Source organism: Mesorhizobium sp. DxT (assembly GCF_058448885.1).
Map to the genome: position 1 here is coordinate 54,511 of NZ_JBZFLJ010000003.1, position 54,875 is coordinate 109,385.

The 54,875-nt window shown below is 64.1% G+C and carries 58 protein-coding genes (2 of these 58 only partly in view); 25 read left to right on the top strand and 33 right to left on the bottom strand.

The features are described 5' to 3' along the window. Both ACVJNE_RS07350 and ACVJNE_RS07355 read right to left on the bottom strand, forming a co-directional pair. Positions 1-431, bottom strand: partial view of a DUF1365 domain-containing protein gene (locus ACVJNE_RS07350; protein WP_499564289.1) — the 5' portion only. The gene continues 397 nt to the left of window position 1, outside the view; the window shows 431 of its 828 coding nt (coding positions 1-431); it begins with the start codon at positions 429-431; its stop codon lies off the left edge, out of view. Positions 432-433: 2 nt separating this feature from the next. Beyond that, a complete protein-coding gene (locus tag ACVJNE_RS07355) occupies positions 434-814 on the bottom strand; it encodes a DUF2147 domain-containing protein (protein WP_244648596.1) in 381 nt (126 codons plus the stop codon). A 118-nt stretch (positions 815-932) separates the two neighbouring features. Here ACVJNE_RS07355 and ACVJNE_RS07360 point away from each other — a divergent pair, with 118 nt between their 5' ends. Next, on the top strand, positions 933-1,334 hold the full coding sequence (locus tag ACVJNE_RS07360; protein ID WP_499564291.1) for a DUF2177 family protein: 402 nt from the start codon (positions 933-935) through the stop codon (positions 1,332-1,334). On the opposite strand, the gene ACVJNE_RS07365 is transcribed toward ACVJNE_RS07360, so the two are convergent. The 5 genes from ACVJNE_RS07365 to ACVJNE_RS07385 are packed head-to-tail and all read right to left on the bottom strand — an operon-like array spanning position 1,299 to position 5,020. Next, positions 1,299-1,931, bottom strand: coding sequence for a hypothetical protein (locus ACVJNE_RS07365; RefSeq protein WP_499564293.1), 633 nt, complete (start codon positions 1,929-1,931; stop codon positions 1,299-1,301). The two genes, ACVJNE_RS07360 and ACVJNE_RS07365, sit on opposite strands and share 36 nt — an antisense overlap. After that, positions 1,886-2,920, bottom strand: a complete 1,035-nt coding sequence (locus tag ACVJNE_RS07370) for an SAM-dependent methyltransferase (RefSeq protein ID WP_499564295.1) — start codon at positions 2,918-2,920, stop codon at positions 1,886-1,888. The genes ACVJNE_RS07365 and ACVJNE_RS07370 overlap by 46 nt, the downstream gene beginning before the upstream one ends. Then, positions 2,917-3,732 carry a DUF1295 domain-containing protein gene (locus tag ACVJNE_RS07375; protein WP_499564297.1) on the bottom strand — a complete coding sequence of 272 codons (816 nt, stop codon included), beginning with the start codon at positions 3,730-3,732 and terminating at the stop codon, positions 2,917-2,919. Before ACVJNE_RS07375 ends, ACVJNE_RS07370 begins: the two co-directional genes overlap by 4 nt. Before the next feature lie 2 nt (positions 3,733-3,734). Continuing rightward, complete coding sequence (locus tag ACVJNE_RS07380) at positions 3,735-4,385, bottom strand: ChrR family anti-sigma-E factor (RefSeq protein WP_499564299.1); 651 nt, start codon at positions 4,383-4,385, stop codon at positions 3,735-3,737. After that, positions 4,382-5,020 carry a sigma-70 family RNA polymerase sigma factor gene (locus ACVJNE_RS07385; RefSeq protein WP_499564301.1) on the bottom strand — a complete coding sequence of 213 codons (639 nt, stop codon included), beginning with the start codon at positions 5,018-5,020 and terminating at the stop codon, positions 4,382-4,384. The genes ACVJNE_RS07380 and ACVJNE_RS07385 overlap by 4 nt, the downstream gene beginning before the upstream one ends. A gap of 160 nt (positions 5,021-5,180) precedes the next feature. On the opposite strand from ACVJNE_RS07385, the gene ACVJNE_RS07390 reads away from it, so the two are divergent. Continuing rightward, a complete protein-coding gene (locus ACVJNE_RS07390; protein WP_499564303.1) occupies positions 5,181-6,527 on the top strand; it encodes an NAD(P)/FAD-dependent oxidoreductase in 1,347 nt (448 codons plus the stop codon). Here ACVJNE_RS07390 and ACVJNE_RS07395 read toward each other — a convergent pair. Further along, the gene (locus ACVJNE_RS07395; RefSeq protein ID WP_499564305.1) at positions 6,515-6,910 is read right to left on the bottom strand and encodes a (R)-mandelonitrile lyase; all 396 of its coding nucleotides are present in this window, start codon (positions 6,908-6,910) and stop codon (positions 6,515-6,517) included. The two genes, ACVJNE_RS07390 and ACVJNE_RS07395, sit on opposite strands and share 13 nt — an antisense overlap. A 207-nt stretch (positions 6,911-7,117) precedes the next feature. Then, positions 7,118-7,432: a putative quinol monooxygenase gene (locus ACVJNE_RS07400; RefSeq protein ID WP_444726897.1), complete on the bottom strand. Its 315-nt coding sequence runs from the start codon at positions 7,430-7,432 to the stop codon at positions 7,118-7,120. 211 nt (positions 7,433-7,643) lie between these two features. Here ACVJNE_RS07400 and ACVJNE_RS07405 point away from each other — a divergent pair, with 211 nt between their 5' ends. Together ACVJNE_RS07405 and ACVJNE_RS07410 are read left to right on the top strand one after the other, a co-directional pair. After that, positions 7,644-8,000, top strand: a complete 357-nt coding sequence (locus ACVJNE_RS07405; protein WP_499564307.1) for a YciI family protein — start codon at positions 7,644-7,646, stop codon at positions 7,998-8,000. Beyond that, entirely contained in the window at positions 7,993-9,246 is a 1,254-nt protein-coding gene (locus ACVJNE_RS07410) for an RNA polymerase sigma factor (RefSeq protein ID WP_499564308.1), read from the top strand. The genes ACVJNE_RS07405 and ACVJNE_RS07410 overlap by 8 nt, the downstream gene beginning before the upstream one ends. Positions 9,247-9,262: 16 nt before the next feature. Here ACVJNE_RS07410 and ACVJNE_RS07415 read toward each other — a convergent pair whose 3' ends face one another. The 9 genes from ACVJNE_RS07415 to ACVJNE_RS07455 all read right to left on the bottom strand — a co-directional run bounded on the left by ACVJNE_RS07415 (position 9,263) and on the right by ACVJNE_RS07455 (position 18,014). Beyond that, a complete protein-coding gene (locus ACVJNE_RS07415; protein ID WP_499564310.1) occupies positions 9,263-10,177 on the bottom strand; it encodes a sigma-70 family RNA polymerase sigma factor in 915 nt (304 codons plus the stop codon). A 120-nt stretch (positions 10,178-10,297) separates the two neighbouring features. Next, positions 10,298-11,191, bottom strand: coding sequence for a DMT family transporter (locus ACVJNE_RS07420; protein WP_499564312.1), 894 nt, complete (start codon positions 11,189-11,191; stop codon positions 10,298-10,300). 157 nt (positions 11,192-11,348) lie between these two features. Then, a complete protein-coding gene (locus ACVJNE_RS07425; protein WP_499564314.1) occupies positions 11,349-11,936 on the bottom strand; it encodes a DUF6969 family protein in 588 nt (195 codons plus the stop codon). Positions 11,937-12,281: 345 nt separating this feature from the next. After that, positions 12,282-13,496 (bottom strand): YeeE/YedE family protein, encoded by a 1,215-nt coding sequence (locus tag ACVJNE_RS07430; protein WP_499564316.1) that lies wholly within the window; start codon positions 13,494-13,496, stop codon positions 12,282-12,284. A 101-nt stretch (positions 13,497-13,597) separates the two neighbouring features. Further along, positions 13,598-14,509: a sulfurtransferase gene (locus tag ACVJNE_RS07435; RefSeq protein WP_499564318.1), complete on the bottom strand. Its 912-nt coding sequence runs from the start codon at positions 14,507-14,509 to the stop codon at positions 13,598-13,600. A gap of 173 nt (positions 14,510-14,682) precedes the next feature. Further along, entirely contained in the window at positions 14,683-15,117 is a 435-nt protein-coding gene (locus tag ACVJNE_RS07440) for a type II 3-dehydroquinate dehydratase (RefSeq protein ID WP_499564320.1), read from the bottom strand. Between the two features lie 6 nt (positions 15,118-15,123). Beyond that, the gene (locus ACVJNE_RS07445) at positions 15,124-16,425 is read right to left on the bottom strand and encodes a TRAP transporter large permease (RefSeq protein WP_499564322.1); all 1,302 of its coding nucleotides are present in this window, start codon (positions 16,423-16,425) and stop codon (positions 15,124-15,126) included. After that, on the bottom strand, positions 16,422-16,931 hold the full coding sequence (locus tag ACVJNE_RS07450) for a TRAP transporter small permease (RefSeq protein WP_499564324.1): 510 nt from the start codon (positions 16,929-16,931) through the stop codon (positions 16,422-16,424). Before ACVJNE_RS07450 ends, ACVJNE_RS07445 begins: the two co-directional genes overlap by 4 nt. Positions 16,932-17,027: 96 nt before the next feature. Beyond that, positions 17,028-18,014: a sialic acid TRAP transporter substrate-binding protein SiaP gene (locus tag ACVJNE_RS07455; protein ID WP_499564326.1), complete on the bottom strand. Its 987-nt coding sequence runs from the start codon at positions 18,012-18,014 to the stop codon at positions 17,028-17,030. Between the two features lie 209 nt (positions 18,015-18,223). On the opposite strand from ACVJNE_RS07455, the gene ACVJNE_RS07460 reads away from it, so the two are divergent. From ACVJNE_RS07460 to ACVJNE_RS07470, 3 genes are all read left to right on the top strand, one after another. After that, complete coding sequence (locus tag ACVJNE_RS07460; RefSeq protein ID WP_499564328.1) at positions 18,224-18,898, top strand: GntR family transcriptional regulator; 675 nt, start codon at positions 18,224-18,226, stop codon at positions 18,896-18,898. A gap of 48 nt (positions 18,899-18,946) precedes the next feature. Then, on the top strand, positions 18,947-19,636 hold the full coding sequence (locus tag ACVJNE_RS07465; protein WP_499564330.1) for a GntR family transcriptional regulator: 690 nt from the start codon (positions 18,947-18,949) through the stop codon (positions 19,634-19,636). A gap of 112 nt (positions 19,637-19,748) precedes the next feature. Next, positions 19,749-20,600 carry a shikimate dehydrogenase family protein gene (locus ACVJNE_RS07470; RefSeq protein WP_499564332.1) on the top strand — a complete coding sequence of 284 codons (852 nt, stop codon included), beginning with the start codon at positions 19,749-19,751 and terminating at the stop codon, positions 20,598-20,600. Between the two features lie 19 nt (positions 20,601-20,619). Here the strand turns inward: ACVJNE_RS07470 and ACVJNE_RS07475 are convergent, their stop codons facing one another. Further along, positions 20,620-21,765 carry an FAD-dependent monooxygenase gene (locus ACVJNE_RS07475; protein ID WP_499564334.1) on the bottom strand — a complete coding sequence of 382 codons (1,146 nt, stop codon included), beginning with the start codon at positions 21,763-21,765 and terminating at the stop codon, positions 20,620-20,622. Between the two features lie 91 nt (positions 21,766-21,856). Between ACVJNE_RS07475 and ACVJNE_RS07480 the strand changes: the two genes are divergently transcribed. The 8 genes from ACVJNE_RS07480 to ACVJNE_RS07515 all read left to right on the top strand — a co-directional run bounded on the left by ACVJNE_RS07480 (position 21,857) and on the right by ACVJNE_RS07515 (position 29,446). Continuing rightward, on the top strand, positions 21,857-22,414 hold the full coding sequence (locus tag ACVJNE_RS07480; RefSeq protein WP_499564336.1) for a TetR/AcrR family transcriptional regulator: 558 nt from the start codon (positions 21,857-21,859) through the stop codon (positions 22,412-22,414). A gap of 171 nt (positions 22,415-22,585) precedes the next feature. After that, positions 22,586-23,809: an amino acid ABC transporter substrate-binding protein gene (locus tag ACVJNE_RS07485; RefSeq protein ID WP_499564338.1), complete on the top strand. Its 1,224-nt coding sequence runs from the start codon at positions 22,586-22,588 to the stop codon at positions 23,807-23,809. Positions 23,810-23,924: 115 nt separating this feature from the next. Continuing rightward, entirely contained in the window at positions 23,925-24,797 is an 873-nt protein-coding gene (locus ACVJNE_RS07490) for a branched-chain amino acid ABC transporter permease (protein WP_499564340.1), read from the top strand. After that, positions 24,794-25,774 (top strand): branched-chain amino acid ABC transporter permease, encoded by a 981-nt coding sequence (locus tag ACVJNE_RS07495; protein ID WP_499564342.1) that lies wholly within the window; start codon positions 24,794-24,796, stop codon positions 25,772-25,774. The genes ACVJNE_RS07490 and ACVJNE_RS07495 overlap by 4 nt, the downstream gene beginning before the upstream one ends. Continuing rightward, complete coding sequence (locus ACVJNE_RS07500) at positions 25,771-26,499, top strand: ABC transporter ATP-binding protein (protein ID WP_499564344.1); 729 nt, start codon at positions 25,771-25,773, stop codon at positions 26,497-26,499. Before ACVJNE_RS07495 ends, ACVJNE_RS07500 begins: the two co-directional genes overlap by 4 nt. Next, positions 26,492-27,211 (top strand): ABC transporter ATP-binding protein, encoded by a 720-nt coding sequence (locus ACVJNE_RS07505; protein WP_499564346.1) that lies wholly within the window; start codon positions 26,492-26,494, stop codon positions 27,209-27,211. The genes ACVJNE_RS07500 and ACVJNE_RS07505 overlap by 8 nt, the downstream gene beginning before the upstream one ends. 14 nt (positions 27,212-27,225) lie before the next feature. Continuing rightward, entirely contained in the window at positions 27,226-28,677 is a 1,452-nt protein-coding gene (locus ACVJNE_RS07510) for an aldehyde dehydrogenase (protein ID WP_499564348.1), read from the top strand. Between the two features lie 10 nt (positions 28,678-28,687). Further along, entirely contained in the window at positions 28,688-29,446 is a 759-nt protein-coding gene (locus ACVJNE_RS07515; RefSeq protein ID WP_499564350.1) for an SDR family NAD(P)-dependent oxidoreductase, read from the top strand. Positions 29,447-29,453: 7 nt separating this feature from the next. Here the strand turns inward: ACVJNE_RS07515 and ACVJNE_RS07520 are convergent, their stop codons facing one another. From ACVJNE_RS07520 to ACVJNE_RS07540, 5 genes are read right to left on the bottom strand one after another with little or no spacing between them, the layout of a single operon-like run. Further along, a complete protein-coding gene (locus ACVJNE_RS07520) occupies positions 29,454-29,987 on the bottom strand; it encodes a 2,4'-dihydroxyacetophenone dioxygenase family protein (protein ID WP_499564352.1) in 534 nt (177 codons plus the stop codon). A 24-nt stretch (positions 29,988-30,011) separates the two neighbouring features. After that, entirely contained in the window at positions 30,012-31,736 is a 1,725-nt protein-coding gene (locus ACVJNE_RS07525) for a thiamine pyrophosphate-requiring protein (RefSeq protein ID WP_499564354.1), read from the bottom strand. A 13-nt stretch (positions 31,737-31,749) separates the two neighbouring features. Continuing rightward, the gene (locus ACVJNE_RS07530; RefSeq protein ID WP_499564356.1) at positions 31,750-33,072 is read right to left on the bottom strand and encodes a TRAP transporter large permease; all 1,323 of its coding nucleotides are present in this window, start codon (positions 33,070-33,072) and stop codon (positions 31,750-31,752) included. A gap of 4 nt (positions 33,073-33,076) precedes the next feature. Continuing rightward, the gene (locus ACVJNE_RS07535) at positions 33,077-33,631 is read right to left on the bottom strand and encodes a TRAP transporter small permease (protein WP_499564358.1); all 555 of its coding nucleotides are present in this window, start codon (positions 33,629-33,631) and stop codon (positions 33,077-33,079) included. Beyond that, positions 33,628-34,671, bottom strand: coding sequence for a TRAP transporter substrate-binding protein (locus ACVJNE_RS07540; protein ID WP_499564360.1), 1,044 nt, complete (start codon positions 34,669-34,671; stop codon positions 33,628-33,630). Before ACVJNE_RS07540 ends, ACVJNE_RS07535 begins: the two co-directional genes overlap by 4 nt. 174 nt (positions 34,672-34,845) lie before the next feature. Between ACVJNE_RS07540 and ACVJNE_RS07545 the strand changes: the two genes are divergently transcribed. Next, entirely contained in the window at positions 34,846-35,721 is an 876-nt protein-coding gene (locus tag ACVJNE_RS07545; protein WP_444726926.1) for a helix-turn-helix domain-containing protein, read from the top strand. Between the two features lie 27 nt (positions 35,722-35,748). Here ACVJNE_RS07545 and ACVJNE_RS07550 read toward each other — a convergent pair whose 3' ends face one another. Beyond that, positions 35,749-36,000, bottom strand: a complete 252-nt coding sequence (locus tag ACVJNE_RS07550; RefSeq protein WP_173188452.1) for a GlsB/YeaQ/YmgE family stress response membrane protein — start codon at positions 35,998-36,000, stop codon at positions 35,749-35,751. Positions 36,001-36,169: 169 nt separating this feature from the next. On the opposite strand from ACVJNE_RS07550, the gene ggt reads away from it, so the two are divergent. Further along, positions 36,170-37,900, top strand: coding sequence for a gamma-glutamyltransferase (gene ggt, locus ACVJNE_RS07555; RefSeq protein WP_499564362.1), 1,731 nt, complete (start codon positions 36,170-36,172; stop codon positions 37,898-37,900). Positions 37,901-37,984: 84 nt separating this feature from the next. Further along, the gene (locus ACVJNE_RS07560) at positions 37,985-38,470 is read left to right on the top strand and encodes a hypothetical protein (protein WP_499564364.1); all 486 of its coding nucleotides are present in this window, start codon (positions 37,985-37,987) and stop codon (positions 38,468-38,470) included. A 16-nt stretch (positions 38,471-38,486) separates the two neighbouring features. Here the strand turns inward: ACVJNE_RS07560 and ACVJNE_RS07565 are convergent, their stop codons facing one another. Further along, positions 38,487-39,401 carry a LysR family transcriptional regulator gene (locus ACVJNE_RS07565; RefSeq protein WP_499564366.1) on the bottom strand — a complete coding sequence of 305 codons (915 nt, stop codon included), beginning with the start codon at positions 39,399-39,401 and terminating at the stop codon, positions 38,487-38,489. Positions 39,402-39,578: 177 nt separating this feature from the next. Here ACVJNE_RS07565 and ACVJNE_RS07570 point away from each other — a divergent pair, with 177 nt between their 5' ends. After that, positions 39,579-40,757 carry an acyl-CoA dehydrogenase gene (locus ACVJNE_RS07570; RefSeq protein ID WP_499564907.1) on the top strand — a complete coding sequence of 393 codons (1,179 nt, stop codon included), beginning with the start codon at positions 39,579-39,581 and terminating at the stop codon, positions 40,755-40,757. 84 nt (positions 40,758-40,841) lie between these two features. Then, a complete protein-coding gene (amaB, locus tag ACVJNE_RS07575) occupies positions 40,842-42,350 on the top strand; it encodes an L-piperidine-6-carboxylate dehydrogenase (protein ID WP_499564368.1) in 1,509 nt (502 codons plus the stop codon). 69 nt (positions 42,351-42,419) lie between these two features. Here the strand turns inward: amaB and ACVJNE_RS07580 are convergent, their stop codons facing one another. The 5 genes from ACVJNE_RS07580 to ACVJNE_RS07600 form a co-directional block, all read right to left on the bottom strand. Then, on the bottom strand, positions 42,420-43,535 hold the full coding sequence (locus ACVJNE_RS07580) for an ABC transporter ATP-binding protein (RefSeq protein ID WP_499564370.1): 1,116 nt from the start codon (positions 43,533-43,535) through the stop codon (positions 42,420-42,422). Between the two features lie 26 nt (positions 43,536-43,561). Continuing rightward, positions 43,562-45,241 (bottom strand): beta-galactosidase BglA, encoded by a 1,680-nt coding sequence (gene bglA, locus ACVJNE_RS07585; protein ID WP_499564372.1) that lies wholly within the window; start codon positions 45,239-45,241, stop codon positions 43,562-43,564. Between the two features lie 3 nt (positions 45,242-45,244). Continuing rightward, entirely contained in the window at positions 45,245-46,396 is a 1,152-nt protein-coding gene (locus tag ACVJNE_RS07590) for a carbohydrate ABC transporter permease (protein WP_499564374.1), read from the bottom strand. Between the two features lies 1 nt (position 46,397). Next, complete coding sequence (locus ACVJNE_RS07595; RefSeq protein WP_499564376.1) at positions 46,398-47,411, bottom strand: carbohydrate ABC transporter permease; 1,014 nt, start codon at positions 47,409-47,411, stop codon at positions 46,398-46,400. Between the two features lie 147 nt (positions 47,412-47,558). Further along, positions 47,559-48,914 carry an ABC transporter substrate-binding protein gene (locus ACVJNE_RS07600; RefSeq protein WP_499564378.1) on the bottom strand — a complete coding sequence of 452 codons (1,356 nt, stop codon included), beginning with the start codon at positions 48,912-48,914 and terminating at the stop codon, positions 47,559-47,561. Positions 48,915-49,278: 364 nt separating this feature from the next. Here ACVJNE_RS07600 and ACVJNE_RS07605 point away from each other — a divergent pair, with 364 nt between their 5' ends. Then, entirely contained in the window at positions 49,279-50,301 is a 1,023-nt protein-coding gene (locus ACVJNE_RS07605; RefSeq protein ID WP_499564380.1) for a LacI family DNA-binding transcriptional regulator, read from the top strand. On the opposite strand, the gene ACVJNE_RS07610 is transcribed toward ACVJNE_RS07605, so the two are convergent. Continuing rightward, on the bottom strand, positions 50,298-50,729 hold the full coding sequence (locus ACVJNE_RS07610) for a Fur family transcriptional regulator (protein WP_421928038.1): 432 nt from the start codon (positions 50,727-50,729) through the stop codon (positions 50,298-50,300). The genes ACVJNE_RS07605 and ACVJNE_RS07610 overlap by 4 nt on opposite strands. Positions 50,730-50,947: 218 nt before the next feature. On the opposite strand from ACVJNE_RS07610, the gene ACVJNE_RS07615 reads away from it, so the two are divergent. The 4 genes from ACVJNE_RS07615 to ACVJNE_RS07630 are packed head-to-tail and all read left to right on the top strand — an operon-like array spanning position 50,948 to position 54,478. Continuing rightward, the gene (locus tag ACVJNE_RS07615) at positions 50,948-51,835 is read left to right on the top strand and encodes a metal ABC transporter substrate-binding protein (RefSeq protein WP_499564382.1); all 888 of its coding nucleotides are present in this window, start codon (positions 50,948-50,950) and stop codon (positions 51,833-51,835) included. Positions 51,836-51,861: 26 nt separating this feature from the next. Then, on the top strand, positions 51,862-52,770 hold the full coding sequence (locus ACVJNE_RS07620) for a manganese/iron ABC transporter ATP-binding protein (RefSeq protein ID WP_499564909.1): 909 nt from the start codon (positions 51,862-51,864) through the stop codon (positions 52,768-52,770). Next, a complete protein-coding gene (locus ACVJNE_RS07625; RefSeq protein ID WP_499564384.1) occupies positions 52,767-53,627 on the top strand; it encodes a metal ABC transporter permease in 861 nt (286 codons plus the stop codon). Before ACVJNE_RS07620 ends, ACVJNE_RS07625 begins: the two co-directional genes overlap by 4 nt. Beyond that, positions 53,624-54,478, top strand: coding sequence for a metal ABC transporter permease (locus ACVJNE_RS07630; RefSeq protein ID WP_499564386.1), 855 nt, complete (start codon positions 53,624-53,626; stop codon positions 54,476-54,478). Before ACVJNE_RS07625 ends, ACVJNE_RS07630 begins: the two co-directional genes overlap by 4 nt. Here the strand turns inward: ACVJNE_RS07630 and ACVJNE_RS07635 are convergent. Then, a protein-coding gene (locus ACVJNE_RS07635; RefSeq protein ID WP_499564388.1) for a proline racemase family protein crosses the window boundary here: on the bottom strand, positions 54,452-54,875 show its 3' portion. 581 nt of this gene lie beyond the right edge of the window; 424 of the gene's 1,005 nt are visible here — the last part of the coding sequence; the start codon falls outside the window, past its right edge; it ends in the stop codon at positions 54,452-54,454. The genes ACVJNE_RS07630 and ACVJNE_RS07635 overlap by 27 nt on opposite strands.

The following is a 54,875-nucleotide window of genomic DNA, read 5'->3' on the forward strand; positions in this document are numbered from 1 at the left end:
GTGTTGCGCACCGCGTATATCAGCGCGATCAGCCTGCCGGTATCGTCATAGGCGAAATAGACGGAGATCGGATTGAAGACGTAGCCGAGAATGCGTGGGAAGCACAGCAGAAGTACCCTCGCTGCGGGCGCGCCCAGGCCAGCATTTGCCAGTAACCTGTCTACGAATTGTCGAAGGGTTTCACCGTCGTTTTCGACATGATCGCGCTCCTGAAACGATGCAAGGCCCGCCCGGTTGACGCCAAGCAGGCGCGACATGCGGCCCAGCTCTACGAGCCTGTCGATGTCCACAAGCAGGGAGAAGACGGGATAGCTGAAGCGGTGCCCGAACGGTCTCAGGCGCTGGTGCATGACCCTGCCGGGGTAGAGCGTTCCGGCGGCTTCCGGCGGCGCTCCGTTCGCATCGGTTGTCGTGATGCGCTCGCGGGTCATCTCTAGTCCGCAGCCGTCCAGCCGACATCCCGGCACAAAACGCCACCCAGGATGCATCCACGTGTGACGAGCGCGCGCTCGGCCACCTTGAGCGTGATCGAGTAGCTGCGATCCCGCTTGGGATCGTAGGCCGTGCCGGCAAGCGTATCCGCCGACTGGGGCTCCAGGGACATCACCAGCTTGTCGCCGGGCTCTTCCCCCTTGCTGGTGTCGCCGATCCACAGGTTCGTTGCGCAGATGTCCGCACCGCAGGGGGCAATCTGGACGCGGGCGTTGCCGTCGTCACGAAGCCAGACACCGCTGGGATCGGCCGCATCCTGTGCTACGGCAGGATTCGCCATGAAAAGCATAGTCGCAAATACACAGAATGCCGGCTGCTTCATCGCACTCGTCCTCGATTTTTCTTCCAAAGATACGTTCGAACACCCGTTTCGGTTCACTGCCGGTGATCCGAAAGGACATTCGCGCCGTAGGAGAGACAGTCCCGCAAAAGGCACGACCATGAAGATAATCCTCATTGCATATCTCGCCGCCGCAATCGCGTTCCTGATCGTCGATGCGATCTGGCTCTACACGATGGCCGATACGCTCTACCGGCCGCTGCTTGGAGATATGCTCGCGCCACAGTTCAGGCTGGTTCCGGCGATCGTATTCTACCTGATCTATATCGGCGGTATCGTCTTCTTCGCGGTCTTACCGGCACTGGAAGGGGGCGGTGTTGGCAGGGCGGCGCTCAATGGAGCGGTGCTGGGGCTGGTCGCCTACGCGACCTACGATCTCACAAACCAGGCCACGTTGCGCGACTGGCCGCTGACCCTCACTCTGGCAGACATTCCCTGGGGCATGTTCGTGACCGCGGTCGGCGCGTCAGCCGGGTTTATCGTCTCCGACCGGCTCGGCTGACCCTCCAGCAGCGGCAAGGACATTCGAGAAGATCAGCGCGGCGCAGACTGTCAGCAGACCGGCACTTGATGCGTTGAGGCGCACCAGAGCGGCATATTCTTCGACGTCATAGGCGACAAGCGGCGTACCGTATCGGCTGCCGAGAAACAGGAAAGCCATAAAGGCGCCTCCGGCGATGGCGAACCCGATCGTCCTTTCGGCCGGGCGGAACAGGAGTATCGCCAGTACCGCGCAGGGAATGAGGAAGATCTCCACCGCCGACTGCACACCGAAGAGCTGCGCACACAGGATCGTATTGCCGATCCCGGCCAATGGCAGCAGCGCGCGCCCTGCCACGGTGTTCCAGCGCGACAACGCCGGAACGGCCAGAAAGAATGGGGTCGACAGGAACGTGTACCAGACCGGCTCGATATTCGTCGTGGCGAGCCAGTAGACGTACAGCGGATAAAACGGCTGGTTTGATGCTACCAGCAGGGCTATGAAATTGGCGGACGCGACGAGGGGATCGGGGTGCGCCGCATACGAGCGCACGAGGTCGATCGCCCTCATCGTCAGGCCCTGGTTGCCGGGCGCAGCAGGTAGTGGCTGACGCCCCATGGCTCGCCATCTGCGTAGCCGAACAGGCCAGCGGTCGCGAGAAAGAACATCCGCCAGCGGCGCATCCAAAGCGGCGCGTCACGGCCATATCGTTCGGCGAAGATGGAGCGGATTTCAGCTTCGTTGGCGTCGAAATTCCTGAGCCAGTCGAGTGCAGTTCGTTCGTAGTGCCTGCCGTTCCATCGCCAGTCCTGCTCGACGCTGAACCACTCTGAGAATTCACGCATCAAGCCGTGGCTGGGCATGACCCCGCCGGTGAAAAAGTACTGGGCAATCCAGTCCGCGGGATCGGCATGATCGAAGCGGTAGGGGCTGTTCCGGTGCGAGAAGACATGGATGAACATCCGCCCGTCGTTATGCAGCCAGCCCCGCGCGCGTTCCAGCAGCAGCCGCCAGTTAGACATGTGCTCGAACATCTCCACCGAGACGATGCGGTCGAAACGGCCTTCATGCGAAAACGCGTTCATGTCGGCGGTCACGACAACGAGGTTTGTGAGCCCGCGTTTCGCGATCTCGGCTTCGATGTGGCGGCGCTGCGGGGCTGAGTTGGAGACGGACAGGATGCGCGACCCGGGGAACCGTTCGGCCATGAAGAGGGACAGCGATCCCCACCCGCAACCGAGCTCGAGGATCGTCTGGCCATCCTCCAGCATCGCGTGCCTGCAGGTTTCGTCCAGCGCAAGCAGTTCCGCTTCCTCCAGCGTCGTATCCTTGTCCGGATAAAGGCAGCATGAATATTTGCGGCGCGGTCCGAGCACGATCTCGAAGAAGGCAGGAGGCAGCTCGTAATGCTGGTCGTTGGCTTCGGTGGTGTTGACAGCAATCGGCCAGCCATCCATCGCCCGTGCGAAATCTGCATCGACATTGTCGTTGCCGCTCGCAAGCTTCTGCTCGGTTCGCCCCACAAGCCGGTCGATTCCGAACCGCAGTGCCTTGTCGGGCAGCGGCAGACGCTCTGCGGCGGAAATCGCTGCAACGGCGAGATTCATGTCGAGACCTCCCTTTGTTTCGGAAATGGCCAGAATGCGCTCACCCGGCGGGCGTAGGCTTCATAAGCCTCGCCGCGCGAGCGTTTCATATGCTCTTCCAGCGGTGGAATGCCGGACACGTGCACCAGCAGCCAGTACATGAAGGCCGGCCCGACGAGCGCACCCCAACCCCATGCCCAATCACCATAGGGGCCGATTGCGATCAGGGCGTAGCCAGTCCAGCCGAGCCACTGGAAGAAATAGTTTGGATGCCGCGACAGGCCCCAAAGACCGGCGTTGCACACTTTGCCGGCGTTGGCGTCGCTTTTCTTGAACTGTGAGAGCTGCGCATCGGCGATGCCCTCGCCGGCAACAGCGATCGCAAGCACGACTATACCGGCAAGATCGCTCCATTGCAGGCCTGGCATCGGGTTGCGCGCGGCCAGAAAGATCGTGCAGGCCAGAAGAAGGGCGGCGGCAGCCTGCATCTGCAGGAAATAGAGCATCTGTCGGCGCCACTGCCCGCCCCACTCCCGCTTGAGCGCGGCATAGCGCGGGTCCTCTCCGCCGTTCACGGTGCGGCTAACGATGTGCAGGCCGAGCCGCAGCGACCACAGGCCGGCAACCGTTGCAACGATGACGCGCCGTTGCCAATCGCCTTCCCAACCCTCGACGGGAAGAAGTGCTGCCGCTATGCCCGCCGCGCCGATGGCGAACGACCAGGTCGCGTCCACCCAGCCGGATTTTGCTCCGCGGCTCACTGCGAGCCACGCCCCTGTCATCGCCAGTGACAGGAAAACGGCGACGACCAGAAGGAGCAGAACCGGACCCACGGCTAGATTCCGAATATCGGCTGCAGCATCCGGCCGATGAAGCTGTTGAAGCGCATCCGGCCTTCCATCGCGGCAAGGCAGATGCAGTCCGCGCCCTGGTCGACGATCGGCTGATGCTCGACATCCTCGTCCATTTCCGCGAGATCGCCCGGCCGGAACTGCCCGAACCTGTCGGTGTAGGAGCCCGACACGATATAGGTAAACTCCGCGCCGACATGGCCGTGGTCAGGCAGGGCGCGACCGGGACCGACCTTGAGAAGGATGAGGTTGGCCTCCGGGTCGTGAGGCACGCCGACGCGGCTCATCCGCACGCCGGGGCCCGCCCAGCGCCACCGCCCGATGTCGCAGCCGCGCAGTGCATCCGGCAGACGTATGCCGTCGATTTCGACAGGCTTCTGCGCCGATACCATCGCCGGCATCTCGTCTTCCTGGTCGATCATCGCGAGCGTGTCGGCGAGGGCCGTTTCCGAGAGCTGGGTCGGCTCAATGTCTTCGAGGAAAGAGCCACCCACGGCCTCGTATTCTGCGATGCGCGCCCGACAGGTCGAACAACCGGCCAGATGTGCTTCGACGACGAGCGCCGGCCCTGCGGCCAGCGTGCCCGCTGCAAAACGCATCAGCGTTTCGTCCTTGGGGTGATGGTTGGAACTCATGTTTCGTCTTCCAGAAGAGTGCGCAGGCGGTTCATGGCCAGCCGCGTTCTCGATTTCACGGTGCCGAGAGGAATCCCCAGTTCCTCGGCGATTTCGCTCTGCGATTTCTCGCTGAAATAGGCCATGCGAAGGATCGTCTGCTGTTCCTCCGAAAGACCGGCAAGCGCACTGCGAATGCGCGTGTCTCTTTCGGTGACGACAAAAACCTCCTCCTGCGATGGAGGCATTTCGGGAGGATCGAAAGGCAGGCTCGCAGGATCGCGTTGCCGGCGCAGGTGATCGATCCTCCGATTGCGCGCGATCGTGAATATCCATGTCGCCACCCCGGCACGGGCCGGGTCGAAATAGGATGCCTTGCGCCAGACGGTGAGCATCGTCTCCTGTACGAGGTCTTCGGCCAACCCGGCCGACATCGCGCCACGCATGAAGAAGGTTTTCAGCCGCGGACCGAAATGGCGAAACAGTGCGGCAAAGGCCTGCCGGTCCTTACGAGTCGCGACGGACAGCAACATCTCGACGAACTCGGCCGCCGCCGGTGCCGGCGGATTTTCCTCCGAGTTCACGACGGACAGCCGCCTGTGAGTGGCAACACTCCAGCCTGGCTTTTCGCCGATGTGATTGTGGGCCTCATGCATGCACCCTTCTACGCCGGTCATTCAAAAGCGGATCACGTCGCCGCCGAACCATCGCATTAAACCGTTCTGCCGGTGATCCGGCGCCCGTGATCGTTCGTAGAACGTAACCGAAGAGCAGACCCAAATCGACAGTCGCTTGATCGCGACGCCTAGGAGACCGATGCGTCATTTTCCCCAGTCCGAACGTCCACTCAAGATCGCGGTGGTCGGTTCAGGCATAGCTGCTCTCTCCGCGGCGTGGCTTCTTTCGCAACGGCATCACGTGACTGTCTTCGAGGCTGACAACCGCGTTGGCGGCCATTGCCATACCGTCGATGTGGGTGACGTTTCGGTCGACACCGGCTTCATCGTCTATAATGAGCCGACTTACCCGAACCTCACGGCACTTTTCCGGCATCTGGACGTGCCGACGAAGCGTTCGGACATGTCGTTCGCGGTCTCAATGGATCAGGGCGCGCTTGAATATTCGGGCACCAACCTGGCCGGCTTGTTCGCACAGCACAAGAACATCGCGAGCCCGCGCTTCTGGTCGATGCTGCGCGACCTGGTGCGCTTCTACCGCGAGGCGCCTGCCGGGATCAGGGGCCTCGACCCGTCTGCCAGCCTTGACGAATATCTCGACGGGGCCGGTTTCGGGACCGCCTTCCGCGAGGACCACCTTTACCCGATGGCTGCGGCGATCTGGTCCACGCCTGCCATCGAGATAGGAAGCTATCCGGCGGTCTCGTTTGTCCGGTTCTGCGAGAACCACGGGCTGCTGAAGTTCTTTCGCCGGCCCGTGTGGCGCACTGTGGATGGCGGCAGCCGAGCCTATGTCGAAAGGCTGGTCGCACCCTTTCGCGATCGCATCCGCACCAACGCGCCTGTCACGGAAGTCCGGCGCGTCAACGGTGTCGTGCAGGTCTCCACATCGACTGCCGAACCCGAATGGTTCGACCACGTGGTTATCGGGTCTCACGCCGACCAGGCGCTGCGCCTGCTTGGCGATCCCACCGATCAGGAAACCGAGCTGCTTGGCACCTTTGCCTATGGGCTGAACGAAACCGTTCTCCACGGCGACGAAAGGCTGATGCCACGCCGGCGTCGCGTCTGGTCGAGCTGGAACTATCTGTCCCAGTCAGCAGCGGCCGGCGAAACGCGCGGCAAGCCTTGCGTCACCTACTGGATGAACCGTTTGCAGGATATCCCGGACAAGACACCCCTGTTCGTCACGCTGAGCCCGCTGCTCAGGCCAGCCGACGACAAGATCTTCTGGCAGGGCGTCTACCGTCATCCGCTCTTCAACGCGGCAACGCTGGACGCGCAGCGCCAGCTATGGTCGCTGCAGGGGCGGGCGAACACGTGGTTCTGCGGTTCGTATTTCGGTTCCGGCTTCCATGAAGATGCGATTCAGGCGGGTCTCGCCGTGGGCGAAAGCCTGGGTGGCGTCAAGCGCCCGTGGACAGTGGCCGGCGAATCTGACCGCATTGACGTTCACGCCGCCACGCGGCCGCCTCAGCCAAGGTAGTCGTCGTCCGACACCTGCTCCATCCAGTTGACCGGAGAACCGTCCCGGGCTTCCTGAATGGCAATGTGAACCATGGCCTTGGTATCGGTCGCGCCGTGCCAGTGCTTCTCGTCCGGCTCAAACCAGACTGTATCGCCGGCCTGTACAAGCTGTTTTGCCTCGCCTTTCTTTTGCACCCATCCCTCGCCCGAAACGATCAGCAGGCGCTGTCCCAGGGGATGCGTGTGCCAGGCAGTCCTTGCGCCGGGCTCGAAAGAGACGACTGCTGCCGCCGCACGCGCCGGTTCAGGAGCAGCGAACTGGCTGTCTATGCGCACGGAACCGGTGAAATATTCAGCCGGTCCCTTGGCCGACGGCTGGTCGCTGTTGCGGACGATTTTCAACGTGATGCTCCTGCCTGGAGGTCGGTGACCCGGTTGCAATGGGGCGTGCGGCGCAGTCTCTGCGAGCCTGCCTCATGCCCATCATCCAACCTAGGACACACCGGCGAGCTTGCAACAAAAAGCTGGTCCCCGCTTCTCCACCTGCCTGCCAAGGCTGGAAGTTGGAACCCGGCAGGCACTCCTGCCGGGTTCCGGGCATAGGCTTCATCAGGCTGCGTCGCCCTTGATCCATTGCGGTGTAATGGTGCGGAATTCCGACGGGCCGGCCAGCAGTGCTGCTGTTTCCTCCTCGTAATCCTTGAACCAGGGCTGGTTGACGAAATCGTCGGAACCGGCCTCGCCGGTATAGAGCTGGTAGGCCACGATCGCGTCCGGGTCGTTGTCGTCGAAACCATAGACATAGGCGATCTGCCCGTCGGCCTTGTCGATATAGGCGCGGGCATATTTCTCCCAGATGCGCTTGACCTCGTCGCGCTTGCCGGGTTGCGCCTTGTGCCTGATGTAAAGTGCTTTCCTGTTCATGATCTACTCCTCGAAACGGTGCGGCCGTCGGCCGCTTGTGATCGGGCATCCTGCCCATATCCTCGTGACGTTCGAGACGAGCGGTTTGTGACGCCGGGCCTGGACTGATTTGTTTTTTCGGGTGCACGCGAAGAGAGTGTCGAAATCCGCGACGGCGGCGCGACATGGTTACGGCGAGCAGGTTCGCCGGACCAACACGGAAGGAAACGAGATGAACTACATGCTGATGCTTTATGCCGACGAGGTCGCTGGTTCGAACATACCGCCGGAAGAAATGAAGGGCTTCATGGACCAGCTCCACGCCTACAGGGAGGCGCTTCGGAAGGCGAATGCCTTCGTGGCGACTGCGCCGCTGGCCCGCACCAACACGGCCTGCACTGTGCATGTCGACCGCGGCGAGATGAAGGTGCAGGACGGTCCCTATGCCGAAACGCGCGAACAGCTCGGCGGCTATTACATCATCAGGGCCGAAAACATGGACGAGGCCATCAAATGGGCCGCTCGCTGCCCCGCCGCGACCTGGGGAACCATCGAGGTGCGGCAGATCATTGATCTTGGAGATGAGTAGCCTCGACCAGAGCCGGCGTGCCGCCGACCGTGCGGCACGCGAAAGCTACGGTCGTCTCGTGGCCCTGCTTTCATCCATCACGCGGGACGTCGCCAGCGCCGAGGACGCGCTGGCGGAGGCCTTTGCAGCCGCGCTGCGGCAATGGCCGGCGCAAGGCGTTCCGCGCAATCCGGAAGGGTGGCTACTCGCGGTTGCACGCAGGCGGCTGATCGACTCGTCGCGGCGTAGGGGAACAAACGAACGCTTCCAGGAACATCTCAAGCTCATCTCGGACGAACTTGACGCCGAACGGCAGACATCGCGGGAAATACCCGACCGGCGCGTTGCCCTGATGTTTGCCTGCGCCCATCCCGAGATCGAACCGGCCATCCGTACGCCGCTGATCCTGCAGGTTATCCTCGGCTTCACCGCTGAAGCCATCGCAGCGGCGTTCCTGGTTCCGCCGGCAACGATGGGCCAACGGCTCGTGCGGGCGAAGGCGCGCATCAAGCAGTCCGGCATTCCCTTTGCCATTCCTGAGCGTGCCGATTTGCCCGATCGCCTCGATGCGGTGCTGCAGGCCGTTTACGCGGCCTATTCCAGGGATTGGGCCGAGGCCGGCGAGGGGTCTGCAGGGAGGCTTTCCGAAGAGGCCATCTGGCTGGGGCAGGTCATGGCGGAACTCATTCCCGACGAACCGGAGGTCAAAGGCCTGCTTGCCCTGATGCTGTTTCTGGATGCCCGGCGCAATGCGCGCTCCGCACCTGACGGGTCGTATGTTCCGCTCGACGATCAGGACACCGCCTTGTGGAACCTGTCACAGATTCGGCAGGCCGAAGCGCTTATGAAGGACGCCAACCGATTGGAGGGTAGCGGCCGCTTTCAGATCGAAGCTGCAATCCAATCCGCGCATGTGGCGCGCCGATTGCACGGTCTGGACAACTGGTCCGACATCGTCGCGCTTTACGATGTGCTCTTCGCGCTGGCGCCGACACCGGTCGTTGCGCTGAACCGCCTCGTGGCGCGCGCACGCATATATGGCGCCAAGGCGGTATTGGACGAAATCCAGGAGATCGGTGCAGATCCCAGGCTCGTCGATTACCAGCCCTACTGGGCGGCATGTGGCACGCTCCTGGCTGAAGCAGGCCGGAACCTGGAAGCAAGGGAGGCGCTGACCGCAGCGCTTGGGCTGGCGACCGACGAAGCCGCAAGAGCCTTCCTGCAGCGCCGGATCGCCCGCCTGGCCTGGACGCCAGAAAGGACATAGCCGATCCGGTCGCCTCTCAGTGCATCGTCACTTCATCGAGTGCGGCAAGCTTGTCCGGATTGCGCACGACGAAGATCTCGGCGATGCGGCTTGCCGCATCATAGGCAAACGAGACTGCGGCGACGATCGTCCCTCCATCACGCAGCACCAGACCGCGCGATCCATTGAGATCGGCGAAGCTCCATTCATAGTTTTGCCACCAGCCACTGAGCCGTTCCGTCAGGAAGGCCGTGACCGCGCTGCCTTCCAGCATGTCGGTCACCGTCGCGACCTTTCCGCCGCCGTCGGCCGTCAGCCGGACATCGCTTGCCAGCATCGCGGTGAGCGGGCCCGGCTGACCCGACCGGATCGCCTCCTCGAAGGCAGCAAGAAGTTCCTCCTGACGTTCCTGCGTCGGCATGAAGCGCACATGATCTTCGCCGATGCGTGCTTTGGCCCGCGAGACGAGCTTGCGGCAGGCCGGTTCGGTCATGTCCAGGGACGCGGCGACGTCTCCGTAGGACATGTCGAAGATTTCGTGCAGCAGATAGGCGGCGCGTTCGCGCGGCGTCAGTCGCTCCAGCATGAGCAGGAACGCGGTGGAAAGGGATGATGAGAGTTCCATTTGCGCCTCCGCATCGCTGTCGATGATCGCGTGAATCGGCTCCGGCAGCCAGTTGCCGACATAGTCGACCCGGCTGCGGTAGGCAGCGCGCAGCATGTCTATCGATCGTCGCGTGCATGCGGTGGTGAGCCACGCGCCGGGGGATTCGATGCTGTCCACATCGGTGGCTTGCCAGCGCAGAAACGTGTCCTGCACGGCGTCTTCGGCCTCGGCGCGCGTACCCAGGATGCGATAAGCGATACCGAGAAGTCGTGGCCTGGCCTCCTCGAAGAAGCGGATATGCGCATCGCTGTCGCGCGCTGCGCTGGAAGGGTTACTCTTCGACATGACCGAGGGTCCTCCTCGCGAAAGGGTGGCTTATCTCCGGTTGACGATCCATAGGCAGGTATTGTGACGTGGCCGCATTTTTTACGTCGTCAGCCCGGAAGATCGTGGGCATCGACGGATCTAGCGGAGGAACAGCAGCGCCATGCCGACAACAACGAGCGCCGCGCCTGCCCAGGCGCCTGCCGCAGGTCGCTCGCCGGTGCGCAGCCATAGCATGGGCAGGATCATGACCGGCGACGTCGCTGAAAGCGTCGATACTATGCCGACCTTGCCGCCCGAAAGCGCATAGAGCAGCAACGTCATGCCAATCGCCAGCGCCAGGACACCCGTTAGCGCGGTCTGCGCTGCGATGCTCAGGGTAAGCGGCCCTTTCGGCTTAACCGCAGGGATGGGTAGCTGGATGAGGACCGTCAGGCAGAGTGCGGCGATGCCGACGCGCAGCATCGATGCGGCAAACGGATCGACGCCGCTTGCCATGATCGGCCGGGCAATGATGGAGCCGACGGCCTGCCCGGTGGCCGCCAGCAGGCCAAGCGCGACGCCGACCCACAGCGGCCCCTTGACCGCCTCCCACTGGTGGAGCTGCGACCGACGCTTGCCGAACAGGATGGCGAGCAGCACGCCCGCGATCGTCAATGCGATGCCGAAGACGGCGATGCCCGGCAGTTCCTCGCCGAGTACGAGCCACCCGAGGATGGCAGCCAGCGGCGCGTTCAGGGCGAAGAGGATGCCGGAGCGGCGTGGACCGACGCGGTTGAGTGTGGCGAACAGCAGCGTGTCGCCGATGAAGATGCCAATGAACCCGGAAAGCAGCAACGGACCGACAGCACCCGCATCGAGCTCCCGCCATGTACCGGAAGCCAACACGTAGAGCGCAAGCAGCCCCGTAACGAAGACCTGCCGCGCCCTATTGAACGCCAGCGCTCCGAGATGGTTGGCGGGTCCCGCCGAAATGATACCGGTGAGGGCCCAGCATGTCGCCGCCCCCAGTGCGGCAAGTTCATAGAGCGGCATCGAACTGGGCTTTCGGATCGGGGGAAGACGTCGACGGGCATACCTTCAGGTTGAGATGTTAGATTGCTTGAAACCGGGCGTCGCGAAAAGGCCAAATTCCAACGGACCACAAAAGCTCCTGACAAGCTTGCTCCAGCCTCGCGTAGTTGTCCGCCAACTATCGCGGCGGGATGTCCAGTTCGGAGACGACTTCCAGCGCCCTGTCCTGCCTCGCTTCGACGCCCTCGGGCGGCCGATGGGAGGTAAGCGCGCGGTCGCGCTTATGGATCAGCTCGGCGATCTCGGTCGCGTAAGCCGTGAAGATCGCGGTCAGCCAGCGGTTCACGAGATAGGAAGGCTGCGGCATCTGCAAGTCGAAACGCGGCAGCAGTGCGATCGTCGCATCAGCCTCCAGCCAGTCGTCACCCACCACCCACTGGTTCACCGTGAAAAGGCGAAGCATCCGGCCGTAGGCATCGACGCCAACAGCGGCAAGATGGTGGATCGGGCCTTCGGGCCCCTGCGGGCGTACGAAGCAGTGGAAGTGTCCGTGCTCTATCTCACCCGCGTCCGCCGGATGGGAGTGATAGTACCACTGGGCGCCACTCGCCGGGTCGAACACGTCGCCCGGTGGATAATGCTCCCATGCCGTGATGTCGGCGACGCCGCGAAAGGTTTCGGACAGCACGTTGAGCCCGCCCTTGGCGAGCACGGTCTCGCAGAACGCGATCTCGCGCAGCGCGAGCGCCTTGCCGTCCTCAGCCATTGTCCTCTGCCGGCCTCGGAAGAGGAGGAGGTGGCGGCGCAAGCTTCTTCTCGCTGGAGGGCATGGGAGCCGGCGGCGGGGGTGGTGCGAGCTTGGGCGCTGCGGGTGCGCAAGGCGAGGCCGGCATCGGCGCGGGCGGCGGAGGAGGTGCGGCACGCGGCGCGCCGGCAGCACAGGGCGAGCCCGCCGCGCAAGGGGCGGCGGCTGCGCACGGTGAACCGCCACTCGTCCCGGAAGAGGCTCCCGGCTGCGCGCGCGGAACGGGATGCGTGTAATGGTCGACTGCGACGGCGGCGGTCGCCACAGTCAGCGCGGCACCGAACAGCAACGTATTGCGGGACGTACTCATTTCCTGACGAACCCATCGAGGCCGAACAGCGGCCGCGCCCAGACACCTGCCAGCGACCCGACAAAGGCGCAGGCAAACCACAGCCATCCATGGAGGCTGCCGGACGCGATGCCGGAGAACAGCGCGCCGATATTGCAGCCGAATGAAAGCCGCGCCCCGTAGCCCATCAGCAGGCCGCCGACCACCGCCGCCATCAGCGAGCCGAGCGGGATTTTGGCCTTGGGAGCGAACTTGCCGGCGAGGCTCGCCGCCAGCGCCGCGCCGAGGATGATGCCGAAATTCATCACCGAGGTGATGTCGGCCAGCACGCTCGACTGAAGCGCAGCCTGCGGCCCCGGCCAGTTCCAGAATTCCCAGGTCTCGACCGGCATGCCCATGGCCTGCGCGGCCTTGGCGCCCCACAGCCCGAAGCCGAAGGTGACCGACCATGGATGGCCGGCGAGCAGCAGCGTGGCGATATTGAGCAGAGCGAGCAGAAGCCCCGCACCCACCAGCGGCCAGGGGCCGTAGGTCAGCCAACTCCAGCCGGCCCGGCTCGGGACCGGCTCCGTTTCGATGTTGCCATGCGCGCGGCGTTCGATCAGGGCCGTCACCAGCGCGACGAGCCCGAGTCCGACAAGAGTCGCCAGAACCGCCGTGCCGGTCCCGAGTTCGCGGCCGATGTCGACCGTACCCAGCGACGGCAGCGTCAGCCACCATGGCAGATGCGCTGTGCCGACCAGCGCGCCGACGATGAAGAAGACCAGTGTCACCAGCATGCGGGACGAGCCACCGCCGACTGTAAACAGCGTGCCCGACCCGCAGCCGCCACCAAGCTGCATGCCAAGTCCGAACATCGTCGCCCCGACGATCACCGAGACGCCAACCGGGCCCATCGCGCCGACCAGTGCCCGGTCGCCGAGATTGCCGGCGGCAATCAACGGGATCATCGCCACCGCGGCGACCCCGATCATCAGCATCTGCGCGCGGATGCCGCGTCCCCGCCGTTCGACGACCATTCGCCGCCAGCCTCCGGTGAACCCGAAGGAGCCGTGATAGAGCGCGGCGCCCAGCAGTCCGCCGACCATAAAGAGTGCCGCCTGCCGCAGATCGATCAGGTGCGTTATCGCCAGGAAGCCGACCAGCAGGGCGCCGCCGGCGACCAGGGCCGGCGCGCGATCGATGTTGGGGGCGGGAGGGAAGGCCGGGCGGCCGATGGTCACGTCTGTCATTCACAGTCCGCCGTCACGCGGCGTTCCCAAACTGCAAGTGTCCGGAAAATTCCGGACACTTGTGCCGCCAAATCAGGTGGCGGCTGAGGAGAGTATTAGGCCTAGCTGCCGGACTTGTTCTCGACCGGGCGCGCCGGATCGGCGGTCCACTCGGCCATCGATCCATCGTACATGCTGGTGTTCTTGTTGCCCAGCACCTCGGAGAGCCCGAACCAGGCGACGGATGCCCAGTGCCCGGTGTTGCAGAACGCGATGTTTTCCTCGTCAGTCGCCAGGCCAACAGCTTCGCTCAGCGCCTTCACCGTCTCGGGACGCGCGAAGCTCGCATAGTCCGCGCTGTAGAGGTCGGAATGCTGGATGTTCACGGAGCCGGGGATCGTGCCGTTGGCGCGCACGACCGGGCTTTTCGACTTGCCCGTGAACTGTTCCGCGGGACGGCCGTCGACGAGCTTCGTCCCGGCTTCCAGCGCCGCGACAACCTCCTCGGTGGTGGCAAGCAGGTCTTCTTGCGGGTCCGCGGTGAAGGTGGCCGGTTCGGGCGTGACCGCTTCCGCAGTGCGCGCGCCGCCGGCCGCATCGTACTGCCGCCAGCCGCCGTCGAGGATGGAGACATCGTCGTGGCCGAGATATTTGAATGTCCAGTAGATGCGGGTCGCGCCGCCAAACTCGGAGGAATCGGTGCCCCATGGCACGATGACGACATGGTCGTCATTATCGATGCCGAGGTCGCCGATCAGCTTGGTGATCTGGTCCAGCGGCGGCAGCTTGCCGGGGACCCCGTCGATCTCGGTACGCCAGCCCGCACCTGCGTAGGGAGCAACCACCGCGCCCTCGATATAGGGCGTGTCTCCCAGCTCCGTCTCGGCGACCTTGTCGCGAATGTCGAGGATGACGACGTTTTCCTTGCCGGCGTTCGCCTTGACCCAATCGGTGTCAACCAGCGGACCGGCATCCGCCGCGAGCGCCGGGGCGGCGAGAATCGAAAGCGTGAATGCCAATGAAGCGATGCGCATGTGATCGAACTCCGTGTCATTTCCCGAAATCGATCCGGGATCCTGAAGGGGTTTTAGACTTCGGAGCGTGTTGAGTCAGCGCACGACTGCGCGAGCACGCACGGCATCGCTAGAATATCATTCCTCATGAAGAGAATTCATAGGAACATGATTCCGCGATAGCCGGCATTCGCCTATCCGATCAGGTCCTTCATCGCGCGTATGGCGGTCGCATAGCCTTTGGGGCCAAGCCCGGCGATGACAGCCGTGGCGATCTTCGAAACCAGCGAATGCTGGTAGATGTCTTCCCGGCGGTGGATGTTGGATATGTGCAGCTCGATGATCGGCCGCGGAAACATCTTCAGCGCGTCCAGAATGGCGATGGATGTGAAGGTGAAGGCGGCCGGGTTGATGACGATGCCGGCGGCAGGCCGGTCGATCGCCTCGTGAACCCAGTCGACGATTTCGTACTCACGGTTCGACTGCCGGAACTCGACCGGGATTTCGCCGGCCGCCGAGCGGCACATCGCCTCAACCTCGCCCAGCGTCGTGCTGCCGTAGATTGCCGGCTCACGCGTGCCGAGGCGATTGAGGTTGGGGCCGTTGAGAACGTAGATCGGTGCAGTCATGAAGGATCAGCCCTGGTAGCCCAGCAGACGGGGCAGGAAGAGAACGAGGTCGGGGAAGAATGTGATAAGCGCCAGCGAGGCCAGCATCGCATAGAGGAACGGCAGGATGTCGCGCACCAGTGCGCGCAGCGACACCTGTCCGATATTGGTCATGATGAACAGGAGCAGGCCGTAGGGCGGCGTGATCAGCCCGATCATGATGTTGACCACGCAAACGATGCCGAAATGCACGAGGTCGACGCCGAGCACCTGCGCGGTAGGGATCAGCACCGGGATGACGATGAGGATGATCGTCGTGCCTTCCAGCAGGCAGCCCAGCGCCAGCAGCAGGATGTTGACGATAATCAGGAACGTCGTCGGCGACAGGTCGAAGCCCTGCAGGAACACGCTCAGCGTGCGCGGGATGTTCTCGACCGTCACGACGTAGTTGAAGACCAGCGCGCCGGCGATCAGCATGCCGATCGACGCGGTCGTGCGGGCGCTCGACAGCAGCGTCTTGTATGTGCCGCGCCAGGTCACGGTGCGGTAAAGCAATGCCGAAACGAGGAACGCATAGGCCGCCGCAATCGCCGCCGCCTCCGTCGGTGTGGTGATGCCGGAATAGATGCCGCCGAGCAGCACCACCGGCATCATTAGCGCCGGTAGGGCGCGCAGCGTGATGCCGGGAATCTCGCGCAGCGGCACCGGCTCCTCGACCGGGAAATTACGCTTGCGGGCTGTGCGGACGACGAGTGCCATCTGCAGCAGGCCCATCAGCAGGCCGGGCACCATGCCGCCGAGAAACAGGTAGCCGATCGACGCGTCGGACACGAGCGCATAGAGCACGATCGGGATGGAGGGCGGGATGATCGGCCCGATGACGGCGGTGGCGGCGGTCAGCGCGGCGGCGAAGCTCGCCGGATAGCGCCCACCCTCGGTCATCATCTTCTGCATCATCTTGCCAACGCCGGCTGCATCGGCGATGGCCGAGCCGGACATTCCGGCGAAGATGATCGACTGGACGACATTGACCTGCGCGAGACCGCCCCGGAATCGCCCGACCAGCGCGTTGCAGAAGCCCAGCAGACGTTCGGTCATCGAACCGCTGTTCATGATCTCGGCGGAGAGGATGAACAGCGGCACCGCGAGCAGGATGTAGCTCGTATACATGCCGTTGAGCAGCTGCTCCGCCGCCGTGCCCATGTCGAGGCCGGCCAGGTAGAGATAGACGATAGAGCCGGCGATCATGGCGTGGCCGATCGGCAGGCCAAGCAGGCTAAGGCCGATGATCGCAATCAGGCAAAGCGTGAACGGATCGGTGAAACTCATAGGCCGGAACCCGTATGTTCCGCGTCGCGGCCGGCGATGTCGCCACGCATGGCGCGCCACACCAGCCAGCCATAGCGAAGGATCGCAGCGGCCGCGAACAGCAGATAGATCGAGAACAGGTAGTCGAAGCGGATCTTGAGATAGGCGGTCGACTGGACTTTCATGAAGGTCACGTAGTCGTAGACCGCGGGAAAGGAGAGCGCGTAGATGACGACAAGCGCCACGGCGAACAGGATCGTCATCACGCGCCGTACGGCGGGGTTGACCGAGCCATAGACGAGGTCGAAACGGATTTCCTCATCCTCGCGCAGCACGAACGCCGCGCCCCACAAAACCAGCCACAGCCACATGATGACGGTGAGTTCCGACGTCCAGCCGATCGGAAAGTTGAGGAAGTAGCGGAAGATCACCTGCGCCATGAAGGCGAGGAACATGACCGCCAGCATCAGCGCCAGCAGGTTTTCCGCGCGTCGATAGAGAAACTGCCCGATGCGAGCGAACCGCATGGCGACCTCCGAGCCGGTATCCGCGGTCCGGCGCCGCGGGACGAAATTCCCGGCCCGCCCTGTCGGGCGGTCCGGGTTGCAAAAGTCGGGCTCGGATCAGAGCGCGTTGATGCGATCGACCATGCCCTCCGGCCAGTCCTTGGCCAGTTCGGATTCAAGATACATCTTCTGCGCGTTGCTACGGAAGGCTTCCAGGTCGGGCGTGTAGATTTCCAGCCCCTGCTCCTTGAAGAACGAAGCCAGCTCCTCCTCGCGCTTGAGATGCTCGCCGGTGCTCCACTCGATCGCGGCATCGGCCGCGGCCTGGACCTTCTCCTGCTGCTCGGGGCTCAGCTTGTTCCATGCGTCGAGCGAAATGGTCAGGAGATCGTAGCCGACGAGATGCGATGTCATGACGATCTGCGACATGACCTCGTAGAACTTCATGTTCTGCACGTTGGGTAGCGGGTTGTCCTGCCCGTCGATCGCGCCGGTCTGCAGGCCGGTATAGACCTCGGCATAGGCCATCGGCGTCGGGTTTGCTCCGAGCGCCTGGCCGAGGAACTGCCATGCATCGCCACCGGGCATGCGCAGCTTGATCCCGGCCATGTCAGCCGGCGTGTTGATCTTCTTGTCCACCCGCAGCCCCACCTGGCGCGCGCCGAAATAGGTCGGGCCCAGAACTTTCACGCCGAGCTGGTCCTCGACCATCTGCTTCATTTCCTGGCCGGGTTCGCTGGCAAAGAACGTGCGCAGGTGGTTTGCATCGCGGAAGAGATAGGCGGAGGTAAGCACTGACCACGCTGGGATCTGGTTGGAAATGTCCTGCGGAGCGATATTGCCCATCTCCAGGTTTCCGCGCTGCAGCGCGACGAGTTCAGTGCCCTGCTTGAACAGCGTGCCGCCGTAATAGCCCTGATAGTCGAACTCGTCACCGATCTGCTCGGCGAACTTCTTCATCATCTCCGCACGGATGTCCTGTTCGGAGAATACGGCGGAAAAGCGCAGCGCGACCTTGTCCTGCGCGGTCGCGGCGACGGTGGAGCCGGCAAGCGCGAGTGCGGCGCCCGCCGCGAGCAGCGCTCGTCTCGTAAAATCGATCATGGCAGTCCTCCCTGGCCATTCGGTTGGCAACGGCCAGCGTGGCACGGGCCGTCGTGAAGAGACTCTTGCCACTAGACAGACCTTCGATCAATAGGCGTTATCAAAAATCTCCTATATTTCTGTTTCCATCATTCGAAGTGATATTGCAGGTCGACGTCTTGCGGGCCGCTCGCGAAGCTGCGATGAACGCCTCGACCGGGAAGCGCATCATGTCTGAACTGACCTCCGCACTGGATACCGCGGGCGAAGCAGCCTATCGCCATATCCGCCACGACATCATTTTCGGCGGCCTTGCGCCCGGTGCGCGGTTGCGGCTGGAGCGCCTGCGGGAAACCTATCAGGCAAGCGTGAGCACGCTGCGCGAAATACTCAACCGGCTGGCGTCGGAGCGACTGGTGCTTGCCGAAGGCCAGCGCGGCTTCGCCGTCGCCGCGGTCTCGCAGCAGCATTTTCGCGACGTGGCGGCGATGCGCGAATTGCTGGAGGGCCATGCGCTGAAGGAATCCTTTCTGCGCGGCGACGTGGAATGGGAGGGGGTCGTTCTGGCCGCCCATCACAAGCTGGCCCGCATGGAGGCGCGCATGGCCGGCGGCGACCGTTCCGTCACCGAGGACTGGAAACGCTACGATCGCGAGTTCCATGCGGCCTTGATCTCGGCATGCGGATCGAACGAGCTGATGTCGGCGCACCGTCAGATTTTCGATCACTATCTGCGTTATCAGATCATCGCCGTCATCTACCGTGGCGAGGAGGCTTCTTCCGAGCACCGGCAGCTTCTCAAGTGCTCGCTCAAACGCGATCATGAGACCGCGATGGCCATTCTGGCGCAGCATATCCGGGCATGCGTCGAGCACACCGTTCGCAACGGCCTGTTACCGGTCTGAGCAGAAGGCACCATTGCAGGCGGCTTCATCCGACATTAAGACGATCGTATGAACCAAGAAGCCTCCCAGCCCGCCAACGAGCCCGCTTCCACCATCGGAGAAAACGCCTATCGTCGGATTCGATCGGACATCGTATTCGGTAGGCTGGCCCCCGGCCAGAAGCTGAAGCTTGAGCGGCTGCGCGACACCTATGGCGCCAGCATCAGCACGCTGCGTGAAATCCTGAACCGCCTCTCCTCGGAGAGCCTTGTTGTGGCCGAAGGCCAGCGCGGGTTCGAGGTGGCGCCCGTCTCCGCCGAAAACCTGCGCGAGATCGCCGCACTACGTCTTCTGCTCGAGGGCCATGCGCTGGAACAGTCGTTTTCGGCGGGCGACATGGAGTGGGAAGGCCGCGTGGTCGCGGCCCATCACAAGCTCGCCACGCTGGAGCGGCGCATGCGCGCAGGGGACTTCAGCGAAACCGAGCTGTGGAAGCGTTATGACTGGGAATTCCACCAGGCGCTCATTTCCGCCTGCGGCTCCGTCGTGCTGATGGAGACGCATGCCGGCGTGTTCGACAAATATCTGCGTTACCAGATGATCGCGTTGTCGTTCCGAGGCGACATTGCGGCGGAAGAACATCGCATCATGCACGACGCCGCATTGGAAAGAGATGCCGCAAAGGCGCGCGAGGTGCTCGTGCGGCATGTGGAAGGTGGCGTCGAGCACGCGCTCGCCACCGGCACGATCGCCTCGTAGATCACCATATAAAACACAAAACACCAGACATATCGGATTTTGTGTGTTGCGCAGTTGAGGCGCTGCAGGTACGCTTTGGCATTCGATCAACCCCGGTTCCAGAGCATCAACCATGGCCGCCATCCGGCTGGGCCTCATCGGCGATCACATAGCCCGCTCCCAATCGCCCCGGCTGCATGTGCTGGCGGGCAGCCTGTGCGGCCTCGAGGTGACCTATGACCGGTTGATTCCGGCCGACATGGGCATGGATTTCGACGCGGTCTTCGATCGCTGTGCCGACGAAGGCTATCGTGGCATCAATGTCACCTACCCCTACAAGGAAACGGTCGTGCCGCGGCTGACGGTGCCGGATCCGCTGACGGCAAGCATCGGTGCCTGCAACACGGTGCTGTTCGGCGATAGTCGTCCGCAGGGTCACAATACGGACTTCTCCGGCTTCGCCGCCGCGTTCCGGTCGTCTTTCGGCGATGTATCGCCGGGCGCGGTCGCGATGGCAGGTGCGGGCGGTGTCGGCAAGGCCATCGCCTTCGCGCTTGCGCGCCTTGGCGCACGCGAACTGCGCATCTACGATATGGACACTACGCGGGCGAGCGCGCTGGCGGCGGCGCTGGTCGGGACCGGCGTTCCCATGCAGACGATCGTGGCGGAGTCGATCGCGGCGGCGGCGGATGGTTCGGACGGTCTCATCAACTGCACGCCGATCGGCATGGCAGGCCACCCGGGTTCACCGTTTCCAGCGGATGCAATGCAAGGTCCGACATGGGCGTTCGACGCGGTCTATACGCCCGTCGATACCGAGTTCCTCCAAGGTGCCGGCACGGCCGGTCTGGCGGTGATTAGCGGCTGGGAGCTCTTTTTCCACCAGGGCGTCCAGGCCTTTCGCCATTTCACCGGGCGCGAGGTGGACGCGCCGGCGCTTCGCAGCGCACTTCTCGACCTGCACCGCGAAGCCGTCGACGGCTGAGTTCCGTGCGAAGCCGGCCTCAATTGAAGCCGGCGAGTGTCCTTGCGGCAAAGAGCCTGACGCGGGGAAGCAGCGCCGCCGTGGCGATCAGGCGATTGCGGAACCATCGGGAGACCGGATTGGCGAGCGTGGCCACTTTCGTCAGGCGGCCGGTCATTTCAAGAACCTCCGCTGCCGCCTTTCGCCGCTCCAGGGCGTAGCCGTCCAACGAAGCGTCTGATCCCGTACGCAGCGCTTCAGTCACGGCAAGACTCAGCGCCTCCGCATCGCGAAGGCCAAGATTCATGCCTTGCCCACCTGCCGGGCTGTGGACGTGGGCTGCGTCGCCGACGAGCAGAACGGAACCGTCGCGAAAACTTTGCGCGAGCTTGTGGTGCACCTGAAAGCGGGACCCCCACAGCACCTCGCGAATCCGGGCGCCAGTTCGCGGGCCTCTGGCGTCGATGACCTTTTGCACGTCCTTCAGCGCCGGCACCGAGGGCGCGTCCGGCAGTTGCGCCACCACCCTGTAGCGGTCCCGCGACATCGGGGCCACCACGAGCGTACCGGCCTCGGAGAAGAACAAGGTCACCTCGTCCTTGGCGATCGGCCAGTCCATACGCACGTCGGCGAGAAGGAAGGAGCCGTATGTATCGCCGGGAAAATCGATCCCCGCGCCGGCACGCACCGTGCTCTTCTCGCCGTCGGCGCCTATCAGGTAGCGAGCCTCGACCAGGAACTGCCCGTCGGCGCCGTCGCATGTCGCGCGAATTCCATCGGCGGTCTTCTCGAACCCCGCGAGCCTGACGGGCCGGCGCACCGCATGGCCGAGTTCGGCAAGCCGCTCGGTCAGGATCTGCTCGCTCTCGTCCTGGGGGATCATGAGCGCATACGGTGTCGGACCCGGCAGGACTGAAAAATCCACATGAAGCAGGATCGAGTCGCGGTCCCTGATCCTGAAATGCGGCACCTTGATGCCCTGGGCAATCAGCCGGTCCGCGACCTTCAACCGCTTCAGGCTCTCAAGCGTTGCGGCGTGGATGACGGCAGCGCGCGAGGTGTTCTCTGCCTCCGGCAAGGCATCGACGATGATAAAGTCCACATTTCGTTCCGCGAGCCCGATTGCGGTCGCCAGCCCTGCGGGGCCGGCGCCAACGATAAGGACTTCAGTGTTCAGGCTGGACATTGCGATCCTCCGATCGAGGTTGTAAACATATGTTTACTTACGGTGCGACCCCGAGAAAGTCAACAAGCGTTTACAAAGGAGCTCGTCGGCGATGGCAAGAGATGCGCAGGCAACACGTGAACGGTTGATCGCGGCGGGAAGAAAAGCGTTTTCGGAACGTGGATTCGAGCGCACCACGGTTCGGGAAATCGCGGCCGAAGCCGGCGTGAATCCAGCGCTTATCAACCGCTACTTCGGCGGCAAGGAGCAGCTTTTCGCCGAGGCCGTTTCAATCGACCTCGCCTTTCCGGATCTTTCGGGCGTTGCCAGGGATCGTATCGGCCACGCGCTGGTCGAACATTTCTTCAGGCGTTGGGAAGGAGACGCCCAAGACGATCTCTTGCGAGTGCTGATCAGGACGGCGGCAACGAACGATGAAGCCGCGTCACGCATTCGCGGGGTCCTGGCCGAGCAGGTCGGGCTGATGGTTGCCCGCGTCGCCGGCCCGGATCGAGCAAGGGAGCGCGCCAGCCTGATTGCCACACAGATACTGGGCCTTGCCTATGCGCGTTACGTCATCGGCCTGTCCGATGGCGATGTCGCGCCGCAGACCGCAATTGCAATGATCGGCGGCACGGTTCAGCGCTACCTCTTCGACGAATTGCCGTAAGAACCCGACGGTCCGCCGCAGCGCATTACGTCAAAAGTCCAAGACTCCCGCGAAAATGTCTATTCCCCGCAATCGAGACCTTCCATAGCCTGCTTGAAGGACAGGCCGGGAGGAAATCGAGCCGTCCAACACGTGCACCGTCACAACGGGCGCGCAAATGGGAGGAATGCCATGAAGACTGTGACCCGCAGGCGAGCCCTGCGCTATTTCGGCGTGTCCGTAGCAATCGCGGCCGCCACCTTCGCGACGCCCACGTTCGCGCAGGAACGGACCTTCGTCAGGATCGGCTACGCGATCTCCAAGACGGGACCGAATTCGGGCGGCGCGGGTATCACCACGCTGCCGAATTACCAGCTCTGGGTGAAGGACGTGAACGACGCGGGTGGGCTCGAACTGCCAGACGGCAGCAAGCTGCCGATCGAGGTGGTCGAGTACGACGACCGCTCCTCCGCCGAGGAAGTTGTGCGGGCCGTCGAGCGCCTCGCCGCACAGGACAAGGTGGATTTCATCCTGCCACCATGGGGCACTGGCTTCAACCTCGCCGTTGCGCCGCTCTTCGACCGTTTCGGCTATCCGCAGCTCGCCGTTTCGGCCGTCACCGACAAGGCACCGGAATTCGTCCAGCGCTGGAAGAAGAGCTACTGGCTGCTTGGCGGCGGTCACGACTATACGAATGCGCTCGCGGGCCTCTTGAGCAAGGCGGCCGACGCCGGCGAGGTCAACAAGAAGATCGCGATGATCTCGGTGGCCGATGGCTTCGGCATCGATCTCGTGACGGCGGCGCGGCCATCCTTCCAGGAGGCCGGCTTCGAGATCGTCTATGACGTCACCTACCCGGCTGGAACGACCGATTTCACGCCGATGATCAACGAGGCGACTGGCAGCGGGGCCGATACATTTGTCGCCTTCTCCTATCCGCCCGAGACCTTCGCGATCACCCAGCAGGCGCAGGTGGCGAAATTCAACCCGAAGGTGCTCTACCTCGGCGTCGGCACGGGCTTTCCCGCCTATGGCGCCAACAATGGCGAAAACGCCGAGGGCATCATGAGCCTCGGCGGTATCGATCCGAACAACGCGGAAAACGCCGCCTACCGCAAACGCCACGAGGAGGTGACAGGTCAGGCGCCCGACCTGTGGGGGTCCGTTGTGACCTATAACAGCCTGCAGATGCTGCAGCAGGCGATCCAGCGCCGCGGCCTCGACAAGGAGGCCGTTGCCGACGAACTTTCCAACGGAACGTTCCAGACCGTGCTCGGCGAGGTCAGGCTGGAGGACAACCAGTTGCGCAAGCTGTGGTTCGGCGGCCAGTGGCAGAATGGCCAGTTCGTCGCCGTGGCGCCGGTCGACCGCGAGGGCGCGGCCCCCGCGATCCTGCCGAAGCCGGAATGGAAATAGAAGCCATGGTGTCCTGCCCCGACCAAACCGGTTGGTTTGGTCGGGATAAGCAGGCCACTAACTTATTGGGTCGAGTGCAACATTGCTGTTGCACTCGCCGGCGGAGACACGGGCGATGCTGACGACAACGCTGATCGCGGGCCTTGTGCTGGGGGGTACCTATGCCCTCGTGGCGATGGGACTGACGATCCAGTACGGCATCGCCCGCACGATGAACCTCGCCTATGGCGAGACCATCATCGCCGCCGCGTTCGGGGCCTATCTCATTCACAATACGCTCGGCGTCAGCCCGATCCTCGGGCTGGTGCTGCTTGCGCCGGCAGGCTTCGCGTTCAGCTGGATCGTCTATGGCCTGCTGATGCGGCCGCTGGTAAGGCGCTCCAAGGGCGGCGCTGCACTTGAGATCGATTCCATCCTCGCCACCTTTGGCCTGCTCTTCGTGATCCAGGGTGTCATGCTCGTCGGCTTCGGCGGCAACTACATCAGCTACAGCTACATGAATTTCGGCGTCGACATTTTCGGCGCGACCGTCGCCGCAAACCGCCTGCTGGCATTCGTGCTTGCGCTGGTCATCGGCGGCGGGCTTTACCTCCTGCTCACCCGTACGCGTTGGGGCACGGCGTTGCGCGCGGTTTCGGTGGCGCCGGAATCCGCGCCCCTGGTGGGCATCGACGCAGACCGTGCGGCGCGCTTCGGTTTCGCGCTCGGCGGTGCGCTGGCGGCCTGCGGCGGCGTGGTGGTCTCGATGTACCAGACCTTCACCGCCTCGTCGGGCGTCATTTTCACCATGAAGGCGCTGATCGTCGTCATAATGGGCGGCGTCGGCAATCTTGCCGGTGCGCTTAGCGCCGGGCTTATCCTCGGCCTGGTGGAAACCTTCGTCGCCTCCTATGTCAGCCCCGGCCTTACGCTCGCAGCCGTCTACCTGATCTTCCTGGCGATCCTGCTATGGCGGCCGACCGGCCTGTTCGGGAAGGCACGGCGATGAGGACGATCATCGGCTTCGCGGTCGCGGCCATTGCGTTCGGCCTTCTCGCGCTCGCACCCTTCTATCTCGACGCCTACGGCATCGGTTTGCTGATCGGCATGACGGGTTACGTCACGCTCGCGTCGGCCTGGGGCCTCTTCTCGGGGCGGACTGGCTATGTATCGCTTGCGACGGTCGCCTTCTTCGGCATCGGGGCCTACACGGTTGCGGCGTTGAACGAGACGCTGCCTTATCCGGTGATCCTGCTTGTCGCCGCCGGTATCGGCCTCGTCGTCGCGCTCGTCGTCGGCCTTGCAACGCTGCGGCTGGCCGGCGTCTATTTCGTCATCTTCACCTTCGGGCTGGCCGAACTCATCCGTCAGCTCGTCACATGGTTCGAGACGACGGTGACGGGCACGCTCGGCCGCTACATCTTCCTGCCGCTGGGGCCTGAACACATCTACTGGCAGTTGCTTGCGCTATGCGCCGTGACCCTGCTCATAACCTGGTGGGTCGACCGGTCCCGGCTGGGCATGGCGCTCCGTGTGATCGCCGACGACGAGGTCGTGGCGTCCCACATTGGCATCGACATCGCCCGCACCAAGATCGCGCTCTTTGTGATCAGCGCCGTGCTCATCACGCTGGTTGGCGCGATCCAGGCCCCGCGCTGGACCTATGTCGAGCCGGCGATCGTCTTCAACCCGACCGTTTCGTTCCTGACGCTCATCATGGCCCTGCTTGGCGGCGCGGCGCGGCTGTGGGGGCCGGCGCTGGGCGCAATCCCACTCTTCATCCTGTTCGAATGGCTGTCGGCCAACTTCCCCAACCACTATTCGATCCTGCTCGGGCTGCTTTTCATCGTCATCGTGTTCCTGCTGCCGCGTGGCGTCATGGGTCTGCTGGAACGGTTGAGGGCGCCGTCTGCGCCCCTCGATCAAGCAGCAGGCACCGGCGCTCCGGCACAGGGCAAGCCGGCCAGCCAGGAGGCGCGAGGATGACCCCGCTTGTCTCGCTTCGCGGCCTCACCCGGCGCTTCGGCGGCCTGACGGCCGTCAACGGGCTCAGCTTCGACATTGTCGAGGGCGAGGTAGTCGGCCTGCTCGGGCCGAACGGCTCCGGCAAGACGACCGCGCTGAACATGATCTCGGGCGCTCTGAAACCCAGCGCCGGCGAGATCAGCCTGCGCGGCGAGGCGATCGGCGGCCTGAGCCCGCACCGCGTGGCGCGAAAGGGTGTCGCACGGACGTTCCAGCTCGTGCGCATTCTGCCTTCGCTGACGGTGATCGACAATGTGGTCGCGGCACTCGCCTTCCGCGCCGCGCCTCTGTGGGGCGATGTCGCTCGTGCCGAGGCCGAGGCGCTGCTTGCGCGGGTAGGTCTTGCCGGACGCGGGAACGAGGCGGCAGTGCAACTCACCTATATCGACCAGAAACGCGTCGAACTCGCCCGCGCGCTGGCCACGAAACCTTCGCTGCTGCTGCTCGACGAATGGCTGGCCGGGCTCAACCCGACCGAGTTGCGGACCGGGATCGACCTGATCGGCAGCCTGCGGGACGGCGGCATGACGATCCTGCTCGTCGAGCATGTGATGGATGCCGTCCGCGCGCTGTGCGGCCGCTGCATCGTCATGAATGCCGGCACCAGGATCGCCGATGGGGAAACCGGTGCCGTGCTGAAGGATCCCGAGGTGATGCGCGCCTATCTGGGGACGGACCATGCTTGAGGTCGAAAACCTGGCCGTCGACTATGGCAAGCACGTCGCGCTGCATGGCGTTTCTCTCGCGATGCAGGAAGGCGAGACGGTCGTTATCCTGGGCGCGAACGGTGCGGGCAAGTCGACTTTGCTGAAGTCGATCGCCGGGCTTGTGCGGCCGCGTGAAGGGGCAACGGTCGACTTCTCGGGTGCAAGTATAGTCGGACTGCCGGCGCACGAGGTGCTCGAGCGCGGCGTCGCGCTGGTGCCGGAGGGGCGCGGAATCTTCCCGGACCTCACCGTTGCCGAGAACCTGCTTCTGGGCGCCTATGCGCGGCGTGCGCGAAAAGACGAGGTCGCCAATCTCGCGATGGTGCTCGACCTCTTCCCGCGTCTGGCAGAACGGCGACAGCAGGCGGTCGCCACCATGTCCGGCGGCGAGCAGCAGATGGTCGCGATCGGCCGTGCCCTGATGTCCGCGCCGAAGCTCTTGATGCTGGACGAACCGAGCCTCGGACTTGCCCCTGTGCTGGTCGGCGAACTCTTCCAGTCGCTCGCGCGCATCGGTCGCAGCGGCGTCAGCCTGCTGATCGTCGAGCAGAACGTGCGCATCAGCCTGTCGATAGCCGACCGTGGCTACCTGCTCGAGGCGGGCCGAATCGTGGGACACGGGCCGGCCGACAGGCTCGCCGACGACCCTGCCGTGCAACACGCATTTCTCGGCGCTGCTGCCGATAGTTGAAGATGGAGACCAAGATGGACGTACTCGGACTGTTGATCGGACAGGAGGAAGGCCAAGCCTCGAACGGGGCAACCTTCGAACGCCGCAACCCGATCTCGGGCAACGTCGCGACGCGGGCCGCTGCTGCGACCGTGGACGACGCGATCGCAGCGGTCGACTCCGCCGCTGCCGCATTTCCGGAGTGGTCGCGGTCTTCGCCGCGCGAGCGCCGGGCGATCCTGTCCAAGGCTGCGGATATTCTGTCTTCCAAGGAAGACGCCTTCATCGAGGCGATGGCCGCGGAGATCGGGGCCACTGCCGGCTGGGCGCATTTCAACGTGATGCTCGCCTCCGACATGCTGCGCGAGGCCGCAGCCCTGACGACACAGATCACCGGCGAGGTGATCCCCTCGAACCGGCCCGGATCGCTGGCGATGGCGGTACGCCAGCCGGCGGGCGTGGTGCTGTCGATGGCGCCCTGGAATGCGCCGGTGATCCTCGGCGTGCGCTCGCTTGCCACCCCGCTTGCCTGCGGCAACACGGTGGTGATGAAGACATCGGAAATCTGCCCGCGCACCCATCGCCTGATCGTCGATGCGCTCAACGAGGCCGGCCTGCCGAAGGGCGTGCTCAACGCGGTATCGAACGCGCCGGACGACGCGCCGGGCATCGTCGAGGCCCTGATCGCGCAGCCGGCGGTGCGCCGCGTGAACTTCACCGGCTCGACCCGCGTCGGTCGTATCATCGCCGAGATTTCGGGCCGCTATCTCAAGCCGGCGCTGCTGGAGCTAGGAGGCAAGGCGCCGCTGATCGTACTTGACGATGCAGACATCGAGGCTGCCGTCGCCGCATCCGCATTCGGCGCCTTCATGAACCAGGGCCAGATCTGCATGTCCACGGAGCGTATCGTGGTTGACGAGCAGATCGCGGACGAGTTCGTGACTGCACTGGCCGCAAAGGCAACGAGCCTGAAGGCGGGCGATCCCACCCAAGGCAACACGCCGCTGGGTTGTGTCGTGGACACCGGAGCCGCCGGCCGTATCGGACAGCTCGTCAAGGATGCCGTCTCAAAGGGCGCGGTGCTTGCCGCCGGCGGCGCGATCGACGGCACCGTGATCCAGGCGACCGTCCTTGACCGCGTGACGCCGTCGATGCGCATCTATGGCGAGGAATCCTTCGGCCCGGTGGTCACGGTGGTTCGCGTCGGCAGCGTTGACGAGGCGGTCCGCGTTGCCAACGATACCGAATATGGACTGTCGTCCGCCGTCTTCGGCCGCGACGTCAACCGTGCCCTTTCGGTGGCGCGGCGCATTGAGTCCGGCATCTGCCATGTCAACGGCCCGACCGTGCACGACGAGGCGCAGATGCCGTTCGGTGGCGTGAAGGCGTCCGGTTACGGCCGCTTCGGCGGCAAGGCCGGCATCGCCGAATTCAGCGACCTGCGCTGGATCACGGTGCAGGACGGGCCGCTGCATTACCCGATCTGAGGCCACGTTCTTGAAGAAGCTCGACGGCAAGGCCTGCCTGATTACGGGCGGGGCCGGCAGCCTCGGTGCCGCAGCCGCGCGCCTGTTCATCGAACAGGGTGCGGCCGTGGTTCTCGTCGATCGCGATGCGGAACGGCTGAACGAGGTGGCGCGCGACCTGCCGCAGGAACGGGTCGCGGCGATTGCCGCCGACGTGGCAAGTGCAGAGGGGGCAGCGGCCTATGTGAATCTTGCGCTCCAGCGTTTCGGCGCGATCGACGTGCTCTTCTCCAATGCCGGCAATTTCGGCACCGTGCGGCCGATCGCGGACTATCCGGACGACGTCTTCGACGAGGTCTTGAGCGTCCATGTGCGCGGCGCCTATCTGGCGGCGAAACATGCCGCGCCGCATATGCGCACGGGCGGGTCGATCGTGATTACGTCGAGCGTCGCGGGGGTTCGGGGCGATGCCGGCGTCTATGCCTACATCACCGCCAAGCATGCGCAGGTGGGACTTATGCGATGCCTGGCGAAGGAGCTTGCGCCGCGCGGCATCCGCGTGAACACCATCCACCCCGGCCCGATCGACAACGGCTTTCAGCTCGCGGTGGAGCGGGGCCTCGGCGATGCCATGGGTGTCGACGGCACCGCGTTCTTCAACGATATGATTCCGCTCGGCCGCCACGGCACGGCCGACGAGATCGCACGCTCGGTGCTCTACCTTGCGAGTGACGATTCCAGCTTCGTGACCGGCACGACGCTCATGGTCGACGGCGGCATGAGCGTGTGAGCTCGCTTCAGCGGAACAGCGTGTCCACGAAAGCCGCGCCGATACCGACCTTTTCGTAGTGCTCGCGGCACATGGCGATGTAGTTGTGCACGTCGAAGAAGCCGTCCGGCTCGCCGTCCTCGTCGAGCCAGATCAGCGGCCCCTTCACCTGGAAGAAGACGCGCATCGGCTCGTCGCTGTCATAGGCGACCAGCGTGTGTCCCTCGCCCGGCGTCTCGTAGACGAAGTCACCGGCGGTCGCGGTCCAGTCGTGCTCAAGATAGCCCCATTTGCCGGAGATCGTGTAGGCGAAGACCTCGTGCGGGTGGTAGTGCCGGTTCACCAGTCCGGCCTTCTTCGCCATCAGGATGTCGCACCACTTGTTCTGCGTCGGGGAGATCCACAGCGGGCGCGACGACACCGTTTCGGTGAAGGGCACGTAGTAGCGTTCGTCCTCGGTCGGGGCATTGGCGATATAGACCTCGGGCAGCGCGTCTGGCTGGAAAACCTTGGTGATCGGCTTGAGGCCGCGCCAGAATTCCGTTGTCGCCGTTTCGGGCATGGGTACCTCCTCAGGTTGGCTGAATCAGGGGCGAACCCGCACGTCCAGAAGTGCGAGCGTGCGTTTCGTGCGGATATGGTCGAGCGCCTCGGCCAGCATGTCGGGCAGCGCAGCGCCGTCGTCGACACGCCGCGCCCAGGCGCGGCTTGCCTCGGCAACCCGGGTGAAATCCGGAACGGGCGAAAGCTGCGTCAGCGGCATGGTGTTGCTGCGCGCCGCATAGCCATCGGGATAGACGCCGAGCACCGACTGGCGCACCGCGCCCCATTCGGCGTTGTTGACGATGACGACGAGGATCGGCAGGTCTAGCGCCTCGGCGATCTGGTGGCAGGCGACCGGATTGGCGAACATGTAGGAACCGTCACCCATCGTGGCGACGATGAGCCGTTCGCGGTCAGCAAGCTGCATGCCGAGCGCGGCCGGGAACGACCAGCCGAGACCGCCCGCATGCGGCTCTTGATACCAGGCACGGTGATGGCCGAGCGTCATCGGGGCCATCGGGCAGCCAAGTTCCGACAGGACGGTTGCATCCTGTCCCTCGAGCGCCCGCGAAAGACACAGGCTGACCCATTCCTTGGTCATGATGCCGTCGCGCCCGGCTTCCGCGGAAGCCAGCGTCTTGTCCCGCGTCTTCGCATTCTCGGCGGCAACGGTCTCGCGCCGCCGCGTCAGCCGGTCGGCGTCCTGCGGGCGGAGCGCGTCCATCGCCGCCTTCAGCGCCAGAATGCCGTCGGACAGATCGCAGGCGATCGATATGTCGGAGCGGAAGTTGCGCACCGGAGTGCGGCTCGCCAGCGGGTCCTGCGCCATCTGGATGATCGTGCAGTCCGGCCGGGGCCGATGCTGTTCAGGCGACCACGGCGCCAGCGCGTCGAGAACGAGGATTGCGTCGGCGCGCTCGATCAGCTTCGCCGGGTTCGCCTCGGCGGCCATCGGATGATTGGTCGGGATCGCGAGCGCCAGCGCCCAGTACTGGCAAACCGGAATCCCCCATTCGGTTGCCAGCTCGGAAAGGGCGGCGAACGCCTCCGCGCTGCCGGTTCCGTGCTGCGCGAAGATCACCGGATTCTCCGCCTCAGCGAGCACCTTGGCCGCTTCCGTGATCTGGCGCGGATCGGCATGCGAAACGGCGGGCTGCATCAGCGGGCGGGCATCGAGCCCCGCGGTAGGCGCGGGCTCGCACAGCACCTCGCGCGGCAGGCTGACATAGACAGGGCCGCGCGGCGTCGAATTGGCGATCGCCCAGGCGCGGTCGGCGATTTCCAGCGCCTGTTCCGGGAAGCGCAGTTCGTAGTCCCATTTCGCGGCCTCGCGCACCAGCGCGGTCTGGTCGCGCATTTCCTGGCCCCAGCCGATCGGCACGGTGCGCGTTCCGAAGCGGTCCTTTTCCGTCGTGGGCGTGCGGCCTGAAAACAGCAGTATGGGAATGTGCTCGACGGCGGCGTTGATGGCGCCGATGGCGCAGTTGGCGAGGCCCACATTGGTATGCGCGATCACCGCCTGAGAACGGCCCGTGGCCAGGTAATAGCCGTGCGCCATGCCCATGGCGGCCGCCTCGTGCGGCATGATGAGCGCGCGGGGCAACGGCACGTCCTTGGTCGCAGCTTCCGCCAGCCCCTCGATGATCGGCGGGAAGTCGGTGCCGGAATTGCAGAAGAGATAGTCGACGCCGACTGCCTTCAGCCGTGCAAGCAGCGCGCCGCCTGCGGTTAGGGTCTCCAAGCCGGCTTTGATGGCAGCCTTGTCCATCGGATAGTCTCCGTTATTGCAGCAGGCGGGGAAGGGTGAGCGAGATTGCCGGAAACAGCACCAGCAGCGCGATCCGAACCATCTCGGTGCCGAAGAACGGCATGACGCCCTTGAACGTTTCCCGCATCGGTATGTCGCGCGCGAGCGCGTTGATGATGAACACGTTGAGCCCGACCGGCGGTGTTATCAGGCCGAGTTCCACGACGACGAGAATGACGATGCCGAACCACAGCTTCGTCTCGTCGGGTGTCAGCCCGAAATCGAGCCCGGCGATCACGGGCCAGAAAAAGGGGATGGCGAGGATCACCATAGACAGGCTGTCCATCAGGCATCCGAGAACCAGAAAGGCCGCGATGATGAGGACGAGGATAACCATCGGCGCGAGGCCGCTGCTCTGAAGCATCTCGGCGGCCGATTGCGGCACGCCGGCGCGCGACATGAAAATCTTGAGCAGCTCGGCGCCGAGCAGGATCAGGAAGATCATGCCGCTGGTGCGCGCCGTTTCCAGCAGAGCGTCACCAAGGCCGGGCAGCGACAGACGTCGCCTTGCAAAGCCGTAGGCCACGACAAGCGCCACGCCGATGGCGGCTGCGGCCGTCGGGTTGTAGATGCCCGCATAGATGCCGCCGATCACGACGCCGAAGATGACGAGGACAGGGATCGTGGCAAGCGTTGCTGCTCCGAGTTCCGCCCGCGAAACCGCCTGACCGGATGGGCCGGCTTCCGGCACGAATCGGCAGTAGAGCGCGACCGTGCCGACGAACATGAGTGTCGCCAGCAGGCCGGGCACGAGTGCGGCCGCGAACATGGTGACGATGTTCACCTCGACGATGATCGCATAGACGATCAGCACGACCGAGGGCGGGATCAGGATGCCAAGCGTGCCGCCCGCCGCGATGGTGCCGGTCGCCAGCGCGCCCGAATAACGATAGCGCCGCAGTTCCGGCAGCGCGACCTGCCCCATGGTGGAAGCTGTTGCCGTGGACGAACCGCAGACCGCGCCGAACCCCGCGCAGGCCGTTATCGCAGCCATGGCGACACCGCCGCGGAACCGGCCCAGCCAGGCGTTCGCCGCGCGGAACAGGTCACTGGACAGACCGCAGCGCGACGCGAGCCCACCCATCAGGATGAACATCGGCAGCACCGACAGGTCGTAGTTCGAGAACTGCGCGTAGGCGAGATCCTTGAGCTGGTTCAGGACGATCATCGGCCCCGATTGCAGCGATATGCCGAAGATGCCGACGAGGATCATCGTATAGGCGATCGGCACGCGAACGGCGATCAGCACCAGAAGCCCGGCGAGACCCGCTATGCCCGTGATGTAGCTGTCCATCATCGCGTCACCGGGGGCTGGATGCGTTGCGCGATGCGCGAGCGCTGGCGAGAAGGGTCACGATCGCGGCGCACAGCAGCAGCGCCAGCGAGACGAGGATCGGCGGAAAAGCCGTCCACAGCGGCAGCTTCAGCACGGGCGTCACTTCCGGATAGCGCAGGTAGCTGCGGAAGCCCGACGACATCTGCACCAGCAGCAGAATCGAGAAGGCGATGGCGAAAAGCGAGGAAAAGGCTGCCATGAGATTTTTGCCGCGCGCGCTCATGCCCTCGGTGAACACGTCGACCGTCACGTTAGAGCCCGTCATCTGGCAGTAGGGCAGGAACATGAAGATCGCGACGGCGATGATGTGCTTGACCAGTTCATGGTCTGCGGCGAACGGCCGCCCGAATAACAGGTTCGACAGCGCGCTCGCAGCCGTCATCAGCGCCAGGCCAAGGGTGAGGAGCCCGCCGCCCAGCGCCCACCACCGCACAACCCTGACCAACAGTGCGCCCAGTGCGGTTCTCGTAGGTGGCGGGGGAGGCTCGGTGCCTCCCCCGGTCAGTTCTGTCGCGCTCAAGACTTGTGCGCCGCCAGCGCGGTGCGCGCCGCCTCTACGAGACCGGCGGCATCGAACGTACCCGACTGCTCCTCGACCCAGCGGTCGACGACCGGAGCGAGCGCCGTATTGAAGGCGTCCATCTCTTCCTGCGAAAGCACGATGTGTTCGTTACCCTTGTCGACGGCCATCTTGATGCCGAAGTCGTCGGCACCGCGCCAGATCTTCGCCACCTCGAGCAGCCAGTCCTCACCGCTGTGCTTTGTGAAGATCTCCTTCAAATCGTCGGGCAGCGCTTCCCAGCGCGCCTTGTTCATGGAGACCTGGAAGGTCGTGGTGCCGAAGCGGTTATTGTCCGGTCCCTCGATCTGATACTGCGTCGACTCGAAAAGCTGCAGCGGCGGGATGATCTCCCAAGGGATCAGGGCGCCATCGACAGCGTTCGTGCTCAGGGCCTGCGGCAGGTCGGGAACCGGCATCGTCACCGGTGTTGCACCCATCGCCTCTACCACCGCATTGCCGGTGGGGCCTGGAACGCGCAGCTTGAGCCCCTGCGTATCGGCGGGCGTGCGGACGAGCTTGCTGGCCATGTGCAACGCCTGGCCCGCATGCACGTGCATGAAGAGGACATGGACGTCGGAGAACTCCTCCGCGAGGTGCTCGTCGTACATGTCGCGCATGGCGAGGTTGGCTGCGGCAAGGTCGTTCGTGAAGACGGTGGGCAGTTCGAACACCTCCGAGCGCGGGAAAAGCCCCGGCGTGTAGCCGTTCACCGTCCAGACGATGTCGACCACCCCGTCCGCGACCTGGCGGAAAAGCTGCGGCGGCGCGCCACCCAGCGACATGGCGGGGTAAATCTCTATCTTTATGCGGCCGGCCGACTCGTCCTGAATGGCCTTGGCCCAGGGTTCCAGCATCTGCGTGTGCGCAGGGGCCTTGGGGCCGAGGAAATGGTGAAGCTTCAGCTCCACTTCGGGATTCTGAGCCCAGGCCTGTCTCAGATAGGCGGGCATCGCAACGGCGGCAGCCGTCGCGGCAAGAAACTGCCGACGTCCGATCATCAATTTTCCTCCCGTTGGCGCGGGGACATATGCGACCGCGCTTCATTCGCCAGCAGGACGGAACCTCCTTCCATCATGCGGCACCACTCACGATAAGAGGCACCCTTCATTGCCGGAATAGACATTTTCAGACAATAATTGCACTTTATCTGGGTTGGGGTAAGAGTGATTTCGATGGCGCTTTTTACAAACCAGCCTGAGCCGGGCGCGCAGCCTGATGCCGAGGTCTCTCTGGTGCGCGGTGAATTGACATCCGGCGAATGGACGTTTCGCGATGCGCGCCATCGCGGCTTCGTCCTGGAATCCGGCAGGGGCCGGGTCAGGATGAGCGATGGCGAGATCGCCTTTGCGGCGCCCTGCCTGTTGTGGCTGCCAGCCGGCGCCCAGGCGCGACTTCTGCTCGAGGCCGGTTCGCGCGGCATTTCGCTTGCGGTCAACGAGGTCGGCATAGCCGGTGCCATCACAGCCGGACCTTTCGCCGGCCAGATGCGCGCGACCCTCGGCCAACCCTTGATCCATCAGCGGCTGGAAACCCGGCAGGCAAGACGCCTGTACGACGCCCTGGAAGCCATCGGCGAGGAAGCCGCGCTCGACCTGCCGGCCGGGCAGGAGGCGCGCCGCCATTTGCTCGCACTGTTCTTTATCGCGACCTGGCGTCTGTCGGGACCCATGATGCGCGAGACGAGACCGCTGCCGCGGACCATCGCGCAGCGTTTCCTCCACGCGGTCGACTTGCATTTTCGGGATCACTGGACGATTGCGCGCTACGCAGACGAGGTCGGTGTTTCGCCGGACAGGCTCAATGCCACGGTGCGGCGCACCACCGGGCGGTCGCCGCTGGCGCTCATCCATGGCCGCCTGATGCGCGAGGCCGAGGCCTTGCTCGACGATTCCAGCTTGCAGATTTCCGAGATCGCCGAAGAATTGGGCTTTTCCGACCCCGCCTATTTCAGCCGCTTCTACAAGCGGTTGTCCGGGCACTCGCCGAACATGCAGCGGCGCGACCTTGCGCGCCGCCACGGAGCTCCGTCATTCGCTGCCTGGCCCTGACAGTCGCCAGGCGGTCGCCTGAACGCCTCAGCTTCGAACGGCGCGTGCGCCCCAGATGAGGATGCAGGCGCCAACGAACCCGGCTACGAGATAGCCCAGCCAGCCGCCGAACGATACGCCGAGCAGCCCGAACAGGAAGCTCGCCACCGCCGCGCCGACGATCCCCAGAATGATGTTCAGGAAGAGGCCGGTATCGCTCTTCATGACGCTGGATGCGATCCAGCCCGCCAGCCCGCCTATGATGATGGCCGCAATCCAGCCCACGCTTGCGTCTTCCATATAAAGTCTCCTTCGTTGCCGCCCCGACATCGCAATGATTCATCTTCCGCGCGCGTTGGCAAGACCGATCGGGTCTGGACCATTGTCGAACTGTGTAGCGACCCTGTTCAGGCCTGCCGGCGGTTGCTAGCTTTCCCCTGCGGGAAGGGCAATCGAGGAGGTGGAATTCATGCGTTCTTTACGCGGTTACACATTGGTCCTGGCGCTGGCGGTGGCAATGCCGGCAGCGATCGCACAGGAAGCGCCCCAGCCCGAAGCCACCACGAAACTGGCCGAGCGCGTTTCCGTGCGGGCCAAGGAATTCATGGTCGCGAGTGCCCATCCGCTGGCAACGCGTGCGGGCTATGCCGTGCTGGAGGCGGGCGGCACCGCTGCGGATGCGGCGGTCGCGGTTCAGGCGATGCTGGGTCTGGTCGAGCCGCAGAGCTCCGGTCTCGGTGGCGGCGCCTTCGCGCTCTATTGGGATGCCGCGCTCGGCGAGCTGACGACGTATGATGCGCGCGAAACCGCGCCGCTCGCCGCCGACGAGACGTACTGGCTGGGCGAGGACGGCGCACCGATGGAGTTCGTCGCGGCCGTTGTCGGCGGTCGCTCGGCTGGCGTTCCGGGAACGCCGAAGCTGATGGAAACGCTGCACGGCAAGTTCGGGCGGCTGCCCTGGGCCGGCCTGCTGCAGCCGGCGATCGATACCGCGGAGCAGGGGTTCACGGTCTCGCAGCGGCTTGCCGATGCGATCCCGCAGGCACCGGGGCTCGACACCTTCGAGACGACACGCAGCTACTTCTTCGATGCCGGCGGCACACCGCTGGCCGAGGGCGCCACGCTTGAAAACCCGGCCTATGCGCGCACCCTCAGGCTTGTTGCCGAGCAGGGCGCGGCACCGTTCTATACGGGCCAGATCGCCCGCGACATTGTCGCCGCCGTGCGGACCGAGACGAATCCCGGTCTGCTGACCATGGAGGATTTCGCGCGCTACGAGGTGATCGAGCGCGAGCCGGTTTGCGTCGACTATCGCCAGAACGAGGTCTGCGGCATGGGTCCGCCGAGTTCGGGCGGTCTCACCGTCGGCCAGATGCTGGCCATGCTCGAGGCCTTCGACCTGCCGGCGATGGGTGAAGGCGTCGAGGCGCGCCATCTCTTTGCCGAGGCCTCGCGCCTGGCCTTCGCAGACCGCGGCATGTACATGGCCGACAGCGATTTCGTCGACATGCCGAAGGGGCTTCTGGAGCGCGCCTATCTCGCCGAGCGTGCGGCGCTGATCGATCCGGCGGCATCCATGGGCAAGGCCGAGGCCGGCGATCCGCCCTGGGACGAGACGAAGCTCTATGCCCCCGATGTCGAGCGTCCGCGCCACGGCACCTCGCATTTCGTCATCGTCGATGGCGACGGCAACGCGATCTCCATGACAACGACGATCGAGAGCGGCTTCGGTAGCCGCGTGATGACAAACGGTTTCCTGCTCAACAATGAGCTGACCGACTTCTCCTTCGCGCCGGAGGTAGATGGCAAGCCGGTCGCCAATCGTGTCGAAGCGGGCAAGCGGCCCCGCTCGTCCATGGCGCCGACGATCGTGTTCCGCGACGACCGGCCGGTGCTGCTGACCGGCAGCCCCGGTGGCGCCAACATCATCAACTACGTCGCGCTGTCGCTCGTTGCCCTGCTCGACTGGAACATGGACCCGCAGGAAGCGGTGGACCTGCCGCATGTCGTCAACCTGAACGGTACGACGCGTGTGGAAGAGGGCGACGGCGCCCAGCAGACGGCGGACGCCCTGACCGCGCTCGGTCATGAGGTCTCGATTGCCAACCTCAATTCCGGCCTCCACGTCATCAAGCTGGAAGGCGGCGAGCTGATCGGCGCTGCCGACAAGCGCCGCGAGGGACAGGTGATGGGCCGCTAGCTGACAGCCACGCTTATCGCGGCAGGCATTCTGGTATAGCTCCAGCGTAATCAAAGATTTCGCTGATTCGCGCTGGAGCGCGCCATGAACAGAACCGCCGCATCCTTCCTGCTCGTCACCGTGCTGACCGCTGCGCTGGCGGCGCTCAGCTTCGCCGTCGAGCAGAAGGGTTATGCCTTCGGCGCGCTCGGCCTTGCCCGGCTCGATAATCTCGCCAACGCGGCGACTTTCGTGCCGCTTGCAGCCATCTACGCCTTCGCTTCGGTGTTGATGATGATCCTGCCGCTGCGTGCCGCCGGCTTCGTCCACACCAATGGTGCGACGCCAACCTATGCGGCAACGCTGGTGCTGCTGGCGACGATCGTCGGCGTGCTCGTCGCCCGCTTCGCCTTCGGCGACCGGGCCGCGCTCTGGGCCCTGCTCGACTGGCAGTTCCTCTTTGCCGGCGGGATCATCGCCGCCCACCTGCTGATGAACGAACTGCGCCGCAACGTGCTGCTGCGCACGATCTTCTTCGTCGTCTTCATCGCCGCGACGCTGGCCTGCCTGTTCTGGACGTTCCGGCTCTGACCTGGCGGCCTTGCGATTATTGCAGGTCTGTCGTCTCCGTTTCCAGCCAGGCCCGGAACGAGCGCAGCGGCGGATGCTGCGCGCCGCTTTGCGGCCAGATCAGGTAATAGGCGCCGACACCCGAGATTGCTTCGCCATAAGCGGGCACGAGCCGGCCTGCCTCGATCTCCCCTGATGCCAGGAACGCCGGTAGCAGCGCCACGCCCATGCCGTGAATGGCGGCCTGGATCATCGTCGCGAACTGATCGAACATCATGCCGCGCGCCGGCTGCGCGCCACAGCCATGCGCCTCGAACCAGCTCGTCCATGCTCTTGGCCGCGTTTCGAGCAGCAGAAGCGGCGCGGTCAGAAGGTCGCTTGCCTCGTCCAGCGGATGACGCTTGTGGAAGTCCGGCGCGCAGCAGGCGATCATGCGCTCGTCGAACAGCTTGACGTGCTCGGTCTCCGGCCAGTCGGGGTCGCCGAAATGGATCGCGGCGTCGAAGGTGCTTTGGGCGAAGTCGAACCGTTGCAGGCGCGTGCCGAGATTGATGGTGACGCCGGGGTGCGCGGCGAGGAAATGCGGCAGGCGCGGGGCCAGCCAGCGTGTACCGAAGGTCGGCAGGATCGCCAGCGACAGCGTGCCGCCGCCGGGATTGGCGCGCAGCCCGAGCGTCGAGCGCGCGATCAGGTCCAGCGCCTTGCGCACGTCATGTGCATAGGCCTTGGCCGCGTCGGTCGGCTTGAGACGCTTGCGCTCGCGCTTGAACAGCGTGACCTCCAGCTGTTCCTCCAGCGTCTTGACCATGCGGCTGACGGCGCCCTGAGTCAGCGACAGCTCGCGCGCGGCCGCAGCCGTCGAACCGGTGCGGCAGACGGCCTCGAAGGCTGCCAGCAGGCTGATGGAGGGCTGGAGCCGCCGGGGCGTGCTCCAAATATGCGGATTCGACATGTTTGATCGACCAAAAAGCGTTTTGCCTGCATAATACGCGGCTCATAATATATCAAAGGCTGGAACGTCCGGTCGTGGCATGCTCTGCTGCCGCGACCGCTTCCGTATTCAATTCGCCGTTCAAAGAGGACAGGCATGAACATTTCCGCACAGACCTCTCCGCACAAGGACGAAAAGATGGCGTCGTTCTCGTGGTCCGATCCATTCCTGCTCGACGATCAGCTTACCGAAGACGAGCGCATGATACGCGACGCCGCGGCCGGGTTCGCTTCCGACAGGCTCCTGCCGCGTGTCGAAGAAGCCTATCTGGAGGAAAAGACCGATCCGGCCATCTTCTCCGAGATGGGGCAGGCCGGCCTGCTGGGCGTGACGATCCCCGAGGAATATGGCGGCTCGGGCGCAGGCTACGTGTCCTATGGCCTTGTGGCGCGCGAGGTGGAGCGTATCGATTCGGGCTATCGCTCGATGATGAGCGTCCAGTCGTCGCTGGTGATGCATCCGATCTATGCCTATGGCTCGGAAGAGCAGCGCAAGAAATATCTGCCCAAGCTCGCTTCGGGCGAGTGGATCGGTTGCTTCGGCCTGACCGAGCCGGATGCCGGTTCCGATCCAGGCGGCATGAAGACGCGTGCGGTGAAGACCGACGGCGGCTATCGCCTCAAGGGCTCCAAGATGTGGATCTCCAACGCACCGATCGCCGACGTATTCGTGGTCTGGGCCAAGTCCGAGGCGCATGACAACGCGATCCGTGGTTTCGTGCTGGAAAAGGGCATGAAGGGGCTCTCGGCGCCGAAGATCGGCGGCAAGCTGTCGCTGCGCGCGTCGATCACCGGCGAGATCGTGATGGAGGACGTAGAGGTCGGCGAGGACGCGCTCCTGCCGAACGTCTCCGGCCTCAAGGGACCGTTCGGCTGCCTCAATCGCGCCCGTTACGGCATCTCCTGGGGCGCCATGGGCGCGGCCGAGGATTGCTGGTTCCGCGCCCGCCAGTACGGCCTCGATCGCAGACAGTTCAACAGGCCGCTGGCACAGACGCAGCTCTTCCAGAAGAAGCTCGCCGACATGCAGACGGAAATCGCGCTTGGCCTTCAGGGCTCCCTGCGCGTCGGCCGCCTGATGGACGAGGGCAGGTTCGCACCGGAGATGATCTCCATCGTCAAGCGCAACAATTGCGGCAAGGCGCTGGACATCGCCAGGCAGGCGCGCGACATGCACGGCGGCAACGGCATCCAGATCGAATATCACGTCATGCGCCACGCGCAGAACCTCGAGACGGTCAACACCTATGAGGGCACGCACGACGTTCACGCCCTCATCCTGGGCCGTGCGCAGACGGGTCTGCAGGCGTTCTTCTAAGGCAGCCGCCCAAGGCATGATCGTAATGAAATGAAGGTCCGCGCTTGCGCGGACCCGCAAGCTTGAAAAGGGTCTTTGAACATCATGGATATCGCAAAGGAAACGACGGCGCTTCTCGAACGGCTCGGCGTGGACAAGGCTGTGCTGGCGGGCGGCTCGATGCCGTCCTACAGCCCGTTGACCGGCGGCAAGGTCGCCGACCTGTCGCCGATCTCGGCGCAGGACGCGGCAAAGGCGATCGATGCGGCCGATGAGGCGTTCCGCCAGTGGCGCAACGTGCCGGCCCCGCGCCGTGGCGAACTCGTGCGCCTGCTGGGCGAGGAACTGCGCGCTTCCAAGGACGACCTCGGCCGTCTCGTTTCTATCGAGGCAGGAAAGATTCCGTCCGAGGGTCTGGGCGAGGTTCAGGAGATGATCGACATCTGCGACTTCGCGGTTGGCCTGTCGCGCCAGCTCTATGGCCTGACCATCGCATCCGAGCGCCCCGGCCACCGCATGATGGAGACCTGGCACCCGCTCGGCGTCGTCGGCGTGATCTCGGCATTCAATTTCCCCGTAGCCGTGTGGTCTTGGAATGCTGCGCTGGCGCTGGTGTGCGGAAATTCGGTCGTCTGGAAGCCGTCCGAAAAGACGCCGCTGACCGCGCTCGCCTGCCAGGCGATTTTCGCGCGCGCCGCGTCGCGTTTCGGTGATGCGCCCGAGGGTCTGCTGCAGGTGCTGATCGGCGACCGCGCCATCGGCGAGGTGCTTGTCGACCACCCGAAGGTTCCGCTCGTCTCCGCCACCGGCTCGACCCGAATGGGTGCCGAGGTCGGCCCGCGGCTGGCGAAGCGGTTCGCGCGCGCCATCCTCGAACTCGGAGGCAACAATGCCGGCATCGTCTGTCCCTCCGCCGATCTCGACATGGCGCTGCGCGCCATCGCCTTCGGCGCCATGGGCACGGCAGGCCAGCGCTGCACGACGCTGCGGCGGCTGTTCGTACACGAGAGCGTTTATGACGATCTCGTGCCGCGCCTGAAGAAGGCCTACGAAAGCGTTTCGGTCGGCAACCCGCTCGAGACCGGCGCGCTGGTCGGTCCGCTGATCGACGCCGCTGCCTACAAGGGCATGCAGTCGGCACTTGAAAAGGCAAAGGCCGCGGGCGGCGAGATCACCGGCGGAGCGCGCATCGAGACGGCCCACGACACCGCCTTCTATGTGCGCCCGGCGCTGGTCGAGATGCCGAAACAGGTTTCGCCAGTCACCGAGGAAACCTTCGCTCCCATCCTCTATGTGATGAAATATTCCGACTTCGACGCGGCAATTGCCGACCACAATGCAGTGGGTGCGGGGCTTTCCTCGTCGATCTTCACCCTCGACATGCGCGAGGCCGAGCGCTTCCTGTCGGCCGACGGCTCCGATTGCGGCATTGCCAACGTCAATATCGGCACCTCGGGTGCGGAGATCGGCGGTGCATTCGGCGGCGAGAAGGAAACCGGCGGCGGCCGCGAATCCGGATCGGACGCGTGGAAGGGCTACATGCGCCGCGCCACCAACACGGTGAATTATTCGACCGTGCTGCCGCTGGCGCAGGGCGTCTCGTTCGACATCTGACGCGATCGTCTCAACGAAAAAAAGGGCGGCACTTGTGCCGCCCTTTTTCTTTTCAATCAGGCCGGGCGCTCAGGCCGCGCTGGCCAGGCGTTCCCGCGCAAACGATCGGCCATCGCTGTCGAAGATGTGCAGATCGCCGGCATCGGCCGTCAGCCGCACGGTCGAGCCGCGCTCGACCTCGGCGTTGCCGGGCAGCTTGGCGACCAGCGGCTCGCCTTCGCGGCCCAGGTCGACGTAGAGAAGCTGCACCTCGCCGAGCTGCTCGATATAGTCGATGCGCCCTTCGAACAGCACGCTGCCATCCGCGTCCGTTGCCAAGCGCAGGTCTTCCGGTCGCACGCCGAAGCTGGCCTGTGTGCCGGCGGCCGAGTCCGGCGTCTGGGTGGGTACGTGCGCGACCGTCCCGTCGGCGAGCCGAACGGCGGTGGGCCCGCCCGCCCGCTCGATCGTGGCCGGCACGATGTTCATCGACGGCGAACCGATGAACTGGGCAACGAACAGATTGCCAGGGTGGCGATAGAGTTCCATCGGTGAGCCGACCTGCTCGACATAACCGTCCTTGAGCACCACGATCCTGTCGGCGAGCGTCATGGCCTCGACCTGGTCGTGGGTGACGTAGATCATCGTCGTATTGGCCATCTGCTCCTTGAGCTTGGCGATCTCTATGCGGGTCGCGACGCGCAGTGCGGCGTCGAGGTTCGACAGCGGCTCGTCGAACAGGAACACCTTCGGGTTGCGGCAGATGGCGCGACCGATGGCGACGCGCTGCCGCTGGCCGCCGGAGAGCGCCTTGGGCAGCCGGTCGAGATATTTGGTGAGCTGCAGGATTTCCGCCGCCTGCTTCACGCGCTCGTCGATCTCCGCCTTGCTGGCCTTGGCGATCTTCATGCCGAAGGCCATGTTGTCGTAGACGGTCATATGCGGATAGAGCGCATAGGACTGGAACACCATGGCGATGCCGCGCTTGGACGGCGGCACGTCGTTGACCAGGTCTCCGTCGATCTGCAATTCGCCCCCGGTTATGTCCTCGAGACCGGCGATCGTGCGCAAAAGTGTCGATTTCCCACAGCCGGACGGGCCGACGAAGACGATGAACTCGCCCGATTTTATGTCGAGATCGATGCCGTGCAGGATTTCGAGGTTGCCGTAGGCTTTCCTCACATCCTTGAGCAGAAGATTGGCCATGTTTTCCTCCTCCCGATTCCGTTCGTTCAGGCAATCCGTCCGAACCAGGCGCCATAGGCGCCGAGCCTGATCGTTCCGCCCGCGCTTGTGCCCGCAAAGCCGTGCCCCGGTATCGAGACCGGCGAAACGCCGTCGCCCAGCTCCAGCGCGGCGTCGTTGCCGCCGAGGTTGAAGGCGCACAGGATCTGTTCGTTGCCGTGACGGCGGGTGAAGACCACCACGTCGCCCTGCGCATCGTTGAAGGTGATTGAGCCCTTGATCAGCGCCGGATGGGCGGCGCGGAAGGCGAGCATGCGGCGGTAATGTTCGAGCAGCGAATGATCGTCGCCGGTCTGGGTGTTGACCGCCATGGTCAGATGCTCGGCAGGCACCGGCAACCAGGGCCGGGCCGGCGAGAATCCGGCATTGGGCTGGTGCGAATCCCACACCATCGGCGTGCGGCAGCCGTCGCGCCCCTTGAATTCCGGCCAGAAGCGGATGCCGTAGGGGTCATGGAGGTCCTCGAAGGCGAGGTCCGCCTCCGGAAGGCCGAGTTCTTCGCCCTGATAGATGCAGACCGAGCCGCGAAGGCTCATCAGCAGGGCCGAAATCACCTTCAGATAGGCGGTGCGATCCCATTCGCTGGCCGCCCAGCGCGATGCGTGGCGCATCACGTCGTGGTTGGAAAAGGCCCAGCACGACCAGCCGTCGCTGGCGACACGGTCGAATTCCTCCAGCACGGTACGCACCCGCTCTGCGCTGATCTTGTCGGGCGACAGGAAGTCGAACGAGTAGCACATATGCACGCGGTCGTTGCCGGCCGTGTAGTCCGCCACGATCTTCAGGCCGCGCTGCGCGTCCCCCACCTCGCCGACAGCCGCTGCCGCCGGATATTCGTCGAGCAGCGCGCGGAAGCGGGTGAGGAACGCCACGTTTTCCGGCCTGCTCTTGTCGTAGATATGGTCCTGCCAGTTGTAGGGATTGACGGCTGGCGCCGTTGAATAGTCCCGCGATTCCGGCGCCAGTGCCGGATTGTCCTCGAGCCCCTGGCTGTGGAAGTAGAAGTTGATCGTATCGAGCCGGAAGCCGTCGACGCCGCGCTCCAGCCAGAAGCGTGTAACGTCGAGCAGCGCGTCCTGGACCTCGCTGTTGTGGAAGTTGAGATCCGGCTGCTCGGCCAGGAAGTTGTGCATGTAATATTGCTGACGCCGCGCATCCCACGCCCAGGCGGACCCGCCGAAGATCGACAGCCAGTTGTTGGGCGGCGTGCCGTCGGGCTTTGCGTCCGCCCATACGTACCAGTCGGATTTCGGGTTGTCGCGCGAGCCCCGGCTTTCGCGGAACCATGGATGCGCATCCGACGTGTGCGACAGGACGAGGTCGATCATCACCTTGAGCCCGAGCCGATGCGCCTCGGCGACCACCGCGTCGAAATCGTCCAGCGTGCCGAACATCGGCTCGACGTCACGATAGTCGGAGACGTCGTAGCCGAAATCCGCCATCGGCGAGCGGAAGAAAGGCGAAATCCAGATCGCGTCCGCGCCGAGGCTGGCGATATGCGGCAGCCGGGTCAGGATGCCGCGCAGGTCGCCAATGCCGTCACCGTCGGAATCCTGGAAGGAGCGCGGGTAAATCTGGTAGATGACTGCCCCCCGCCACCAGTCGCGATCCGGTTCCACCGCCGGTTCCGCGCCTTCCCTGTTCTGGATATGCACTGCAGTCTGCATCGATCAACCACCCTTGACGGAGCCCGCGAGCAGCCCGCGGACGAAATAGCGTTGCAACGAGAAAAACACGATAAGCGGCACGATTATGGTGACGAAGGCCGATGTGGTGAGAATTTCCCAATCGCCGCCGCGTGAACCGAGCAGCGCATTGAGCTTGCCGGTCAGCACGAGCTGGCTCGAGCCTGAGCCCAGGAACACCATGGCCACCAGCAGGTCGTTCCACACCCACAGGAACTGGAAGATCGCAAAGGAGGCGAGCACGGGGAAGGAGAGCGGCAGCACGATCTTGACGAAAATTTCGAAGTCGCTTGCTCCGTCGATACGCGCCGATTCCATGATCTCGCGCGGCAGGCCGGCGATATAGCTGCGCAGCAGGTAGATCGCGAACGGCAGGCCGAAGCCCGTATGCGCAAGCCAGATGCCGAGATAGGTCTTGGCCGGCACGCCGAAGAAGGCGCCGACGCCATTATAGAGCTTGAGCAGCGGTATCAGCGACATCTGCAGGGGTACAACCAGCAGGCCGATGACGACGGCAATGAGGATCGCGCGGCCGGGAAAACGCATCCAGGCGAGCGCGTAGGCTGCGAACGCCGCAATCAGGATCGGGATGATGGTGGCCGGAATCGTCACGGTCAGCGAGTTGATGAACGATCGGCCGATGCCCTCCGAAAACAGCACCGTCTCGTAGTTTTCCGTGGTGAAGCGCGGCGGTGTCGATGCCTCGAAGAAGACGCGCTCGCCGCGGCGACCCTCAAAGGCTACGGGCGAGGAATAGACATAGCTGCCGTCCTCGTTTACCTGCAGCGTGACGCCGTCTTCCAGCTCGGCCACCGTGCCGGCCTCATGCGCGGTCGGCTCCTGGATGCGCGTACCGAAGGCGGTGATGGTCAGTGCGGTGCCGTCCTCCAGCAGATTGCCGGAGATCACGAAGCGTCCGCCCTGCTCGACCTGGGCGTCGGCTGCGTCGGTGCGGCCTTGCCCGGTCTGCGACGAGGTGGTCAGCGCGGTCCACCAGCCGGAAACGGCGATCTGGTCCTTGTCGCGCAGCGACGACACGAGAATGCCGAGCGTCGGGACGGTCCAGACGATGACGATCAGCAGCACGGCGATATGAACGCCCCAGCGCTGGGCAAAACTTTTGCCGGTCGCAGCCATGTCAGTGTCCTCCCGTCTCGCGCGTGGCGTTGCGGATGTTCCAGATCATGATCGGTATGACGGCGAGCATGATGATGATCGCGATGGTCGCGCCGCGGCCGAAATCGCCGCCGCCGCGGAACATCCAGTCGAACATCAGATTGGCGAGAACCTGGGTGTTCCACTGCCCGTTTGTCATGGTCAGCACGATGTCGAAGACCTTGAGGACCAGGATGGTGATGGTGGTCCACACCACCGCGATCGTGCCCCAGATCTGCGGCACCATGATCTTCCAGAAGATCTGGAAGCCGTTGGCGCCGTCGATGGTCGCAGCCTCGATCGTTTCGTCGGGGATACCGCGCAGCGCGGCCGACAGGATCACCATGGCAAAGCCCGTCTGGATCCAGATGAGGATCACCATCAGAAAGAAGTTGTTCCAGAAGGGCAGCGAAATCCATACCTGCGGTTCTCCGCCGAACCATTGCACGATGGCGTTGAGCACGCCGATCTGCGTCTGGCCGTCGCCGCGGTACTCATAGATGAACTTCCAGATCACGCTGGCGCCCACGAACGAGATGGCCAGCGGCATGAAGACGAACATCTTGGCGATGTTGCCCCACCAGATGCGGTCGGTGAGCACGGCGATGACGAGGCCGAAGAAGGTGCAGGCCGCCGGCACAACGGCGAGCCAGAGGAAATTGTTAAAGATCGCCTGGCGGAATTCCCTGTCGCCCAGCGCCCATTCGTAATTGGCGGTGCCGACAAAATTCTGACCGCCGCGGTCGAGGAACGAGAGGCGCGCCGTCTCGATCACGGGGTAGATGAGATAAATCGTGAGGATCAGGAGGGCAGGCCCGAGAAACAGCCACGGCCGGATCAGTCCTTGGCGTCGCAGATTGTCGATGGCCGACTGGCTCGAAACGCCGTGCGCCGGAAAGACCAGGTCCAGCAGTCGGTTGGCGCCCCAGAAATAGACGACGCAACCCGAAACGCCCAGAACGACAGTCAGAATCGCAGAGATGATCTGCCCCGTCATCGTATCCTCCCACTGCTGGCCGGGGCTTGCGCGGGAAGCGTCCCACGCCGGCCCCGGTGCGATAGATTTGTCCGAAGGTGTCGACTTGTCTGCCGGTCCGGGCCGCGCGCGACCCGGACCGTTAGTTTCGGGGGAGGAGCCCCGCCCTTATTTGATCGCGTCCCAGCTCGTCTGGATTTCGGTGGCAACCTGCTCGGCCGGCTTGCCGCCGACGAGTTCGACCATGCCAGTCCAGAACGATCCTGCGCCGATGCGTCCGGGCATCAGATCCGATCCGTCGAAACGGAAGGTCGTGGCGTCGGCAAGGATCTGCCCCTGGCGCTTCAGCTCTTCGTTGGCATAGGCATCGACGTTGACGCCCTTGTGCGGGGTCACGAAACCCGACTGGGCCATCCACAGCTCATGCGTGAGCGGCATCTTCAGGAACTCGATGAAGGCTCGCGAGGCATCCGAATCGCTGGTGATCATCGCCAGCGTGCCGGCGCCGAGAACCGGCTTGCCGAGATCCTTTTCCGCGTAAGGCGGCATGTAGAAGAAGTCCGCATCGATGCCCATCTCGGTTCCCTCTGGGAAGAAGGACGGGATGAATGACGCCTGATGGTGCATGTAGCACTTGGGCGGAATATCGAAGAGGCCCTTCGGGCTGTCACGGAAGTCGGTCGCGGCGACCGCGGCAGCGCCACCGTTGACGTAATCGTTGTTGGTGGCGATGGAGGCGAAGATTTCCAGCGCCTCCACGACCTGTGGGTCGTTGAAGGGAATCTCGTTCTTCACCCACTGGTCGTAGACGGACGGTTCGTGGATGCGCAGCATAATGTCCTCGACCCAGTCGGTCGCGGGCCATCCGGTCGCGCCGCCCGAACCCAGGCCGATGCACCACGGCACACCGCCATCCTCGACGATCTGGTCCTGCAGCGCCAGCAACTCTTCCATGGTCTCCGGCACTTCGTAGCCGGCATCCTCGAAATTGTCCGGCGAATACCAGACGAGCGATTTGACGTCGGCCTTGTAGGGGAAGGCGAAGAACTGTTCATCGCCCGTATCGTCGGCATAGGTGCCGAGATCGACCCAGGATTCGCCGGCCCCGTAGTTCTGGGCGACCCAGGCGGCAGTGTCTTCGCCGAGGGGCGTGAGCAGGCCCTTCGATGCAAGGTCCTGGATAAGGCCCGGCTGCGGCAGGATCGCGATATTGGGCGGGCTGCCCGCCTGCGTGTCGATGACGATCTGCTGTTCGTAGTTCTCTGACGACGAATAGTTGACGGTGGCACCCGTCGCTTCTCGGAAATATTCGAGGATCGACTGGATTAGGTCTTCGTCGGCGCCGCGCCAGGGTCCGAAAACGGTGAGCGTCTGACCAGACAGGTCGGTCTGCTGCAAGGTCTCGTAGTCCGACCAGGTGAAACGGCCGTCCTCGCCCGGCGCGAATTTGAGCTCGGCCGCGGCCGGTGCCGCATACATGGCTATTGTGGCGAGCGCTGCACCCACCAGCAGGGATTTCCTCATGATTTCCTCCCGTTCGAAATCGACATCATTCGATGCACGCGACCTCCATTGCGCACACGGCCGGCGCGTTGTTTCGCCGATTGCTCCGACACGAAATCCAAAGCGCTTTGACTGCTTGCATCTTCGACACCGAATTGACGCAAAGTCAATAGGGGCAGAGGCCTAATCGATTTAATATAGCCGTAATGGCGCGCTGCAGCATAGGCTTGCAGCAATGCGGTGTAAATTTCCGCTTTGCCAGCGGGCACGGTCAGCCCTAATATTCATGGGAAGAAAGCGATATCGACACTGAATTTAGCTCGATCATTCAAAGCGATTTGGGTGAAATGGCACGAAGTGTTGACGTCGGCAGTGGAGCAGGAACGTGAACCTCAAGCAGCTATCCAGGATGCTGGATCTGTCGCAGACAACGGTGAGCCGCGCGCTCAACGGCTATCCCGAAGTTGCGGAGGAAACGCGCAGGCGGGTCGTCGACGCCGCCAAGCGGCACGGCTATCGCCCCAACCCGAGCGCAAGGCGCCTCGCGACAGGCAAGGCGGGCATGATCGGCTATGTCATGCCAACGGGAGCCAGCGTGGAGATCGATCCGCATTTCGTCGAGTTTCTTTCGGGCCTCGGCGACTATGCACGTACGCATGAGCTCGACCTCGCGCTGTCACCTTCGACCATGCAGGACGAGGAAACCACCTATCGTCGCATCGTCGCCAACCGTCAGGTCGACGCGGTCTATATTTCCTCGCCGCGCCCGAAGGACAGTCGCATCAGGTTGCTCAACGAGCTGGGCATTCCGTTCATTGTGCATGGCCGATCGGAGGGGCTCGACTTCGACTATCCCTTTCTGGACATCGACAACGAGGCCGCATTTTACGAGGCCGCGCGCCTGCTGGTGCAACTTGGGCATCGCCGTATCGCCCTTATCAACGGCAATCCAGACCAGACTTTCGCCATTCATCGCGAGCGCGGCGCGCGGCGGGCCATGACGGCCAGCGGGGTCGAATTGCCCCCCTCACGCGTCCGGGCACTGCCGATGACGGAAGAAAACGGCTATGCCGCGGCGCGTGAAGTGCTTGCCTCACAGGAGCGCCCGACGGCGATCATGTGCTCGAGCATGCTGATGACGCTGGGCATCATCAGGGCGTTGCGCGATGCAGGTCTCAGCGTGCCGGGCGACGTTTCGCTGATCGCGCATGACGACGTGTTTCCCTTTCTGCGCCCGGAAAACTTCCCTGTGCCGCTGGCAACCACCCGGTCGTCGATCCGGTCCGCAGGTCAACGCATCGCCGAGCGCCTGGCAGCGCGAATAGGCGGCCTTGAGGAAGGTGCGCGCGGCGAGGTGTGGCCGGTCGATCTCGTCGTGCGCGGCTCGGTCGCGCAGGCCCGGACCTAGCGCCGGCGACGTTTGCGCCCGTAGAGCTCGAGCCTGTGGTGGACGATCTCGTAGCCCAGCTCGCGCGCGATTTCCTGCTGCAGCTCCTCAATGCGGTCTGACTGGAACTCGATCACGTCGCCGGTCTCGATGTCGATCAGGTGGTCGTGATGATCGCCCACGGCAGGTTCGAAGCGCGATGGTCCGCCCTCGAAGGCGTGGCGGTGGATGGCGCCGATGCCCTCCAGCAGCTTCATCGTCCGATAGACGGTCGACAGCGATATGCTGTTATCGATCGCGACCGCGCGCCGAAATATCTCCATTGCGTCGGGATGATCGCCCGCATCGGAAAGAATGCCGAGTATGACCCGGCGAGGCCGGGTGATGCGCACGCCGGCCTCTCGCAATGCCGCCTCGTAATCAGGCTTCGGAATCACGGTCTGGTTCATTGGGCGAATATGCTTCTTTTGGGCAATCGTTGCAAAGAATGATCGCTGTGGTGCGAGTTCCGTGGCAAGGCGCAGGTCGCCATTCCTGCATGACGTCCTGGTTGGAGCCCGATGACAGAGCTTCTATTTGCAAACGATTTGCAATTGCATTGACGTAGATGCGAAAGCGCGCTATGTGCTGATAGTCCACTTACCATCCTGCCGATTCCGGAGCTTTCATGTTCGCCAGATCCGTTCTAGCCGCCCTTGCCCTGTGCCTCGCCATGCTGCCTGCCGCAGCGCAGGAGGAAAGGTTGAAGGTCGTCACCACGTTCACCGTCATCGCCGATATTGCCAGCAACGTTGCCGGCGAGGCTGCCGACGTCGAATCGATCACCCGGCCGAACGCCGAAATTCACGAATACCAGCCGACGCCGGGCGACATGCTGCGCGCCCAGGACGCCGACCTGATCCTATGGAACGGCCTCAACCTCGAGCTCTGGTTCGAGCGCTTTTTCCAGAACCTGCGCGACGTACCCGGCGTGGTGGTCAGCGAAGGCGTCGAGCCGATAGGCATCACGGAAGGCCCATATAGCGGGAAGCCGAACCCGCATGCGTGGATGTCGCCGAGCGACGTTCTGACCTATGTCGAGAAAATTCGCGCCGCCTTCGCAGAGCACGATCCCGCCAATGCCGAAATCTATGCGGCCAATGCCGCTGCCTATTCGGCCGAGATCGAAGCCATGGTGCAGCCGATCCGCGAACGGCTTTCCACCATTCCCGAAAAGCGTCGCTGGCTGGTCACCAGTGAAGGCGCATTTTCCTATCTTGCGCGCGACTTCGGCCTGAAGGAACTTTACCTCTGGCCCATCAATGCGGATGCGCAGGGCACGCCGCAGCAGATCCGCAAGGTGATCGACCAGATGCGAGAGAACGAAATTCCGGCGATCTTCAGCGAAAGCACGGTCTCGCCGAACCCGGCCCAGCAGGTGGCGCGCGAAACGGGCGCCAGCTATGGCGGGGTTCTCTACGTCGACTCCCTGAGCGATGCCGATGGACCGGTCCCCACCTATCTCGATCTTCTGCGCGTCACCACGGAAACGATAGCCGAAGGCCTTTCTCAATGAATGTCGCGGCGGAAAAGTCGCTGTCCATGCAGGCCGGTGCGTCGAGCGCCGGCCTCGACGTGCGGAATGTGACGGTCACCTACCGCAACGGCCATGCGGCGCTGGTCGATGCCGGCTTCTCGATCCCGCGTGGCACGATCACGGCGCTTGTAGGCGTCAACGGCAGCGGCAAGTCGACGCTGTTCAAGGCGATCATGGGTTTTGTGCCGCTGGCCGCTGGTTCCGTCTCGATCATGGGCGAGCCGGCCGGCCGTGCCCTGCGCCGCAACGTTGTCGCCTATGTTCCGCAGGCCGAGGAGGTCGACTGGAATTTCCCGATCCTTGTCGAGGACGTTGTGATGATGGGCCGCTACGGCCACATGAACTTTCTGCGCATCGCTTCGGCGAACGACCGGCGTATGGTCGACGAGGCGCTGGAGCGCGTCGGCATGTCCGGGTTCCGCAAGCGCCAGATCGGCGAGCTTTCGGGCGGCCAGAAGAAGCGCGTCTTCCTGGCGCGCGCGCTGGCGCAGGAAGGGCAGGTGATCCTTCTCGACGAGCCGTTCACCGGCGTCGACGTCACCACCGAGGAGGCGATCATCGCCCTGTTGCGCTCGCTGCGCGACGAGGGTCGCGTGATGCTGGTCTCGACACACAATCTCGGCACGGTCCCCGAATTCTGCGACCGTGCGGTGCTGCTCAACCGCACCGTTCTGGCCGCCGGCCCGACGAACGAAGTCTTCACCCGGCCCAATCTGGAGGCAGCTTTCGGCGGCGTCCTGCGCCATTTCGTCCTCGGCGGTCCGGTGCTGCACGACGACGAGGACGGGCGCGAATTGACGGTGTTGACCGACGACGAGCGGCCCTTCGTGCTTTACGGCGACAAGGCGCAGTCGAGCAGCGGCCCTGCCAACGCGGAGGACAATGCCGCCGCACGCGGGGATGACCCCCAATGAGCGAACTGCTCTTCCAGCCGTTTTCATACGGCTACATGGTCAACGCCATGTGGGTGTCGGCGCTGGTCGGCGCCGTATGCGCCTTTCTGTCGGCCTATCTGATGCTGAAGGGCTGGTCGCTGATCGGCGATGCGCTCTCGCATGCCATCGTTCCCGGCGTGGCCGGCGCCTACATGCTGGGCCTGCCGTTTGCCGTGGGCGCATTCTTTTCCGGTGGGCTTGCCGCCGGTGCCATGCTGTTCCTGACCACCCAGACGCGGCTGCGCGAGGATGCAGTAATCGGGCTTATCTTCACCTCCTTCTTCGGCATCGGCCTCTTCATGGTGTCGCTGTCGCCGGCTTCGGTGAACATCCAGACCATCGTGCTCGGCAACATCCTTGCGGTGACGCCGGCCGACACGCTGCAGCTCGTCATCATCGCCGGCGTCTCGCTGGCGATTCTCATCGCCAAATGGAAGGACCTGATGGTCACCTTCTTCGACGAGAACCATGCAAGGTCGATCGGCCTGCGGCCCGGGCTGCTGCGTGTGTTGTTCTTCACGCTGCTTTCGGCCTGTACGGTCGCTGCGCTGCAGACGGTGGGTGCATTCCTCGTCATCGCCATGGTCGTTACGCCGGGCGCGACGGCTTACCTGCTGACCGACCGCTTTCCGCGGCTGATCGCCATCAGCGTGGCGATCGGTTCGCTGACGAGCTTCGTCGGGGCCTATGCGAGTTACTTCATCGATGGCGCTACCGGCGGCATCATCGTTGTACTGCAGACGCTGATTTTCCTCGCCGCATTCTTTCTGGCACCGAAGCATGGGCTGCTTGCGGCCCGCAGGCAGGCACGGGCCGCGATCGAGGCTGTGCGATGATCGACACGCTGCTTCTGCCTTTCCAGTTCCCGTTCATGCAGCAGGCCTTCGTGATTGCGATCCTGGTGGCCGCGCCGATGGGGCTGCTGTCATCCTTCCTGATCCTGAAGGGCTGGTCGCTGATGGGTGACGCCATCAGCCATGCGGTGCTACCGGGAGTCGTGCTGGCCTATGTTGCCGGTTTGCCGCTTGCAATCGGTGCCTTCGGCGCGGGTATGTTCTGTGCGCTTGCAGTCGGCTTCCTGAAGGAGAACAGCCGCGTCAAGGAGGACACCGTCATGGGCGTGGTGTTTTCCGGCATGTTCGGCCTCGGCATCGTCATGTTTTCGATGATCGAGAGCGAACTGCACCTGCTGCATGTGCTGTTCGGCAACATCCTGGGTGTGACCTGGGGCGATGTTGCCGAAACAGGCGTCATAGCCCTGATAGCGCTCGGCTTCGTCGGCCTGCTGCGCCGCGACCTGCTTCTGCATGCGTTCGACGCCCAGCACGCCCGCGCCATCGGCCTCCCGGTGCGGTTCTACCACTACGGGCTTCTGGCCGTCCTGTCGTTGACCATTGTCGGCGCCCTCAAGGCAGTCGGCATCATCCTTGCGATCGCCATGCTGATCGCGCCGGGCGCGATTGCGTTTCTCGTGACCCGTCGCTTCGAGGCCATGCTGGCGGTTGCCGTTTCGGTGGCGGTCGGCTGCGCCTTCCTTGGCGTCTACCTGTCGTTCTTCATCGACAGCGCGCCCGCGCCCACCATCGTGGTCTTGATGACACTGGTCTTCGTCGCAGCCTTCGCCTTGTCGCAGATGCGTGCAGCTCCCGCCAGTCCGCGATCAGCGCACGATGAAGCCGGCGCCTAGCGGATCGTCATCCTCGACGACGAATTCCGCGCGTCCGCTGTAGAAGGCACGGCCGGACACGCGCACGGTCACGGCATCCATGTTCCCGGCCTTGGTCGACCGGGCGACGGTTCCCTCAAAGCGCGAGCCGACGATGCTTTCGAAGGTGCGCGTCTCGCCCACCGCCGCTTCTCCCTTGGCGTGCATCGCGGCAAGTCGCGCTGTGACGCCGGACCCCGTCGGCGACCGGTCGACCTGGCTGTCGGCGAAGACGCAGACATTTTTCGTCGGGTGCCCGCCCGATCCATCGCCGCCATCCGTCAGGATCGAGCCGTAGAGGAAGGCGAGGTCGGCGTGGTCCGGATGGGAAAGGGGCACGGCGGCCTTCGCGCTTTCGGTGAGCGCCGCAGCGGCGTCG

Bases quoted from the DNA above. Each gene is read 5' to 3' on its own strand.
- ACVJNE_RS07355 (WP_244648596.1), bottom strand. From the start codon at position 814: ATGAAGCAGCCGGCATTCTGTGTATTTGCGACTATGCTTTTCATGGCG.
- ggt (WP_499564362.1), top strand. From the start codon at position 36,170: ATGCGTTCTTTACGCGGTTACACATTGGTCCTGGCGCTGGCGGTGGCA.
- ACVJNE_RS07435 (WP_499564318.1), bottom strand. From the start codon at position 14,509: ATGCGCATCGCTTCATTGGCATTCACGCTTTCGATTCTCGCCGCCCCG.
- ACVJNE_RS07365 (WP_499564293.1), bottom strand. From the start codon at position 1,931: ATGGGGCGTCAGCCACTACCTGCTGCGCCCGGCAACCAGGGCCTGACG.
- ACVJNE_RS07530 (WP_499564356.1), bottom strand. From the start codon at position 33,072: ATGATGGACAGCTACATCACGGGCATAGCGGGTCTCGCCGGGCTTCTG.
- ACVJNE_RS07540 (WP_499564360.1), bottom strand. From the start codon at position 34,671: ATGATCGGACGTCGGCAGTTTCTTGCCGCGACGGCTGCCGCCGTTGCG.
- ACVJNE_RS07420 (WP_499564312.1), bottom strand. From the start codon at position 11,191: ATGCCGCTCTATGAACTTGCCGCACTGGGGGCGGCGACATGCTGGGCC.
- ACVJNE_RS07615 (WP_499564382.1), top strand. From the start codon at position 50,948: ATGTTCGCCAGATCCGTTCTAGCCGCCCTTGCCCTGTGCCTCGCCATG.
- ACVJNE_RS07580 (WP_499564370.1), bottom strand. From the start codon at position 43,535: ATGGCCAATCTTCTGCTCAAGGATGTGAGGAAAGCCTACGGCAACCTC.
- ACVJNE_RS07440 (WP_499564320.1), bottom strand. From the start codon at position 15,117: ATGACTGCACCGATCTACGTTCTCAACGGCCCCAACCTCAATCGCCTC.
- ACVJNE_RS07560 (WP_499564364.1), top strand. From the start codon at position 37,985: ATGAACAGAACCGCCGCATCCTTCCTGCTCGTCACCGTGCTGACCGCT.
- ACVJNE_RS07410 (WP_499564308.1), top strand. From the start codon at position 7,993: ATGAGTAGCCTCGACCAGAGCCGGCGTGCCGCCGACCGTGCGGCACGC.
- ACVJNE_RS07570 (WP_499564907.1), top strand. From the start codon at position 39,579: ATGGCGTCGTTCTCGTGGTCCGATCCATTCCTGCTCGACGATCAGCTT.
- ACVJNE_RS07455 (WP_499564326.1), bottom strand. From the start codon at position 18,014: ATGATCGATTTTACGAGACGAGCGCTGCTCGCGGCGGGCGCCGCACTC.
- ACVJNE_RS07520 (WP_499564352.1), bottom strand. From the start codon at position 29,987: ATGCCCGAAACGGCGACAACGGAATTCTGGCGCGGCCTCAAGCCGATC.
- ACVJNE_RS07595 (WP_499564376.1), bottom strand. From the start codon at position 47,411: ATGACGGGGCAGATCATCTCTGCGATTCTGACTGTCGTTCTGGGCGTT.
- ACVJNE_RS07400 (WP_444726897.1), bottom strand. From the start codon at position 7,432: ATGAACAGGAAAGCACTTTACATCAGGCACAAGGCGCAACCCGGCAAG.
- ACVJNE_RS07370 (WP_499564295.1), bottom strand. From the start codon at position 2,920: ATGAATCTCGCCGTTGCAGCGATTTCCGCCGCAGAGCGTCTGCCGCTG.
- ACVJNE_RS07480 (WP_499564336.1), top strand. From the start codon at position 21,857: ATGGCAAGAGATGCGCAGGCAACACGTGAACGGTTGATCGCGGCGGGA.
- ACVJNE_RS07485 (WP_499564338.1), top strand. From the start codon at position 22,586: ATGAAGACTGTGACCCGCAGGCGAGCCCTGCGCTATTTCGGCGTGTCC.
- ACVJNE_RS07625 (WP_499564384.1), top strand. From the start codon at position 52,767: ATGAGCGAACTGCTCTTCCAGCCGTTTTCATACGGCTACATGGTCAAC.
- ACVJNE_RS07385 (WP_499564301.1), bottom strand. From the start codon at position 5,020: ATGCATGAGGCCCACAATCACATCGGCGAAAAGCCAGGCTGGAGTGTT.
- ACVJNE_RS07450 (WP_499564324.1), bottom strand. From the start codon at position 16,931: ATGCGGTTCGCTCGCATCGGGCAGTTTCTCTATCGACGCGCGGAAAAC.
- ACVJNE_RS07600 (WP_499564378.1), bottom strand. From the start codon at position 48,914: ATGAGGAAATCCCTGCTGGTGGGTGCAGCGCTCGCCACAATAGCCATG.
- ACVJNE_RS07380 (WP_499564299.1), bottom strand. From the start codon at position 4,385: ATGAGTTCCAACCATCACCCCAAGGACGAAACGCTGATGCGTTTTGCA.
- ACVJNE_RS07545 (WP_444726926.1), top strand. From the start codon at position 34,846: ATGGCGCTTTTTACAAACCAGCCTGAGCCGGGCGCGCAGCCTGATGCC.
- ACVJNE_RS07465 (WP_499564330.1), top strand. From the start codon at position 18,947: ATGAACCAAGAAGCCTCCCAGCCCGCCAACGAGCCCGCTTCCACCATC.
- ACVJNE_RS07460 (WP_499564328.1), top strand. From the start codon at position 18,224: ATGTCTGAACTGACCTCCGCACTGGATACCGCGGGCGAAGCAGCCTAT.
- ACVJNE_RS07525 (WP_499564354.1), bottom strand. From the start codon at position 31,736: ATGGACAAGGCTGCCATCAAAGCCGGCTTGGAGACCCTAACCGCAGGC.
- ACVJNE_RS07620 (WP_499564909.1), top strand. From the start codon at position 51,862: ATGCAGGCCGGTGCGTCGAGCGCCGGCCTCGACGTGCGGAATGTGACG.
- ACVJNE_RS07490 (WP_499564340.1), top strand. From the start codon at position 23,925: ATGCTGACGACAACGCTGATCGCGGGCCTTGTGCTGGGGGGTACCTAT.
- ACVJNE_RS07405 (WP_499564307.1), top strand. From the start codon at position 7,644: ATGAACTACATGCTGATGCTTTATGCCGACGAGGTCGCTGGTTCGAAC.
- bglA (WP_499564372.1), bottom strand. From the start codon at position 45,241: ATGCAGACTGCAGTGCATATCCAGAACAGGGAAGGCGCGGAACCGGCG.
- amaB (WP_499564368.1), top strand. From the start codon at position 40,842: ATGGATATCGCAAAGGAAACGACGGCGCTTCTCGAACGGCTCGGCGTG.
- ACVJNE_RS07565 (WP_499564366.1), bottom strand. From the start codon at position 39,401: ATGTCGAATCCGCATATTTGGAGCACGCCCCGGCGGCTCCAGCCCTCC.
- ACVJNE_RS07475 (WP_499564334.1), bottom strand. From the start codon at position 21,765: ATGTCCAGCCTGAACACTGAAGTCCTTATCGTTGGCGCCGGCCCCGCA.
- ACVJNE_RS07430 (WP_499564316.1), bottom strand. From the start codon at position 13,496: ATGACAGACGTGACCATCGGCCGCCCGGCCTTCCCTCCCGCCCCCAAC.
- ACVJNE_RS07415 (WP_499564310.1), bottom strand. From the start codon at position 10,177: ATGTCGAAGAGTAACCCTTCCAGCGCAGCGCGCGACAGCGATGCGCAT.
- ACVJNE_RS07505 (WP_499564346.1), top strand. From the start codon at position 26,492: ATGCTTGAGGTCGAAAACCTGGCCGTCGACTATGGCAAGCACGTCGCG.
- ACVJNE_RS07500 (WP_499564344.1), top strand. From the start codon at position 25,771: ATGACCCCGCTTGTCTCGCTTCGCGGCCTCACCCGGCGCTTCGGCGGC.
- ACVJNE_RS07445 (WP_499564322.1), bottom strand. From the start codon at position 16,425: ATGAGTTTCACCGATCCGTTCACGCTTTGCCTGATTGCGATCATCGGC.
- ACVJNE_RS07360 (WP_499564291.1), top strand. From the start codon at position 933: ATGAAGATAATCCTCATTGCATATCTCGCCGCCGCAATCGCGTTCCTG.
- ACVJNE_RS07610 (WP_421928038.1), bottom strand. From the start codon at position 50,729: ATGAACCAGACCGTGATTCCGAAGCCTGATTACGAGGCGGCATTGCGA.
- ACVJNE_RS07470 (WP_499564332.1), top strand. From the start codon at position 19,749: ATGGCCGCCATCCGGCTGGGCCTCATCGGCGATCACATAGCCCGCTCC.
- ACVJNE_RS07390 (WP_499564303.1), top strand. From the start codon at position 5,181: ATGCGTCATTTTCCCCAGTCCGAACGTCCACTCAAGATCGCGGTGGTC.
- ACVJNE_RS07495 (WP_499564342.1), top strand. From the start codon at position 24,794: ATGAGGACGATCATCGGCTTCGCGGTCGCGGCCATTGCGTTCGGCCTT.
- ACVJNE_RS07590 (WP_499564374.1), bottom strand. From the start codon at position 46,396: ATGGCTGCGACCGGCAAAAGTTTTGCCCAGCGCTGGGGCGTTCATATC.
- ACVJNE_RS07510 (WP_499564348.1), top strand. From the start codon at position 27,226: ATGGACGTACTCGGACTGTTGATCGGACAGGAGGAAGGCCAAGCCTCG.
- ACVJNE_RS07630 (WP_499564386.1), top strand. From the start codon at position 53,624: ATGATCGACACGCTGCTTCTGCCTTTCCAGTTCCCGTTCATGCAGCAG.
- ACVJNE_RS07550 (WP_173188452.1), bottom strand. From the start codon at position 36,000: ATGGAAGACGCAAGCGTGGGCTGGATTGCGGCCATCATCATAGGCGGG.
- ACVJNE_RS07425 (WP_499564314.1), bottom strand. From the start codon at position 11,936: ATGGCTGAGGACGGCAAGGCGCTCGCGCTGCGCGAGATCGCGTTCTGC.